Below are 55,433 nucleotides of genomic sequence, written 5' to 3'. Positions count from 1 at the left end.
TGTGGGGGATAATCCTCTCAGACCCCCTACCTATCGTTGCCATGGTAAGCCGTTACCTTACCATCTAGCTAATAGGACGCATAGTCATCTTGTACCGATAAATCTTTAATTAATCAATCATGCAACTAATCAACATTATGGAGTATTAATCTTCATTTCTAAAGGCTATCCTCCTGTACAAGGCAGATTCTATACGCGTTACGCACCCGTTCGCCGGTCGTCAGCAAGTAGCAAGCTACCTCTGTTACCCCTCGACTTGCATGTGTTAAGCCTGCCGCTAGCGTTCATCCTGAGCCAGGATCAAACTCTTCATTGTATAATCTTTAATATTATCCAATGTAAAAGTTTCAAAAGAATTTTTTAAAATTATTTAATCACTTAAATAATCTGTGGTAATTCTACTCTTAAATTACGCTGTCAATTTCAATATTTTCAATGAACTTTGTTAATCTTAATATTTGACATATCTCAATCAAAACCTCAATTAACTTCTTGTAGAAACACTAGAATCGAACTAGTTGATTTTTCTTCAAAATCTTTCCAAAATTTCTTAGATCGTGTCGCCTCCAAAAGCGGATGCAAAACTAATAACTTTTTTTAACTCCAACAAAACTTTTTTGAAGTTTTTTTTATTCGCTATAAAACACAATATTTTAATGAACCTCCCTTTAAATTCGGACTGCAAAGATACTGAGATTAATTTCAATTAAACAAATAAAATTTAAACTATTTTTTAATCTTTTCTTAACTCTTTACACTACCTAATCCTCAATGAACTTACTAACTTTGCAAACTACGTTTCTCCGTTAGCGGCTGCAAATATACAACCCTTTTTGATCCCCACAAGCCTTTTATCAATCTTTTTTATTTAAAACCCAAACACCAAAACTCAAAAACTTATTTAACAATAGTTTAAACACTATTTTTTTCTAGGAAATTATTTTATAATGTAAACTAAATAAAAAAACAAGCCCAAAAGAACTTGCTTTACAATATCATTATATACTACTACTTACTTAATTCTTTTTTTATTTTTATTCTTTTCTCTTTTCTTCCTTTGTTTAGCAAACATCTTTTTATACTTCTCTACATCAACTGCTCCTTTCTTATTTGCTAAAATCTCTAAGTAATTCATTTGCAATTTTGGCTCTTGATACTCTAGTAATTCATCTATGTATGCTCTTTGTAAAACATCTTCTATCAAGTAATCTTCATTATTTAATTTTGGATTGTATTCATCCTTCAGTGACAAATTAAAGATATTAGCTGTTGCATTATACCAAAAAGCTTTCCACCCACTTCTTAACTCCTTTACATTATTGAAAGCTGTTTTACCAGTTTGCCTATGGATTAATTTAAGTAGTACTCTACCTTCTGTTCTAGTTAACTTTTTCAATGGTTCAGTTAGTTCTCCTTCTAAATATTTTTGAATTCTTTTTATATATTGTCTTTTTTTTCTCTTTGACTTTATCCTTTCCAAACGGGAATGAACACTATCTACTCTTTTTGATGCTAGTATTGCGTATGGGTATGCCTTAAATACTTTTTTCTTAAACCAATAATAGTAATGTATATCAATCCTGTCGTTAAATTTATGTTTGGGTAATACGGATACTTCGTTAAGCTCAATCATTAATGAATCTCCATCTTTTATCAAATAGTAGTCATCAACAAAACTAGGCACTGAATCTCTTTTTTGTCCAAACACCAATACCACTATAAATATAAAGTATAAGCTTAAAATTTTCTTCATCGTCATATTTTAGATCAATCAATGTTTTATGTAAACACGGGATAAAGTTAATTATTTTAATCCTACTAGTATTTCTATTTATTTAATTATTTACTTTTGTTTTAAATGAAACAAACTAACATATACGAGTCTATTAAAGTAACTACTGAAAAAAACACTTTTCAAGATGACTCATTAGTTATTGAAGCTCCTTTACAAATCAATATTAATAATCAACCTTATACTATAGTAATGAGAACTCCAGGTAATGATATTGAGTTAATTAATGGACTTCTTTATGCTGAAGATATTTATAGAAACAATATATCTTTAAAAGTTGAACTTGAAAAAACAGACGAAAGTTTTAATGACATTTATAATGTAGAGATTCCTAAAAACTATTTGGGAAATGGTTATTTAAATAAAAGAACCTTATTATCCGTATCATCTTGTGGCATTTGTGGTAAGAAAGAACTAAATGATATTACAGTATCAGGAGACGCTATCAATAATAAGACTTCATTATTACATACAGATATACAAAAAATGTTTACTATTATGACTAATCATCAATATACCTTTATGAAAACTGGAGGAAGCCATGCTTGTGCTATTTTTGATAAAAACAACAAATTTCTAACTTGTAAAGAGGATATTGGTAGGCACAATGCCGTTGATAAGTGCGTAGGTAGTTTAAGAATTAACCAACAATTAAAGGAAGCTTTCTCAATGTTTGTAAGCGGTCGTGTTTCTTATGAAATTGTTTCGAAAGCTTTTTTTGCTAAAATACCAATTATTATTGCGGTATCGGCTTGTTCTTCATTAGCTGTTGATTTTGCTAAAGAATTTGGTATTTGCTTAATAGGTTTCAGTAGAAAAGATAAAATGACTATATACGCTAACCCACAATATATACAGTATGAGTACTAAAAAAACCAATGCACAGCCTCCTGAAAATTTAACAGGAATAAAGTTAACAAAAGTTCCAGAAAAAGCCGTAGGTACTACAGCTATAAAATCTGCTTTAAATCATGTATTTACAGAAACTGGTATTGGCAAAGGAATTGGGTTACTTAAAAACTTAAATCAAGTTTATGGTTTTGATTGTCCAGGTTGCGCATGGCCCGACCCAGATGAAAAGAGAGCTTTCTTAGCAGAGTATTGTGAAAATGGTGCTAAAGCGGTTGCAGAAGAAGCTACTAAAAATAGGGTTTCACCTATATTTTTTGCTTCGCATTCTGTTGAAGAGTTATCTACTTTATCTGACTATGAAATTGGTAAAAGTGGACGTATTACACACCCAATGATTTTAAAAGAAGGAGCTACTCATTATGAAGAGGTTTCTTGGAAAGAAGCTTTTAATGTTATTGGCGAAGAGCTTAATAATTTAGATTCTCCCGATGAAGCGATTTTTTATACTTCTGGAAGAACCAGTAATGAAGCTGCATACTTGTATCAGTTATTTGTTCGTCAATTTGGTACTAATAATCTACCTGATTGCTCTAATATGTGTCATGAAAGTAGTGGTAGTGCTCTATCTGAAACCTTAGGTATTGGTAAAGGTTCTGTAACACTTGATGATTTTGACCATGCTGATTTGGTTATTGTTATTGGACAAAACCCTGGAACTAATCATCCAAGAATGTTATCTGCCTTAGGTGAAACTAAGAAAAATGGAGGTAAAATAATTACAATTAACCCACTTCCTGAAGTAGGTTTAATGAATTATGTAGATCCTCAGAACCCTTTGAAGTGGTTTGGTAAAGGACAAAAGCTAACTGATTTATTCTTACAAGTGAAGATTAATGGAGATGTTGCTCTTTTAAAAATCATTTTAAAACTAATGAAACAAAAAGAGGAAGAGCAACCTAATTCTGTTTTTGATCATCAGTTTATTAAAGAAAAAACTAAAGGTCTTGATGATTTTTTAGCAGATTTAGATAATTATAGTATTGAAGAGTTACTTCCTCAAACAGGTTTGGCGCTACCAGAAATAAAAAAAGCTTTAGAACTTATAGTTAATAACGATAAGATAATTATTTGTTGGGCTATGGGACTAACGCAACATAAAAATGGGGTTGATAATATTAGAGAAGTTGTTAATCTTTTATTATTAAAAGGAAGTATCGGAAAAAAAGGAGCAGGTACATGCCCAGTTAGAGGTCATTCTAATGTTCAAGGTGATAGGACAATGGGAATTTGGGAAAAACCTAAAGAAAAGTTTCTTCAAGCACTTGAAAAGGAATTTGATTTTACAGCCCCACGTGCACATGGCTACGATGTTGTTGAAGCTATTAAAGCCATGTATAATCAAAAAGCTAAAGTATTTATAGGTATGGGAGGTAATTTTGTTTCTGCTACACCAGATACTGAATATACAGCTGAAGCATTACGTAATTGTAATTTAACGGTTCATGTATCAACCAAATTAAATAGGAGTCATTTAATTCATGGTAAGAAAGCCTTAATTTTACCTTGCTTAGGTCGTTCTGAAAAAGATATACAACAAAATGAGGAGCAATTTGTTACCGTAGAGAACTCTATGGGAGTTGTTCATCAATCAAGTGGACATTTAACTCCAATATCTGAGCATTTATTAAGTGAACCAGCTATTGTTGCAGGAATTGCAGAAGCTACTTTAAAAAACTCAACTGTTAAATGGTCTGAATTAATTAGTAATTATGACTTAATCAGAAATAAAATAGAAGCTACTATCAATGGTTTTGATGACTATAATGATAGAGTTCGTAAAAAAGGAGGTTTTTATTTACCCAATAACGCAAGAGCTAATGACTTCTCTCCTACTACAACTGGAAAAGCTAATTTTTCTATCAATAAACCATCTGATATTACTCTTGAAACAGATCAGTTTTTATTAATGACTATTCGTACTCATGACCAATACAACACTACTATATATGGATTAAATGATAGGTATAGAGGTGTTTTAAACGAACGTAGAGTAATTTTCATGAATCCAAATGATATGAAAAAGCTAAAACTTTCAAAATTAGACAAAGTAGATTTAATTAGTCACTTTGAGGGTGAAAAAAGAGTTGTAAGAAAATTCTTGGTTATTCCTTTTAGCATTCCAGAACAATGTACTGCTACTTATTTTCCTGAAGCAAATGCTTTAGTTCCTATTAATAGTACAGCTAGAATTAGTAATACTCCAGCTTCTAAAACAGTCATAATCACTATAGAAAAACATTCTTAAAAAAAGTATTTGTATTTTAGTCCCCATAATGTCAACTTTAAAACTATAATAGAATGCCATTTATCGAGGAGGAAAAGTATCAACAATTACAAAAAAGTATTGAAGATGCTAACCTAAAAGTAGAACAAGCTGAGTTAAAAGTAGAAGAAACTGAACTAGAAGTTGAAGAGCTAGAAGAAAGCTTTAATAATTTAAAACAAAAAAGCAGAACTATAAATATTGTATTAATTATATTATTACTTATTGCTGCTGCCGTTATTTATTTATTTAAAAGTGGAACATTTTCTAGTAACAGTACTCCTAAAATAGATGTTGCAACTATAAAAGCTAAAGAAGCACAAAGAGTTATTGATAGTATACAAAGATTGCAAGCAGATAGTTTTAGTCAAGAAGAATACCCTGAGGAAAACCTTGATGATAATATCCAAAACATCTCTGATAACACCAAAGGACAAACTGTTTACTCTGTTCAAATAGGTGCATTTAGCACAAAAAAGTACCCTTTATTATCAAGTAAAATTATTGCTGGAACTTCATCATATAGAAACGAATATTACAAATACTCTGTAGGTTTATTTTCTACAGTAAAAGAAGCTAGAAGTCTAAGAAACGAATTAGTACGAATTGGTTTTGAAGATGCTTTTATTGCTTCTTATAAAAATGGTAAACGAAAACAAATTCACGATTAAATTTAATATTGTTTATGTTTAAAAACATAATTAAAAGAACACTCATGTTAGGATTAACGTTGAGTGTTCATTTTTTTTACGCACAAGAAAAAATACCTACTAAAAAAACGCAAGAAGGATTTGGTCAATTGGACTTCTTATCTATTAAAATGCCAGAAAATGAAGCTAACATGGATTTTGCTGGCTTACACTATAATTTAAAAATCAATGATTGGTTCTATGCGGGTATTGGTTTTTATGGAGCTGTTGGAGGTATTAGAGGAGGTTTTTTTACTTTAGGCATTAATGCTGGTATTCAACAAAAACTGACTCAAAATCTTTTTATAGATACTGGACTTCACTTTGGTGGTGGTGGTGGTGCAAGTGCTCCTGATGGTGGCGGTGCTTTTATTCTTCCTCACTTTAATTTGGGGTACGATTTTTCTCACTTTTCTACAACTGCTGGATATAGTTATGTTAACTTTTTTGATGGAGGGACTATAAATAGTCATCAATTTAATGTTGCTGTACAAATTCCTTTATCTTTTGAAAATTCTAGTTTTAAAAGCAGAGAAACCTCTTTCTCTTATGACGATTTAGAGAATACAAACTGGAAAAAACCTAGCAGTAGACTTTCCTTACTTGTACATTTAAATAATTTACATGTAACTAAAGGTTCATATAAAGGAAGAACAATTAGATTGGCTGGATTTGAATTTAATTCTTTTTTAACAGATGATATTTTCTTTTTTGTCAAAGCTGATGGAGCATACCATGGTATAAAAGCTGGATATATGGATATATTTTTAGGTGGAGGTTATCATTTATCAATGAATAAAAATCGTACTAATATCCAAGCTAAATTTGGTATAGGTGCTGGCGGCGGCGGCGGCGTTGACACTAAAGGTGGATTCTTAATCTATCCCGATTTATCTATTGAACAAAAATTATTTGATAACTTTTATGCCTCTTTAAATAAAGGATACATGATGAGTCCTAACTCTCATTTTGTAACTTCTACCTTTGGTTTTGGTTTAAAATATTATGTTGATAAAGATGGTATACAATCTAAAGGAGAAAAATTTACTAAAGGTAAATTTAAAGGTTTAGAAACTATTATGGCTCAGGAGTTATACTTAAATGCACAAAGAGATGGAGGATTTAACCAAAACATGCACCAAATATCTTTACAAATAAACTTCTTTTTTAACAAGTATATCTATGGAGCAGGTCAAACTTCATTTGCAAATTTTGGAGATGCTGGTGCTTATGCTGAAGGTATTGTTGGTTTAGGTGTACAATCAAACACTTTCTTTAATAATACTACTTCTATATATGCCCAACTACTTGGTGGTGCTGCTGGTGGTGGTGGTATAAGTACTGGTCAAGGTCTTATTATTAAACCTAGTATTGGTATTCAACACAACCTTACTGATAACTTAACCTTAAGAGGTTCTTTTGGTCATATAAAAGCCAGAGGTGGTAAATTAAATACTTCTCTCTTAAACTTAGGTTTTGCCTATCGCTTCTCTTTTTTAAGTATGAAAAAATAACTATTAATAAGCCTAATTATATCTTTCTATGTAATTAGGCTTTTATTTTATTTCAATTGTTTTCTTCTTTTCTTTAGCAGATGTAAAAACGTAGGTATACAACCACATCAATGTAAACGTTGGTATAACATCTAACCCAGGCATTGCTTCTTCTATAAATGTTACCGCTGCAGCTATTTTCCCTTTGTTTCCTTTATAAAGTTTCGTCATTAAAAAGGCTGAAGCTGGAGCCCATATAACATCTATTAACTCTCCTAGCCCAGGAAGAATAAAAGACGCATAGCCTATTGCGTCAAAAATTAAACTTAGTGCTAATTTTTGGTACTTATTTTCTGTATTCATATTTTATGTTAGATTAATATATTGAACAAAGAGCAAAATTCAAGCCAAATTAATTGGCTTTTAGCTTATAAAAAGATATGTTTGTTTAAAATAGTGATAATTTAATGATTTTCTCCGATTTTATTAATCAAAACGATACTTTAAAACATAAACCTTTAGGAGGCTTATCTTCACAATTTAAACTAGCTCCTAAACTTAGAAAGCAATTTTCTGAAAAAATGATAGCTAATAAAAACCCCAGAAAGGCAGCTGTATTAGCATTGTTTTATCCTGATGAAAATAATAAGACTAACATATTATTAACCCAAAGAGCTAGTTATAATGGTGCCCATTCAGCACAAATAAGCTTTCCTGGCGGTAAAGTAGACCTAAAAGATGAAAACCTTAAAGATACAGCGTTAAGGGAAACCTATGAAGAAGTAGGAGTTAAACCTTCAGATATATGTATTATCAGACAATTATCTGACACATATATACCACCTAGCAATTTTTTAGTAGCTCCTTTTATTGGTTATGCTAATACTAAGCTCACTTTTACTCCAAATGAAGAGGTAGCAACTATAATTGAGGTTACATTAGATGATTTATTAGATGATTCAAATATTACTGAAATTGAAATGGAAACTTCTTACATGAAAAACATATCAGTACCTTGCTTTAAATTAAACGGTTACACAGTTTGGGGAGCTACAGCTATGATGCTTTCCGAAATTAAAGATTTAATTAAATAGTATCTGTATTCTTTTTCTTTTGTAATTTAGCGTTTACTAATAAAACCCCGAGTATAATATGCCCTTATTTAAAAGGAATCCTTTTGGACATATACTTTATATAAAAAAATGGTTAATACGTATTTTAGGAATTATATCTCACGGTCGTTACCGTAGGTTTAATGAGCTTAAAATTGAAGGTTCTGAGATTATAAGACAACTTCCTGAACAAAACGTTTTATTTATATCAAATCATCAAACTTATTTTGCAGATGTTGCTGCAATGTTTCATGTGTTTAATGCTGCTTTAAAAGGAAGAGTAGATAATATTAAAAATATAGGCTACATATGGCATCCCAAATTAAACGTATATTACATTGCTGCCGGAGAAACCATGCGTTCTGGTTTATTACCTAAAATCTTTGCATACACTGGTTCTGTTTCTATTGATAGAACTTGGAGAAGTGCTGGAAAGAATGTAAATAGACAAGTAAAAATGTCTGATATTTCCAATATTGGAAAAGCTTTAGATGATGGTTGGGTTGTTACATTTCCGCAAGGAACTACTACCGCTTTTAAACCTATAAGAAGAGGAACAGCTCATATTATAAAAACATTTAAGCCTGTGGTTGTTCCTATAGTTATAGATGGCTTTAGACGTTCATTTGATAAAAAAGGATTGCAAATTAAAAAACGTAATGTTTTACAATCAATGGTTATTAAAGATCCATTGGATATTGATTATGAAAACGAGAGCATTGAAAGTATTGTTGAGAAAATTGAATATGCTATTGAACAGCACCCTTCTTTCCTAAAAGTAATGACTCCTGAACAAATTAAAGAACAAGAAGAATTAAACGAAAAACGTAAGTTTTGGAGTTAATTTATACTATATAAACAATTTTGAATTATGGCTGATACATCAATCTTAAATCAAAAGTCTTTAGACTTTCTTGAAAAATATCTTAATAACCCTGCTCCTACTGGCTACGAATGGGAAAGCCAAAAAATCTGGATGGATTATTTAAAACCTTATGTAGATGAATTTATTACTGACACCTATGGTAGTGCCGTTGGTGTTATAAACCCTGAAGCTAAGTATAAGGTTGTTATTGAAGGACATTCTGATGAAATATCATGGTATGTTAACTATATTTCTGATAATGGGTTAATTTATGTTATTAGAAATGGTGGTAGTGATCATCAAATAGCGCCAAGTAAAATTGTAAATATTCATACTAAAAAAGGTATTGTTAAAGGTGTATTTGGTTGGCCTGCAATTCATACTCGTGATAAAGGAAATGAAGAGCCTCCTAAATTAGATAATATTTTTATTGATTGTGGTTGTACTACTAAAGAAGAAGTTGAAAAATTAGGTGTTCATGTAGGTTGTGTTATTACCTACCCAGACACATTTCACATTTTAAATAAAGACAAGTTTGTTTGTAGAGCTCTTGATAATAGAATGGGCGGTTTTATGATTGCGGAAGTAGCTCGTTTATTAAAAGAGAATAATAAAACACTTCCTTTTGGATTATACATTACCAACTCTGTTCAAGAAGAAATTGGGCTTAGAGGTGCGGAAATGATTACACAAACAATTAAACCAGATGTTGCTATTGTTACTGATGTTACGCATGACACTACTACTCCAATGATTGATAAGAAAAAAGAAGGTCATTTGGAAATAGGAAAAGGACCAGTAGTAGCTTATGCTCCTGCTGTACAACAAAAGCTTCGTGATTTAATTATTGAGGCTGCTGAGGCTAATAATATTCCTTTCCAACGTTCTGCTTTATCAAGGGCTACAGGGACTGATACAGATGCTTTTGCTTATAGTAATGGTGGGGTTGCTTCTGCTTTAATTTCTTTACCTTTACGTTATATGCATACTACCGTTGAAATGGTCCATAGAGAGGATGTAGAGAACGTTATTAAAATGATTTACGAAAGTTTACTTAAAATTGAAGACGGAGAAACTTTTTCTTACTTCAAATAAATATTAATAAGCGTCATTACAATTCAGTAATGACGTTTTTCTTTTATTATATGGATGAACTAATAGATATTGTTGACGAACAGGGAAACTATACAGGAAAAACGTGTTTAAAATCTGAAGCTCATAAGTTTGGCTACTTCCACCCTACTATACATGTTTGGTTATATACCAATACTAACAAAATTCTATTACAACAAAGAGCTTTATCTAAAAAGGTATTTCCTGGTTTATGGGATATTTCCGTTGCTGGACATATAGCTGCGGGAGAAAAAATAGAAATAGCTGCAATTAGAGAAATTGAAGAAGAGATAGGTTTCACAATTGATATTGATGCCTTACATAAAATTGGTACCAGAAAACATCAGGTAAATCATTCTAATGGGATAATTGACAATGAGTTTCATCATGTTTTTATTGCTGAACTTACTGTACCTCTCAGTGAATTAGTACTTCAAGAAAGTGAGGTTACTGATATTAAATTATTTGAGCTAGAAACTATTATAAATACTCAGAACTTAAATAATATTTTATTGCCTCAATATCATGATTACTATTCTTTTGTTTATGAACATATAAAAGGTAAATTAACTTAAGTTCTATAGTTTATAACTTAATATTATTTTAAAGAAAAAGTTGCCTCAAGTATCAACTCAAGACAACTTTTTGACTTATAATATAAGTATTAAAATTTATGTTAACTATTAGCTATTAATTCATCTTTAGATTTAAAAACAGATGTAAAATGCTCTACTAATAAAGGCACATGATCATAAATGAAAAAATGCCCACCAGACAGTTCGTATGTCTTAATATCTTCTGTAGTTTCTTGTACCCATGGTAACATTTGTTCCAAAGGAAAAATATCATCTCTTCCATAAAATACATCAATAGGATATTTCAACTTTCTTTCTTGCTTGTATTCATAATCCTCCACTGCCTTATAATCTGACTTTATAATTGGTTCATAAAATTCTTTTAGAATTTCATTATTTAATAACTCGTCAGGTGTTCCTCCTACCTTTTTCATGGTATTCCAAAAATCTTCACTTGTCATTTTACTTATACCTCTATTATATTTTACAGCAGGAGCACTTTTTCCTGAAACTACTAAACACTTAGGTTTAGGTAATTTTGTTTTTGCTAATTCAATTGCTGTTAAATATGCTATTAAACCTCCCATACTATGTCCATATAGCATATAGGGTTCATTCTCTTTTAAACTCATTACTTTTTGTAGTACTTGAGGAATCACTTTCTTTATAATCTCTCCTATATTACTTGTTAATGGCTCTGAAATTTTATTTCCTCGCCCAGGATATTCTACTGCTTCAATGGTTATTTTATTTTTTGCAAGCGCTTCTTCTAAAAACTTAAAAGAATAGCTATTACCTCCTGCAAATGGAAATGCTATTATCCTCATATATAGTTAAGTAGTTGTTTAGTTTTACTTTTTTAATGATGCTTTGTTAAAAATATCTTCTGATATATTTGCCTCTAGATCCATTGTATCAATAATAAAATCTGTTCCCTTTCCATCTTTTAAAACGTCTTTATAATTGGTTACTTTAGGGTACCATTTGCTCTTTATTTTCATTACATCTAGTACCTTTATCTCTTTAAGCTTTTGTCCACTTTTGGCATACATTTCTTCTTTTAAAGGAATAAATCTTTCTTGATCTACCCATAATTTTCTTTTTTGATAGTTCACCTCATCGTTTTTGGCTACTAACTCAATTACCCATGTCTTTCTTTCCTTAAAGGCTTCTTCACCTATTAATTTTGAATGATATAAAACACTATATTTTTCATTGCTAGAAACATCTTCATAAGATAAATCCGATCCCATTACCGATTGTCTTAATAAATGCCCTGACAATTGTATGGTTCTATCAGATGAAGGTGAGTATATCCATAAACGGTTTTTTAACTTTAACATCTTTGTACCTCTTTCTCTTTTAGGCTGAAGGTACTCTATAAATGATTTTTCATTTCCTTTTGAATATCCTTTAGAGACTATGGTTCTGTTTTTTCTTTTTCCATAAATAATCATTTGGGATTGTATGATACGTTGCTTAGATACTAAGTTACCATCTACTTTTGTTAATATTTGTGATGCTGTTATTGCTTTATTTTGCCCTGCAATTGGTAGTGTTATAATTAAAATTAATATGCTTATTATTTTCTTCATTTTAAATTATTTTTTCTCACCAAGTGAGATGTTTACTATATCACCTTTCGGTATTTTTTAATCTTTTTTATAAACCTTATATTGACTTTTAAACTTCTAACTCTTTAAATAGTTCGGCTGTTTTTCTTTTATAGATTACCAAACCTGATAGAATATTGCCTAACATGATCGCTAGTACTCCTGGTATAAATCCTATATAAAGTAAATCAGTTGTAAACTTTGCTCTTACTATTGATGGCATCATCATAGAAGTTCTTTTTAAATATGGCGTAATGTCAATTCCGTAAATCTGTAAATAAACGGTCATTGCTATTCCGCTTATAGTTCCTATAAACGAACCTATTATACCTATTAAAAATGCTTCTATTAATAACGATTTATATATATGGGTTTTACTTTCTCCTAAAGCCAATCGTACTCCAAATTCTTGAAATCTTCTTAATCCTCCAAGCAATCCCGTATTCCATAGTACTACAGACATTGCTATGACAAATAGCATGATAAACAAACTCGCGTATACGTCTGTATAATCTATGTAAGCTGCTAAATTGTTTTGATTTTTTAAAGTTTCCATTAAAGGCGCAAACTCATCTTTAGATTGTTTATAGTTTGCATTAAAACTTGCTGCTATATTAGTAGCATTAGCATCATCATATAACGCATTATTAAAATACCCTAAAAGTTCACTTGAAGCATTTTCCATATCTAACATTAATTGAGCCTCATTAATATCTATCAAAACACTACTATTATCCATAACACTATTACCAAAGTGAAGTGTTCCAGCAACAATAAAGTTATGTGAGGTCATACTGCCATTCATTGTTGTTCCCAAATATGTTACTTTATCACCTATTTTTAAAGCTAATCTCTCAAATAAAGCATTCCCCATAAGAATCTCTCCTTTGTTTACTGGTAATGCACCTTTTACTATAGATTTTTTAATATGTAACCTATTTATTTCTGTAGGATTCTCTGTATTCAACTCAATTGCCAAGCCAGATATAGGCCCTTGCTTTAAGGTTTCTCCATTTTCATCAGGTACATCTATCAGTCCTCCAAACTTTATTCTTTCTACCCAGGTTATGGTTGAATATTTATTTTGTAATATTCCTTTTAAAGAGTCTACTTCTAAAATAGCTAGATCATTTGGCAATTGTTGTCTTTCTTTTGCATATGCTCTAGTCATTACTTTTACATGACCTGTGTCAAAATTTGCATTTTGTTCTACCATATCTCCCATTACTCCTCGTATATAACCACTTAATAATATGGTTAATGCTACTCCTGAAGTTATAATGGTTATTGGAAGTACACTTCTTCCTTTATCTCTTATTATTCCTTTTAGAAAAAATTGTATCATGATAATTTTCCTTTTAGTGCATTTACTGGATTTAACTTTGATATTTTTCGTGCTGGTAAATAACTCACAATGGTTGCGGATACTACTATTAACAGTATTGTTTGTATTATTAAGCCTACTGTATAATAGGGATAAATACGATCTGCTATAGCCATTCCTAAATCATCTGAATTTGGTATATACAAACCTTCTCGTTGTAAGTACCACAGTAAAGGAATACCATATACTGCTCCAAGAAAAATAGCTAAAACACTATACATAACACCTTCTAAGGTAAATATGAGCATTACTTTAGTTTTAGTTAAGCCTAACGCTAAGTACGTACCTATTTCTTTTTGTCTTCTGAAAATAGACAATACTTGTGTGTCAAAAATTGCTAATAAAGCAATGGATAGTAACATTAAATAAAAAATGGAGTTACTAGATTTCTTCATTTCAACCATTTCTTCAATATCTTTTAATAATTCTTTCAATCCTACAAACTTCCAATTATTCAATCCAGCAACTATTTGTTTCGCTTCTTTATTATTAGCTATCCAAATAGTAGCTTTATTATCTAACCTTGTCATTTTTTGTAGTGTTTTTAAAGACATCCAAAGCTGTCCATTATCAACTCCTCCCACATTCGTATCAAACACCCCAACAATAGTAAGTTGTTTAGCATCGTAAACTCCATGTTTATCTTTCCATCTAAGTAATACTTGATCGTTTATTTTTAGTTGTGCAGTTTTAGCCATTCTTTTTCCTATTAATACTGGAATTTCTGCTTTACTTTTAGCCAATATATCCGTTGGTATTTTTACAGCTTTCTGATTTACACCTATTCCCTTTAATTGAATGGGGATAAATCTTTGCTGTGGGTAAATACTTCCTTGTTGAATTAATATTGGAACACCTACGTCTTTTAGTTTTTCTGGTATTTCTGTTACTGAATTCTGCAATGTAAAAGGATCTAAAGGATCGTAATTTTTACTCCAAATTTGACCTTCTCCATATTCCCATGCTATAGTTTCTTTTTTGGTTTCTTCATTCCATCCATCCATTAAACCGTTAAAAAAAAGAATTAAAATGAAAGCAAAAGAGAGTATCCCTGCATTTAACCATGTTCTTAAACCACCTTTAATACAATTTTTATATGCTAATTGGAACGCTAATTTCATGATTTGTTATTTTTATTTTACTTACACTATTACTATTAACTACTCCGTCTCTCAAAACTATTTTTCTTTCTAGATACTCCATTACCTTTTCATCATGTGTTGAAAAAATAAAAGTTGTATCATAATTTTGATTTAGAGCTTTTAGGGTTTGCATTATTCTATGTGCATTTTCTGCATCTAAATTTGCAGTTGGTTCATCAGCTAGTAAAATTTTAGGCTTTTTGACCATAGCTCTAGCTATAGCTACTCTTTGACATTCTCCACCAGAAAGTTTATCAGGTCTTTTATTAGCCAAATCTTGTAATCCAACTTGTTCCAATACTTCCCATACTTGCTTCTTTCTATAAGCGACACTTTTATTTTGTAGAATTAAAGCAAATTCTACATTTTCATATACTGTATATATAGGTAATAGATTATAACTTTGAAATATGAATCCAATAGTTTGATTACGTAATTCTGCAGCTTGTTTGTGTGATAAGTCTGTAATATTTTTATTTAGAACTATTGCTTCTCCTTTGGTTGGTTTATCTAAGCTTCCTATAATATTAAGTAAGGTGGTTTTTCCAGAACCACTTGGCCCTATTAACCCTGTAAATTCTCCTACTTGAAAACTAAGGTTGATGTTTTTTAATGCTAAAAAGTCTTTACCTCCAACTTGAAAGCTTTTAGACATATTATTTAATTTTATTACTATATTTTGATCTTGCATTTGTATTTATTTATTGTGTTATAGCAAACCTTTTTTAATGATTGAAAACAGCCATTAGTCTTATTCCAAAACCTGAAAAGGCATTTATAAATTGATTATCAGGTAAGTTTATAGTATTCGTTGGGTTGTAATAGCCCATAAGATATCCTGTTACTGCTTCAAATTGGTGTTGATAGTTCAAGGAAACCACCATAGAATTATCCTTCCATGCGTAATAACTGACTAAGTTTATACTATCAAAAAAGCCAAAAGGATATTGAAGCGTAATAGCAGTAAAATGATTATTGTTTTGAAATGTAAAACTTTCTTCTTCTAAAGTATTAACCATATGCTCTACATTTGCATTCAACCCATTTCCTATACCAAACGTATAACTTGTTCCTAAGTTAATTAACGATTGATTGGTTAAAACTCCAATATTCTTTTGCAGTTTTACATGTGAGGCTTCTATCCATAAACCCACAATTAAATCCCACTTAACATCTACTCCAAATCTATATTCTGGAATACTTTCTGTTAATGATTTTTCTATTGTATTTACAGAAACGTTTCTACTATGATATGATAATGCTATTTCACCTTTTGCTATTGGTAATTGAACTCTTAAACCATATTCTGGTTGGTATTTTTCACTTACAAAAAGATCAAAACCTCTACGTTTATCGTTTCCGTATAATACCCAAGCCCATATGCTAGCATTGTTCTTAAAATAGTATTTAAATAAAGCTCCATAAACTCCATTAGTTAACTGTAATGGATCTCTGGCATCTATTTGATTAAACCATTGCAAAGGCCTAATTATAGAAGCGGAACCAAAATCTATTTTCTGGAGTCCTAACCTAGCTTCAAACTTTCTTCTTGAATATCGAATCCAAAATCTATACGGGTTAATCTCATTGGTTGTTACAGATTTATAAAAAGGTTTAAATAGTAAGTTACTTGAGGCATTTAATGAAGCTTCTATGTCTAAATCACTAACTGAATCTAACTTATTATTGAATTGTAACTCTGGAATATATCTTGCGCCCAAAAACACATCCCTTTCATTATTTGGACTATAATTTATTAGTCCTGATAATTGCCCTGAGAACTCAACCTTTTTTTGCCCATATAAATTAGTACATAACACTATTAAAATACCACACATTATGCATGTGTAATATTTTACTTTATTTATAATTTTCATTTATAATGTTAAAGCAAACTACAGCAACTTACTGTAGTTTACTTTATCTTTTAGTATTAAAGAATTTATATTTCGCTTAAAACCTCCATTTTCACGTCTTGAAGAAGCGCATCTATTTGATTTCCTAATTTTACCACATAAGGTCTTCTTATCATTGTTACATGATTTCCTTCTGAAGGCAAAATGTTTACTGGATTTACTGCTAATTCATTCCACTCATTAAAACGGTTTTCAAAATCTTCATTATGGAATGCCGTTTTAAACACAGTTACTTCTGTATTAACTAGAGTAGTGTCTAATTCCATCATTTGAGATAAAAGCATATGATTCATTTGTATTTGTAGGTATTTATCTAAATACTCATTATTCATAAACTCTTTTACAGCTGCATCTTCTCTTGCTTTGTCTAAAATGATTTTTTTAGCGGCTTCATAATCCATGTTTTTAAAATCATCTGGTTGCATTCCAACCATGTTCCCCATTCCTAAAACTAGCGCAAACATTTTTAACTCTTCTTGAGACATTTCTACTTTTTCTTCTGCCTCAACATGCATATTGGGAACTGTATCTAAAATAAGTAGGCCTTTCACAGGGATTCCTTTTTTCTCCATTCGCTGTGTAAGTCCAAAGGCTAAATGCCCACCTAAAGAATGTCCTGCAAAATAATCTACTCCTGGTCTAAAGTGATCTTTTACAGCTTTTTCAAATATATCTAGCATTTGTTCATAACTTAAAAACTGTGGTGCTTCATCTTCAAATAAACCAGGTCCTTGAAGTCCAAATACATCACCAACATTTTCTAAATTTCTACTTAATTCTATATATCCCATTAAGGTTCCTCCTGCTGGCGGTAAAAAGTAAACCCTAGGTTTATCCTGACTTCCAGAAGATAATTTAATTAGATAATCCTTTTCTGTTCTTGTACGTTTTACCTTATGTTCTCCTAATTCAATGGCTTGTGAAAGTTCTTGAATAGTAGGATACATAAAAATCATTTTAGGGTCTAATGGAATTCCTTCTCTTTGAAGTTTTCCTATTAAACTAACTGCTAAAATGGAGTCTCCACCTAAATCAAAGAAAGAATCTTCAATACCAAATGTATTACTATCTAAAACATCACTCCAAACTGTAAATAATTGTTTCTGTAAGTTTGTTTTTGGAGCAATCATCTCCTTCAAAGATTGTGCTATCTCAACTTTAGGCAGTCTTTTTCTATCTAATTTAGAATTTGCATTTTTAGGTAATTCTTCTAAATACATAAAAGCTGAAGGAATCATATATGAAGGTAATTTCTCTTTTAAACTTTTAATTATTGTTTCTGTTGAAACTCCATTATCAGTATAATATGCTACTAGTCTTTTATGTCCATTTTTATCTACCTGAGGTACTACTGCGGCATCTTTTCCTTTACAAATATTACTTATTACTTGTTCAACTTCACCACATTCAATTCTATAACCTCTTATTTTAACCTGATTATCTACTCTTCCCCAATACTCAATACAACCATCTTTTGTCCATCTTCCTAAATCTCCAGATTTATACATTTTCGTTTTAGGAACAAATGGATTATCTATAAACTTTTCTGTGGTTAATTCTGGTCTACTTAGGTATTCTGTGGCTAAACCATCTCCTGCTAAATAAATTTCGCCTATTACACCAATTGGTAAAGGTTGTAAATAGTTATCCAATACATAACACTTACTATTAGCAATAGGTTTTCCTAAAGGAATCGAGTTTTGTTCTTCTCCTATTTCTGTTATAGGATATACATTAGAGAACGTGGTGTTTTCCGTTGGTCCATATCCATTATAAAGTCCTATTGGTAGGTATTGAAGTGCTTTTTTCATGTGATTAACTGAAAGTTCTTCTCCTCCAACTAATACACATTTCATTTTGCTTATGGTATCAGGATATTGATCTATTATTTGATTAAATAATGTTACTGTTAAGAAAGTTACTGTTATATTATTTTCTTTAATGAAATTAGAAAGAAACTTTAAATCTAATCTTTTCTCTTTATCTATAACATAGTAGGTAGCACCATTTAACATAGCTCCCCAAAACTCAAAAGTAAACGAGTCAAAAGCAAAATTAACAACCGTCATAAAATTATCTTCTGGAGTAATTCTATAATAGTTCGTATCCTTTACTAACCTGAGTATTGCTTTGTGTGGAATTAATACTCCCTTTGGAGTTCCTGTAGAACCAGATGTGTAACATATGTATGAATTAGTTGTACTTGAAATAGCTTGCTTATTTAGTTCTAAATTTGATTCTGAATAATCATTTGGCTCTTCTGTTAATTCAATTATTGGAAAATCATTCCACTGTATGGTATTATTTAACTCTGGCTGAATTATTAAAAACTTAGCATTGGAATCTTCTAAAATAAATTGTCTCCTCTCTAAAGGTAGTTCGTAATCTAGTGCTACATAGGTTGCTCCTATTTGTTGTGTGGCTAACAAGATTATTATTTGTTCTAAAGAGCTTTTGGCACAAATTGCTAAAACCTCTCCACTTTCAATACCTTTTAACTGTAGACTTTTCGACCATTTATTTACTTTTTCATCTAGCTCTTTATAGGTTACAGATTTATTTTCTAACTGTACAGCTATAGCTTGTGGGTTTTTATTTACCTGTAATGAGAATTGTTCATAGATTGTACTTTCTTTAGGGTATGGTGTTTCGGTTTTATTAAATGTTTCTGTTACTTGTATTCTATCTTCATTAGAAAGCATCGTGTATTTATATACAGGTGCTGAAGAAGACTTACTGATCTCTTTTAATAATTGAACAAATAAGTTTTGCCAATTATGAATAGTATCATGTTTAAATAAACTTGTATTGTACTCAAAACTAACAGCTATTTGGTCTACTTGATCTAGTATTTGAACTGATAATTCAAATTTTGAAATTTTATGTTTAACATGTAATGGTGAAGCTTTACATCCTGCAAAGTTTATAGATAAATCTGCACTTAAGAAGCCGAATAATGTTTGAATTAATGGTGGTCTGCTTAAATCTCTTTCTAAATTTAAATCTGACAATAATTCGTCAAAAGGATAATTATCATTTGTTAAATCTTGTTGAAGTGTAACCATATTCTTTTCTAGGTTTTCTTCAAAACTTAACTGATTATCTATTTGAAACCTTATAGGTAACGTATTAACAAACATACCAATAACATCATTCAAATCTTTATGATTTCTTCCTGCAACAGGAGTACCAATTAATAAGTCGTTATTATTACTAATTTTACTAATAAAGATTGCATAAGCTGTAAATAATAAATTATATAAAGAAGTTTGTTTTTCTTTTGCTAATAGTCTTAAATCTTTTTGTAATTGCTCTGGTAAATTAATTATTTGTGTATCTCCTGTATACTCATACAAAGCTGGTCTAACATTATCTATTGGTAATTCAAGAATAGTAGCATAGTCTTTTAATCTATTTATCCAATAATTTTGTTCATCATTAGTATCTTGTTCTTTTTCCCAATACACATAATCGGTATAATCAATACGACTTTCAGTAAATTCTACAGTTGCATCATTATATAAATCATTAATTTCTTCAATCAGTTGATTTAATGACCAACCATCAGAGATAATATGATGCTGACCTATTAATAATATTTGCTGATTTTCTTTAATCTTAACTAACTTAACACGCGTTAAGTCTCCTTTTTCTAAATCATATTCTACTCCACTTTCTTGTGTTATTAAATCGTCTAAAGTTTTATCAATTAACATTTCAGGAACTGTAGTAAAGTCTATAAATTCTAAAGGTATTTTTGCATCATCCTTTTCAAACATTACAGGTTCGCCATTTACCTGTTTAAATCCTAAATGTAAACTTTGATGTCTGCTTGATATAATACTTAAAATAGCCTCTAACTTTCCTACATTAATACTTCCATTAATTTTCCATGCGCCTAAAATATTATACAACTTACTCTGGCCTTCTAATTCAATAAGTGTCCATATTCTTTTTTGAGCATGACTAAGTGGATAGTAATCCGTTTTACCATAATTAGCTATTTTTTGGTAATCTATTTCTTTTTGTCCAGAAATAAAATCAACAAATTTATATAGTACAGCATTTTCAAATAACTGTGCCATATTTATATTCGTTTTATAAGCATCATTAACTTTTGATATTAATTGAATGGCTTTTATTGAATGTCCTCCTAAATCAAAGAAATTTGCTTTTGCATCTGTTATTTGTACTTCTAATACTTCTGACCAAAGTTTTGCTATTGCTATTTGTACCTCACCTTCTAAAGGTTGTATTTCTCTAACTTTTTGTTTTATATCAAGGTGTAAAAGTTGTTTTGAATTAATAGTACCATCAGTCAATTTAGGCATTGTATCCAGTTGTAAAGTCTGAATATTATTTAACCATGATAACCTATTTTGATCACTTACATTTTGTATTAAAACTTCTAGAGCATTCGGTTTTGTAGTATATAATACAGGTACTATTTCTGTTTCATTATTTATTGTTTCTTGTATAATATACTTATTATTCAAGTCTAAACCTACCATGACTCTTGATTCATCAAGCTGCATTGCCACATCAAAACTTATTAAACCACTGGAAGGATTAATACTTAAAAAACCTCTCTGTTTAGCTAAAAGTGAAGTTTCATTAGCTTTATTCATTCCTATTTTTTCCCAAGCACTCCAATCTATAGTCTTTATAGATACATTTTCAAATAGTGATTGATTAGCTAAACCTGATTGATATGATGTAACTGCTGAATAAGCACTAAAACCATTTCCTCCAAAAAAAGCATTAACAGATGAAAATTGTACAAAAAGACTTTTGTTTTTTTGCTTTCCTAATGCTTTTAAAATTTTATCAGCAATAGTTACTTTTACATTTATTTGTCTTTCTACATATCCCCATGGTTGCTCCAATACTGAGTAGTTTTGAGGTTCTTCAAAACTTTCATTTAATGAAGCTCCTGCTAAGTGAAAAACACCTTGTATTTCTTCATTTGAATTGGTTATTACATTTTCTATTCCTTTTTCACTTTCAAAGTCTATTTTTTCATAAGAAACATCACCTACTTTTTGCCATTTTTGTAACAAAACTTCCCTTTCTTCCGATAATGCTTTTCTTCCTAAAACAACCAGCTTGAGTTTGTATTTTTTTAATAAATGTGGTACCAAAACTTCACCAATACCTCCAAAACCTCCTGTTATATACCACTTTTGATTGTAAAACTGTTCTGTATTAGGTAATAATAGTTTTGATTTTATCTCTGCTTCTTTTAATGCTTCAATTTTAAAAACAAATCGATTATAATCTCTCCATGATATAATTTCATCTATTAGTGGTTGCTGAATTTCTTCATGAATATCGTTACAAGCTTGCCTATCTATTTTATCTAAGCTAATTAATTGAGCCTTTATAATTTCTTGCTCAATATTTAAGGTTTTTACGTATCCTATTAAAGCTTCGTTTTCACCTAAATATTGACTTACTTCTCCTCTATCTTCTACAACAACTACTAATCTTGCATTATCTGAAAAACAAGACTGTAAGCTTTGTAACATATAATGAAGATTTCCAAGTGCTATATTAACAGGGGTTACTTCTTTTTGGTATGACCATAAGTAGATTATTTCACATATTTTTTCTTCTCTTAACGAATTACTTAGTAATGCATAACCTTCTTTTGATAAAGGATTGATGACATAAGTTTGACCCTGTAAAGTATCTTTGATGCCATTGTCCTCACCTTTTTGAACTACAATAGTGTTTTCTGTAATAAAATCATCAACGTTTACATTTTGATTTACCAATAATAAACGTTTACCTATTTTTTGTTTTGTTTTAAAATTCGTTAACTTTTTAAGCTGCCATTCTGGTTTAGCAAACCATTGTGGTATTGTTCTTTTATTTTTCTCTAATACATCAATTGCTTTAATTGCTTTGTCATAAATATTTGTTGTAAAACGATTTTTTATTTTTGCTCTTTGTATTTTTCCACTTATTGTTTTAGGAAAATCTTCTTTTGTTACTGGAATTACATAACTAGCTTCTAATCCAAAACTTCTTAAAATACTCTTTTTTATTGCTTCTATTGTTATAAGCTCTTCTTCTAATGTCTTTTCTACTTCAGGAACATATACAACTACTAACTTTTCTGTTTCTTCTATTGGGTCAAAAATACCTGTAGCTGCAGAAAAGGTATTTTTAACTCCTGCAAGTTCATCAACAACTGCCTCTATTTCAAAAGATAGAAAGTTGGCGCCATTGATAATAATTAAATCTTTTTCTCTTCCTGTTATATATACATTATCATTTAAAATGAATCCTAAATCACCTGTATTCATCCATCCATCTCCAACAAAAGCTTCTTTATTTGCTTTAGGATTATCTACATAACCGTCCATTATTGTAGCTCCTTTTATTTGCAAACGTCCTATAACTCCTTCAGGAATTATATTATTTTGTTTATCTGTAATTCTTGCTTCAGATCCTGGGGCTATCTTACCACAATGTGGTAATGAAGTATATGCCGTTTCATCAATACCTTTTTCTATCTCTTCAGAGTCGGCTATTTTTAATAAACCATTCATAGAGCTTTTTTCTACAATTGCCACTCCTGATGACTTAATTCCTGCTCTCATTTCATGATTTACCAAAATACATGAACTGGTTTCTGACATACCGAAACTTGGTTGCATGGCGCTATTTGGTAGCCCGAAAGGAGTCAATAATTCTAAAAATTTCTGACAAACATTTGTCGTTACTGCTTCAGCTGCGTTCATAATATGATGCAAACTTGATAAGTTCCAACTACCTTTTTGAATTTCATTTTCATATTCATTTACGAGTGCGAAAACAAAATTAGCTCCCCAGGTCATGGTTACTTTAAACTCATCTACCCAATCTAGTAATTTTATAGGGTCTTCTAAAAATTGGTTTACTTTTACATTTATTTGATGATACCCAAAGTAAACATCTCTTGCAGAAAACATTAATGAGCCTCCTACGTGATCCATTGGAAGAAAACTCAATGAAACTTCATCTTCTTTTCCAAAATCTTGAGTTTTACTACTCCACATTCTATTAACCAAGGTTCTATTTCTATGTAAAATACATTTAGGAACTCCTGTACTACCTGAAGTTAATAATTGAATAGCGGGTGAATCTGGTTGAGCATCAAATAAATTTTCATCTGGAATCGCATTCGTAAAATCTTCTGCTTCTATCCCTACTAACGGGTGTTCTCCCCAAATTTCTTCTATTGAATTTAATTTATCTAAATCACCTTGGTTTACAACTACTAAAGGTTTCTTTAATAACTTCCATACATTTGCTAATCTTTGAACTATGGCATTTTCTTTCTTAAACTCACTAATTGCTCCTACTGGAGTTGGTAAAAAACCTCCTAAAATACATCCCCAATAAGCTTCTATAAAAGATCTATTGTCTAGTATATTAAGAATCACAGTATCTCCCGGTTTTAATCCTTGGTTTCTATATACAGCTAAGGCTTTTTTTGCTCTTACTAGCAAATCTTTATAATTAATAAAGTCTCTACTTCCATCTCCTAAAATAAATTGGATTCCTCTTTCTGGGTATTTTTCTGCTGTAATTATTAAAGAGTCTTTTAATGTTTTAGGCGCATTTTCTGGTAATTTAAGTTGTTGACCTACCGTATGAGCCATAGGAATGTTCTTTGCTATTTCACCATTTAATGAATAATCTTCCTTATGAGTATAAGAAACCTCTTTAAAAGGATTTAAAGAAATATCCCATTGATGCAATGGTGGTATATAACTTGTAACTTCTTTCAATAATAAACTACTATCATTCAATTCTGGGGTATGATAGCTTGTAGTAACAAGATTGTTTATATGTTCATCTAGCTCTTCTTTTAATTTTAATTCATCAATCTTACCACCAGATGTTAGTGGCAATACATCTTTATGAATAAAATGTAATTTGTCTTTTAACTTATAAAAGCCATCAATATGAGTAAGATCTGAGATATCTATCAAACTTTCAGAAACAATACAAGCCACTACAGCTATTATTTCTTTGTCTTTTTTAACAGGAAAAAGATAGGCGTTCTTTACCTGAGTAGTTGCGATTAACTCGTAAGTCATTTTTAAAAGATCAAATCTTTTTCCATTAACCCTTATAAGGCTCGACCCTTTTTTAGTCTTTGTTGTTAACATATATAGTAATGATTTAAGTTTGTGTTTGGTTTAAATTTGGATCATAACTCCTCCTTCTCACCTATTAAATAGGTAAGAAAAAGAAAGGGTTATGATATATGTATGTTATTTAATCTAGTATTCTTCCAGTTCTAGAATTTGTATTGTAGAATCTTTATTCCATTTACCTGTATCTCCTGTTGGATATAAATACGAATCTTTAAATATTGGGTTTTCTATTTTATTTTCATCCATCCATTCTCCCCAATCTCCACAGCTTTCAATTGGGTTATTGATAGATAAATAAATTTCACCTATTTGTTCTGTATTTTTAATTTCTTCTAATGATTCATTCAAAATAAAAATTTGAGATCCTTCTTCTTGATTCAAAACTCTATAGACTTCATCTTGATCTTCATATAATGTATGTATTCTTATATTTTTACTATCAATTTTAAAATCTACTTCATTTTGATTTACATATAATGATTGTAATACCGAATCATTAATATTATCTACCATTTGATTAAGTACAGTTTCCAGCTGATTTAATAATCTAACTATTTTACCCTCTGAATAAATATGATTTTGGTACGATAATCTTATCAGTATTTCCTCTTCTGGCATAATTACAAGACTTAAAGGGAAATTAGTATGCTCATATGCTGTTGTTTCTCCCATTTGAATCAAACTGTGATCTGTATTGGAATCATTAGCATAATTTTCGAATACTAAAATTGAATCAAAATATCGCTTAGACACATCTAATTTGGCTGCTTTGTATGTTTCATTTAATTCAACTAACTGATAATCGTGAAGTTCTAATACAGTGTTTTGTATTCTTTTAGATAATTCTAAAATAGTTTCATATTGGTTGTGTAAATTTACTCTTAAAGGTAAGCTGTTAATTAACATTCCTGAAACTTGATCAACATCTTCTATCGCTGGTAATCTTCCTGAAAAAGTTGTGGCATACAATACATCCTTAACTCCATTAAACTGAGCTAACGTTAATGTCCAAGCTGTTTGAAGTATTGTGTTTAAAGTTATTCCATTTAATTGAGCTACTTTTTTTAATTGCGCTGTTTTATACGTATTAATAGTAACTGATTCTTGTTGTATTTTTTCCATCAACCCTTTTTCTCTTAGCTCAGGAGATAACTCAGGTATCGGCTCAATTCCTCTTAAATATTTCAGCCAAAAAGTTTCATTAATTGACGTATTATTATAATTAAGTATAAAATCTTTAAAACTAGATTTAAAATTGGTTTTTAACTTATACGTATTGTTATTACTTAAGTTATGATATGTATCAATAATTGCGTTTAAAACTAAAAATAGACTCCAACCATCTAAAATTATATGATGGAAGCTTAAAACTAATAATGATTGCTCCTTCTCTAATTCTATAAGATTAAACCTTGGTGTTGTTAGCTGAGCAAGGTTGAATGGATTATCCAAATCATTATTGAAAAATTCCTCTAAGTCCTTTTGTTTATCATTATTTGTAAGGTTAGTATATTTTAAATCTACTGAAACATTATTATGTACTAACTGAACAGGAACTCTAAAGTTTTCCCAAATGAACTGTGTTCTAAGGTTGTCATAATTATTTACTACTTGTTCAATTGCTTTTTGAAGTATATTTCTATTTACTTTACCTTTTAATTCTTGCTTTACTTGAGTAAAATATACTTTTGCTTTTGGGTAGTTTATATGCTGATACAACATCCCTTCTTGGTTTTTTGTTAAAGGGTAAACATCTTTAATTCCTGAAGGCAATAAGTTTAACTCTTTTTCTGAAAGCTGTACACTATCAAAATCAACAGTTTGATAACTAAACTCATTTGTTGTTAAGCAATGATTAATTATTATTTTTAAGTTTTTTATAAACAACTCTCCTAATGATTTGTATTTAGTTGTATAACCAGGAGTTGTTACTTTTACTGTAAAAATTGCATCATTTACCCAACAATTTAATTCTATTGGATAAGGCCTAACTGCTCTTGGAGCATGAAATTTTCCTGTTGCCTTAGGCGCTAATTCAAAAGACTCTTCAGATTGATCTAGCCTACCTAAATAATTAAAACAAAGTTGGCTTTTTACTTCCTCTTTTTTATCCAATAAACCATAGCCTAATCCTTTTTCCGGTATACTTCTTAAAGTGTCTTTAATATTTAGAATTTGTTCTTTTAAACTAGCTTCATGATTATGCACAATACTAGATGGATAGGCAGTTGTAAACCAACCAACAGTTCTACTAATATCAATAGCATCATTTACATCTTCTCTACCATGTCCTTCTAACGTTACAATTATATCTTCTATTGAAGTTAATTCATGTACTGCCTTAGATAAAGCTGTTAGTAAAATATCATTATAAGCTGTTTTATAGACTTGGTTAACTTCATTAATTAACGAACTTGTTTCCTCACTAGTTAAACTTACAATTTCTTCAAAGGCATCTCCTTCTCTATCTTTCTTTGAAAAATCAATTTCCGGTAATAACTTCTGGTTTTCTATTCGTTCTTGTATAGACTTCCAATAATCTTTCTGGTCTTTAAGTTGCTCATTTTTATAAATGTTTAACGTCTCTTGCCAAGACTTAAAAGATGATGTTTTTGGCGGGAGTTTTACTTGTGGATTCTCTAACAATAAGAATAAATCTTCAATTAAAATTCGCCATGAAATTCCATCTACTACTAAATGATGCATACATAAAAATAGTTTAATATCATTTTTATTTACCTCATACACTATCGCTTTACATAAGGCCCCTTCTTCTATATTTAGTGTTTTTTGTACTTCTTCTGCGTGCTTTAATAATTCATTTTCTTGATTTTTCTCATTAGTTAAATCAATAAAATCAATAGTTATTGGATTTACATTTTCTGATATGATTTGTTCCCAATTACCTGTTATATTTTTTTCATATTTAGCTCTTAGCATATCATGGTGCATTGCCAATTTATCTAAAGCTGTTTGTAAGTCTTCTTTTGATGGTTTGGTTTTTAAAGAAACTAAAACAGGTAAATTCCAATAATTGACCTCTTCTTTATTAAAGTTAAAGAACCATTCTTGAATTGGGCTTAAAGAGACATTTCCTTTTAATTGTTCTTGATCTTTTAAATTCTTCTTAGTTAATGGTACCATTACTTCTGCTAACTTTTCAATGGTTTTTAATTGAAAAACTTGCTTTGGTTTAATTTGATATCCTTTTATCATTAGTTTAGATATCATTTGAACCACTACAATAGAATCACCTCCTAATGAGAAAAATTCAGATTTTATGCTAACATTATTCAGTCCTAAGACTTCCTTCCAAACCTCTGATAAAATGAGTTGCTTTTTTGTTTCTGGCTGAACTAACTCTTCATTATTTATAGTATTCAATTCAGGCTCTGGTAATTGTTTTCTATCAACTTTACCATTGCTATTTAGTGGAATTTCATGTATAACTGTATAATAACTTGGTATCATATACCCAGGTAATTCTTCTGATAAATAAGACTCGAGTTCGCTTATTTTATCTTCATTATTAAATACAATCCAAGCTGCTAGTTTTTTATTTCCAGTTTTATCTACAAAAACTTCTACTACAGAATCTTTTACTTCTAAATACTCATTAATTCTTGCCTCTATCTCTCCACATTCGATTCTATGTCCTCTAATTTTTACCTGTTTGTCTAATCTTCCTAGATACTCAATGCTACCATCCGGGAGCCATCTTCCTACATCTCCTGTATTATACATTAAGCCTTGTCCTACAAAAGTATCATCAATAAATTGTTCTTGGGTAATTTCTGGATTATTCAAATAAGATAATGCTACTCCTTTTCCTGCTCCATAAATAATTCCAGGAACACCTGGAGGAACTAATTCTTTATTTTCATTTAAAATATATACTCTAGAATCTCTTAATGGATACCCAATAGGTATTGATGGCTGTCTTTCTTTTACATTACTGATAGGATACGTTGTAGTAAATACTGAGTTTTCAGTAGGTCCATATCCATTCATTAATCCCTTAGGTAAATAATTTAACGCCTTCTTTATATGACTAACAGATATTGCCTCTCCTCCAACTAAAAGACACTTGTAACTTTTAATAGCCTCAGGTTTGTACTCTATTAGTGAATTGAATAATGTTACTGTCATAAATCCTCCTGTAACTTGTTCTTTTTCTATGACATTAGCCAACTTTCCAATATCAAGAATATCATTCTTTTTAATTACAACAAGCTTACCACCATACAACCAAGCTCCCCATATTTCTAAAGTAAATGTATCAAAAGTTGGATTTCCTAATTGTAGAAAAACGTCGCTTTCATCAATATCATAATATTCATTATCAACTACCGTTCTTAAAACTCCTCTTTGTGGTACAACAACCCCTTTAGGTTTTCCTGTAGATCCTGAAGTATAATTTATATATATAGGATCTTCAGTATTATTTATTGTGCTACTTAAGTTTGTTGACTCCTGTTGGTAGTTAAAATCTGTATCAACAATTAGAATATTATCACCATACTTCTTGGCTTCACCTTCTAAATGGTTACTACATAAAATGATTGGAGTTTTTGTATCTTCAATTATCCATTTTATTCTTTCTTCTGGATAACTTGGATCTATAGGTACATAAACTGCCCCCAACTTTACAGTGGCTAGTATAGATAAATACAACTCATCTTCTCTATCAAATAATAAACCTATTGGTGTTTTACTTTTAATTCCTTTGTTTTGTATTATACTGGCAATTGTATTGGTAAATGTATCTACCCATTGATAACTATATGTTCTCTTTAAGCCTTTTAATGCAATAGCATCACCTCTTTCTTCTACTTGTTTATACCAGAGTTCTTGAACAGTTGCCTCTTTTGTTTTAAAGTTTATTTCTTTATTCCATACATTTAAAATAGTATGTTCTTGTGTTTTTGGTAAAACTCTTTGTTCATTTATTGATAAGTTTGGTGAACTTATCACTGAGTTTAAAATTGTTTCATATTGATGTAAAAATTGATTTATGGTTTCTGGATTGAATAAATCTGTATTGTAAATAATTTTTACATCTACATACGCCTCTCTATCAAAAATATGACACTCTAAATCAAATCTAGTTGCCTCTTGATCATGAATTATAAATTCTGCATCAAGCTCTCCTAAATCAACTTTTTGTTCGTGTGCATTTTGCTGAACAAATAAAAATTGAAACAATGGATGCATTGAAGCTTCTCTTTCTACCTCTAACTCATCAATTAATCTATCAAATGGTACATCTTGGTGCTTCCAAGCGTTTAATATTACTTGTTTTGTTTGTTGTAAAAATTCTTCAAAACTTAAACTTTTAGACATATCAAAACTAATAGCTAATGTATTCACAAAGAATCCTATTAGTTTTTCTATAGTTGCATTTTGACGATTGGCTATTAATGAACCTAAAACAACTTCCTCTTGTCTGGCATACTGCTTTATCAAAATTGCAAAAGCTGACATCATGGTCATGTATAGTGTACAACCCTTTTCTTCTGAGAACTCTTTTAACCTTCTACTTAAATTAGTATCTAATGATAAAATTTGCGCTGTTCCATTATATGTTTGACTTGCAGGACGTATATAATCAAAAGGAAAATCTAATACTTTAGGTTTGTCTGATAATTGATTTTTCCAATATGCTATAGATTCGTCATAAGTACCAATATTACAATTGTTTTCTTGCCAGATTCCAAAATCAGCTGGTTGAAACGCTAACTCAGGTAACTCTATATTTAAATTGCTGGCTTTAGCAGTATACAAAGCTTGTAAGTCTCGAACAAAAACTCCTGCCGACCATCCATCTGATACAATGTGGTGTATTGAAAATAATAACTCGTTTTTTTCTTCTGAAAGCTTTATTAGTTTACATCGTAACATTGTATCTTCTTCCAAAAAGAAAATTTTATTACTCTCTTTATTTCTTAACTTATTGATCTTATACTCTTGTTCTTGAATTGGCAATAAGCTTACATCAATAACATCTAAATCAACAATATAAGGCTCTTTAATAATTTGCCATAAATTACTTCCTGAATCAATATTAAAGTTAGTTCTTAAACCTTCATGTCTTTCCACAATAGCATTTAAAGAAGACTTTAGTATTTCAATGTTTAACTTACCATTAAAAATTAATGAAAATGCATTTACATAAAGTGGACTTTCTGGAGCATACATATACGTAAACCATTGTCTCTTCTGCGCCAATGACATTGGTAGTTTACAAGGATAACTTCTTTTTTCCTTTACTTCAATCTTTAGTTGATTACTTTCCTCTGAGTTAGTATCTATTAATTTTGCTAATGATTGTAACTCCGCTAGTTCAAATAATTGCTCAATTTTAACAATTGTATTGAACTCTTCTTTTATCTTAGTTATTAATCTTGTTGCTTTTAGAGAATCGCCTCCTAATGAGAAAAAGTTATCCGTTTTACTAACTGAGTCTACATTTAAAATTGATTTCCATATTTCAGATAATTGTTGCTCTGTTATAGATTCAGGTGCTTGAAATTGTTTTTGTTTTGCTAGTAATAAACTTTCAATTCTTTCTGTATCTACTTCTCCATTTTCTTTATAAGGTATTTGTGTAACTCTTAAAACATGTAATGAGCTAGATTTATCTTCTTCTCTAAATTCTTTTAAAACCTTGGTGATTTCTAAATTATTATCATCCGTAGTAAAAAGTAATGTTTTAATTTCTTTTTCCTGAGTTATTTCTTGTGTCAAACTAGCTATTTCTTTTGCACTACTATCAAGGCCAACATACGTTACTGGTTGAGATAGCTTTAACCCTATAAGCATTGATGCAAAAGCTTTTTCAATTGGCATTGATAAATAACCTCTAGAAGCTAAAACTTGTTTAATAGCAAGGTCTTTTCCCATACCAACACCATCCCATAAACTCCAACTAAAGCAATACGCTTTTTTACCTTCCTCATATAGTTTTGTTGTATAATTCTCTACAAAATCACTAGCTGCTGCATAGGTTCCTACTGTCATTCCAGACTTGATAGCTCTTGCAGATGATGTAGTTACTAATATACACTCATTTCTACTATTTAATAATTTACTTAGGCTTTTGGTTCCAATAACTTTAGCTAAATACATTTCTTCTAACTGACTTTTTGTTAAGTCTTTTAATAGAATTTCTTGTATTATTCCTGCAAAATGAAATATCCCTTTTAAACTTTGATTGTATTTAGTTTCTATATTTTTTATTTCTTCTTCAAATTCTTCAAAAGAAGCTATATTTACATTTGTGTAATATACATTACTTGTTAAACCCTGTAAAGTATTCCATTTATCTAAAGCTTCACCTTTTAAAGTTTCTTTGGCTTTTCTACCTGAAATTATAACTTTAGCATTAAGCTCTTCAATTAAAAACTGTGCTAATCGAAATCCAACTCCACCTAAACCTCCTGTAATTAAATAAAGTCCATCTTTATCAAGTGGTAACTCTTTATTTATTAAACCTACATCTTCAACAGCTTTTGATTTTTTTAGTCCAAACTCATAGCGTTTATCATCACGAATTAGCACTAAAGAATTTTCTTTTTCATTAAAAGCTTCTTTTATTGCTTTATGAATCAGTTTTTCGTTAAATACGTCAACGTCTAATTGAGTTGTTAATTTAATATGTTCAAACTCGTGCGGTAATGTTTTAATTAATCCAGAAACCCCAGATGTTTTAGAGATTCTATTTTTTTGTGAATATGGTATTAGGTTCTTTGTTATTACTAGTATTTTATCTATTACGCTTTTAACAGTATCAAATGCTTTTATAATTTCTAAAAACTGAAGCTCTAAATTTTCTTCCATATTCGTAAAATCTATAATAATAGATTTGCGTTTATTAGAATTATTTAATTCAGCTATTAAATTTTCCCATTTTTCGAATACCTTTACTTCTTGCACAGTATCCCAATTTGGACTTTTTGACCAAATTAAAAGTTGAGATTTAGTAGTATTTGTTGCTAGTTCTTTTTCTTTCCAATCTATATGTGAAAACCAATTTAGAATGGTATTCTTTGAATTATTATTGGTTTGATAAAAAGATTCTCCTTCAATAAACTTATTATCTAAATAGTTTTTTATAACTGCTGCTCTTTGCTTTTTACCAATGTTCGTTTTAGGGATATCTTTCTTTTCTATAGGAATTATTAAGTCTGGATTAATTCCTAATTGAGTTGTTATTTTCTCTTTGATTTGAGTAATAACACCACTCATAAAAGTAGGTTCTGTACCACTACAAACAAAAAATATTGCCAAAATATCTGATCCATCTTCTGCATTTGGAATACTACAAGCTACAGACCAATTTTCCTCTACTCCAAAAACACTTTCACATATTTCTTCAATATCATAACAAGCATAATTAATCCCATTGATAATAATCATATCTTTTTCTCTTCCAGAAATAGTTAGCCTATTATCCACCATAAAAGCAATATCACCTGTATCCATCCAACCATCACCAATAAAACTTTCTTTATTTGCTTTTTCATTATTACGATAACCTCTCATAAGAGTTGGAGAACTGATCTGTAATTTCCCTTTTACTCCTTGTGGTACAACTTCTAATTCATCATTTACTATCCTTATACTAATTCCTGGCAAAGGCCTTCCTATTTCAACTAGTAGTTGTTTATTTATAGAGTTTTCTTCTGATGGTATTGCTACTCCTTCTTCTGTAAAACCTACAATTCCTTGTATTCCTGATTTTGTTTCAAAAGCTGTTATTTTATCATTTATTGTCATGACAGATGATGTTTCTGACATTCCCCATCCTGGTTGCATAACAGAATCTTTTAAACCAAATTTAGCTAATGCCTTTAAAAAATCATGGCATACAACACTAGTTACTTGTTCTCCAGCATTTAAAATACTTTTCAAAGAACTTAAATCCCAATTTCTTTCTTTTTGATTATTTATATGTTGAGTTATAATATTGAAAGAAAAATTAGGAGACCAAGTATGTGTTATTTTATATTTTTCTATCCAATCTAACCATCTTAATGGCTGTGCTCCAAAAAGATTTACATTAATTTGTACTTGAACACATTGCTTATACAAAGCCTGTAAGTGAGACATTACAATTCCACCAACGTGGTCTAAAGGCATCCAATTAAGATGCACACTATCTTCTTCTAATTCGAAACCTTTTGAATTAATCACTACATGATTACATAATGTTCTGTGACTATGTTGTACACACTTTGGTTTACCTGTAGTACCTGATGTAAGTAAATGTAAGGTAATTGAATCGCTATCAATTTTATAATTAGGTTCTAAAATTCCTTCATTCTTTAATGAATCAGTGTTAATAACAACTGGATTTTTATAATCCTCCTCAAAGAGTTCATCCCAAACTTGTAATACATTCTTTAATTTTTCTTCTTGAAGGTCATCACATAATATTTTAGGAAAACCTAATAATTCTGAAACATTTTTTAGTCTCTTTACGTCACTGCTTTCTATTCTTAGATCTTTTAAAATTCCCATTGGAGTAGGAATTGCCCCTATGAAAATTAATGCCCAAAATGTAATTAAGAACTCATCATTTTCATGATATTGCATTATAATAATATCTTCTTTCTGTACACCTTTATTTTTCAAACTAAAAGCCCTTTGCTGTGCTTTTGTGTAGAGCATTCTATAACTAATAAAACATTCTTCATTTTCTCCATTTACAAAATATACTCCTTTTGAATCAGAAGTATTAGCTGCTTTATCTAATAAACTTTCTAGTTTAAAAACATGATCAGATGGCATTATTAACTCCTCTCCTTTTACTAATGATAAAGGCGAGTTACTAGGCCAACTTATACTTCTTTGTTGATTAGTATTAATTTCACTCTGAACCTTTTTTTCAATATTTACTAATGAATCTATTTTTATCTTTCTTACTTCAGATTTAATACACTTTTCATAAATCAAAGCTTTATTTATTGAGAGCTCTTTTAAATTTGTTTTTTCTTCCTTAAGATTTAATAATAATGGCAATTGGATATTACCTTTCTTGTTCTTAAATATAGTCATAAAGTAGTATTATAATGTGGTTATATTATTTTAATCAGGGTAAAATTATACAGGCATCTTTTATTCCACAATACTCAATAATCCTGAAAAAGCAATAATCGAAAACCCTTAGAGAATATTAAGGGATACAACCCACCCACACGTAAGGGTAAAACCCTACTTGTACGTAAGGGTAAACACTGAGTTTTCATCAAAAAAAGACATCAAAAAAATACTTATTTTTTACAACTTAAAAAATTTTAAAACTGTTTATCAAAACAATAAACTAAACTTAATTTATTAACTTTTTTAAACTTTATTTAAAAACTAAATTCATATACTTTTTTAACATATAGTAAAAAAAAAACAACTAAAACTGGAATACTTATGAATAGTAAAAATGGACCTAAAAAGTCATTTTTATTATGATTTTTCATTTATAACTCTATAAATATTCTTCTATGGATAACTATAAAAACATTTTTTATGACTAATAAACTATAGACTATTTGTAAATTTGATATATGGATTTTATCAAAACTACTGAGCAGGATTCTAGATATAATGATCTAGAAAAAATGACTTTATCAGAACTATTAAATAATATAAATAAAGAAGACCAAACAGTTCCTTTAGCTGTTGAAAAAGCAATACCACAAATTGAAAAATTAGTAGAGCAAATTGTTCTTAAATTAAAAAATGGTGGTAGATTGTTTTACATAGGTGCTGGCACAAGTGGAAGACTTGGAATTGTCGATGCTAGTGAGTGCCCCCCAACATTTGGTGTCCCTCATGAACTAGTTATTGGACTAATAGCTGGTGGAGATACTGCCATTAGAAAAGCTGTTGAGTTTGCTGAAGATTCTGAAACTCAAGGATGGTTAGATTTATTAGCCTATAATATTTCTAAAAATGATGTTGTTGTAGGAATTGCTGCTTCAGGAACCACATCTTATGTTATAAATGCCTTAAAAAAATGTAATCAAGAGAGTATAATAACTGGTTGTGTTACTTGTAATGAAAAAAGCCCTTTAGCTTTAACAGCTAAATTCCCTGTAGTAGCTGTAGTTGGCCCTGAATTTTTAACAGGTAGTTCACGTATGAAAGCTGGTACAGCGCAAAAGTTAATTTTAAATATGATATCTACCACAACAATGATTCAATTAGGAAAAGTAAAAGGTAATAAGATGATAGATATGCAACTTTCTAATAATAAATTAGTGGAAAGAGGAATTAACATGTTAGTTTCCGAATTAAAAGTAGACTATAAAACTGCTCTACAATTGATAAAAAAATATGGCAATGTTAGAAATGCTTTAAAATCTTTTAATAATGAGTAATAATAATTCCATTGATAGTATTGTAAAGAAGTTATTAATTCTTCTTTTATTGTTAATAACTTCTCCAATAATGTTAAATATTGGATTTAAAGCTTTAAAAGTTTTTAACAATCAACCTAAAGTTTTTATTGCTTATATTTTGATATTTGCAGGATTTTTATTAATATTATGTACAGTTTATCATGGATTTAAAACTTTTAAAGGTATTCTAGATTTACTTTTTAACAATTAAATTCGGGGGTATTGAAATTAAAAAATAAGTTTCATAGGATAATAAATTGGGAATATTGGCCATCTTCAATGCTATATATTCCAAATATTCCTTATGCCTTATTTTTAGCATTAAAAGCAAGACACTTTTCATTCTTTACCGCAACAAACCCTAGTATTAAAAGTTCGGGAAATGGTACTGAGAGTAAATACAAAACAATACAGCTCATTCCTGAAGTTTATCGTCCAAAATCTATTTTAGTCAACCCTAACAACACTTTTAAAGAAGTTAAAAATGAAATAGATAGAAAAAACATATCCTATCCTATAATTGTCAAACCAGATATCGGTTTTAGAGGATTGTTAGTTAAAAAAATAAACTCTGACCTAGATTTAAAAGAATACCTTTCCAAATATAAAATTGATATTATTATTCAAGAATTTATTGATTATGAAAAAGAATGTGGTATTTTTTACCATAGAAGACCAGACGCTACAGAAGGTAAAATAACATCCATTACCTTAAAAAAATTCTTATCAGTTACAGGTAATGGTATCTCTACTTTAAAAGAATTAATATATGATGATAATAGAACCAAATTATATATTGATATAATCAATAATAACCCTGAATATGATTTAAATATAATTCCTAAAAAGAATGAAATCATTAATTTATCTGTTATAGGTAATCATTGTAAAGGCACACAGTTTATTAATGGAAATCATCTAATTAATGATAGTTTACGCTTCACTTTTGACAAAATTAATAAATCAATAAATGGTTGGTATTACGGAAGGTTAGATATAAAATATAATACATTTGAAGAGTTAGAAAAAGGAGAAAATTTAAAGATTTTAGAAATTAATGGCGTAATTGCTGAACCTACCCACATATATGATAGTAAAACTTACTCATATATAGAAGCATTGAAAGAAATCCGATCCCATTGGAAAAGTTTATATAAAATAGCAAAAGTTAATCATGAGAAATTCAAAGTCCCCTATAAAAGAACTCAAAAAGTTACTAAAGAAATACTACACTTAAAGAACTATATCACAAACATAAAAAGTCTTAGTTAAAGGCTTTTTATGTGACTTAATACTTAAATTACCCTCTAATAAATAGAGGTTCATTATTCGTTGTTGTATAAACGACACCCCAAATACCGTTAATATTATGAATAGAATAATTACATTGACTATCCTAATAATTCTGAGCTTAAATTCATATGCTCAGGTAAAAGTTGGTGATAACCCCAATATTATTGACCAAAACTCAGTTTTAGAACTAGAAAGTAAAGATAAAGTACTTGTTATAACTAGAGTCAATGACATTGAAATGAACAATATCTACCCTTTAGAAGGAGCTCTTGTTTATAACACAGATCAAAAATGTATTTTCCAATACAATAGTATGTTATGGGAAAGCTTATGTCTATCAAATAAAAATCAACAACTTAGTTTTGATGCTACAACAAATGAATTAACACTTCAAGATGGCGGAACTGTTAATCTTAGCTCCCTTGTTAATGATAATGATAATAATCCAACTAATGAGATTCAGGTATTAACATTTGATAACACTACAAATACCTTAAACTTACTAAACGGTGGTAGTGTTAACTTAGAAACAGTCATTAAAGACATAGAAACGTTAACTTCTATTATAGAGAATAATGACGGTACATTCTCTTATATAGATGAAAATGGAACAAGTAATCAAATTGATATTAAAAATCTAGAAACTTTAACTTCAATTGCTCTTAATCCTGATAATACGAATATCGATTATACTGATGAAAATGGACAAACTACACAATTAAACCTTACTAATATTGTAAAAAACTTAGAAACTCTAACTTCTGTAGTTGAAAATAATGACGGGACTTTTTCTTTTATTGATGAGAATGGAGGAAACACTCAAATTGATATTAAAAATCTAGAAACACTTACCTCTATAGCACTTAATCCTGATAATACGAATATTGATTATACTGATGAAAATGGACAAACTACACAATTAAATCTTACTAATATTGTAAAGAATTTAGAATCTACTTCGTCGCTTATTGACAATGGCAACGGAACAATCACTTATGTTGATGAAAATGGCGTTTCTTCTACAATTAGTTTGAATGATAATGATTCTGATCCTAACAATGAAAAGTCAGACCTAATTTTAAGTGGTAACACTCTTACTTTAAGTAACCCACTAACAGCCGGAAATCTAATTGATTTAACCCCATATCTTAACACCGATAATCAAACTTTATCGATTTCTGGTAACGATTTATCTATCGCAGACGGAAACACCATTACATTACCTTCAGCAGATGGTACTGAAACTGTAGTAAATGCTGGAACTAACGTTACTGTTACGGGGGATGGATCTTCCGCTACTCCATATGTTATTAATAGTACTGATACAGACACTGATGATCAAACTCTATCGATATCTGGTAACGATTTATCTATTGCTGACGGAAACACCATTACATTACCTTCAGCAGATGGTACTGAAACTGTAGTAAATGCTGGAACTAATGTAACCGTTACAGGGGATGGATCTTCCGCTACTCCATATGTTATTAATAGTACTGACACTGATGATCAAACCTTATCGATTTCTGGTAATGACTTATCTATTGCAGACGGAAACACCATTACATTACCTTCAGCAAATGGTACTGAAACTGTAGTAAATGCTGGAACTAATGTAACCGTTACAGGGGATGGATCTTCCGCTACTCCATATGTTATTAATAGTACTGACACTGATGATCAAACTTTATCGATTTCTGGTAATGACTTATCTATTGCTGACGGAAATACAATTACTCTGCCCGCAGATACTGATGACCAAACCTTATCGATTTCTGGTAACGATTTATCTATCGCGGATGGAAACACCATTACATTACCTTCAGCAGATGGTACTGAAACTGTAGTAAATGCTGGAACTAATGTAACCGTTACAGGGGATGGATCTTCCGCTACTCCATATGTTATTAATAGTACTGACACTGATGATCAAACCTTATCAATTTCTGGTAATGACTTATCTATTGCTGACGGAAACACCATTACATTACCTTCAGCAGATGGTACTGAAACCGTAGTAAATGCTGGAACTAATGTAACCGTTACGGGGGATGGATCTTCCGCTACTCCATATGTTATTAATAGTACTGACACTGATGATCAAACTTTATCGATTTCTGGTAATGATTTATCTATTGCTGATGGAAATACAATTACTCTGCCCGCAGATACAGATGACCAAACCTTATCGATCTCTGGTAACGATTTATCTATCGCAGACGGAAATACAATTACATTACCTTCAGCAGATGGTACTGAAACTGTAGTAAATGCTGGAACTAATGTAACCGTTACAGGGGATGGATCTTCCGCTACTCCATATGTTATTAATAGTACTGACACTGATGATCAAACTTTATCGATTTCTGGTAATGACTTATCTATTGCAGACGGAAACACCATTACATTACCTTCAGCAGATGGTACTGAAACTGTTGTCAATGCTGGAACTAATGTAACCGTTACAGGGGATGGATCTTCCGCTACTCCATATGTTATTAATAGTACTGACACTGATGATCAAACTTTATCGATTTCTGGTAATGATTTATCTATCGCAGACGGAAACACCATTACATTACCTTCAGCAGATGGTACTGAAACCGTAGTAAATGCTGGAACTAATGTAACCGTTACGGGGGATGGATCTTCCGCTACTCCATATGTTATTAATAGTACTGACACTGATGATCAAACCTTATCGATCTCTGGTAACGATTTATCTATCGCAGACGGAAACACCATTACATTACCTTCAGCAGATGGTACTGAAACTGTTGTAAATGCTGGAACTAATGTAACCGTTACAGGGGATGGATCTTCCGCTACTCCATATGTTATTAATAGTACTGACACTGATGATCAAACTCTATCGATATCTGGTAACGATTTATCTATCGCAGACGGAAATACAATTACACTGCCCGCAGATACAGATGACCAAACCTTATCGATCTCAGGTAACGATTTATCTATCGCAGACGGAAACACAATTACATTACCTTCAGCAGATGGTACTGAAACTGTCGTAAATGCTGGAACTAATGTAACCGTTACGGGGGATGGATCTTCCGCTACTCCATATGTTATTAATAGTACTGACACTGATGATCAAACTCTATCGATATCTGGTAACGATTTATCTATTGCTGACGGAAACACCATTACATTACCTTCGGCAGATGGTACTGAAACTGTCGTAAATGCTGGAACTAACGTTACTGTTACGGGGGATGGATCTTCCGCTACTCCATATGTTATTAATAGTACTGACACTGATGATCAAACTCTATCGATTTCTGGTAATGATTTATCTATTGCTGACGGAAACACCATTACATTACCTTCAGCAGATGGTACTGAAACTGTTGTAAATGCTGGAACTAACGTTACTGTTACGGGGGATGGATCTTCCGCTACTCCATATGTTATTAATAGTACTGATGATCAAACTCTATCGATTTCTGGTAATGACTTATCTATTGCAGACGGAAACACCATTACATTACCTTCGGCAGATGGTACTGAAACTGTTGTAAATGCTGGAACTAATGTAACCGTTACGGGGGATGGATCTTCCGCTACTCCATATGTTATTAATAGTACTGACACTGATGATCAAACTCTATCGATTTCTGGTAATGATTTATCTATTGCTGATGGAAATACAATTACTCTGCCCGCAGATACAGATGACCAAACCTTATCGATTTCTGGTAACGATTTATCTATCGCAGACGGAAACACCATTACATTACCTTCAGCAGATGGTACTGAAACTGTAGTAAATGCTGGAACTAACGTTACCGTTACGGGGGATGGATCTTCCGCTACTCCATATGTTATTAATAGTACTGACACTGATGATCAAACTCTATCGATATCTGGTAATGATTTATCTATTGCTGACGGAAATACAATTACTCTGCCCGCAGATACAGATGACCAAACCTTATCGATTTCTGGTAACGATTTATCTATCGCAGACGGAAACACCATTACATTACCTTCAGCAGATGGTACTGAAACTGTAGTAAATGCTGGAACTAATGTAACCGTTACGGGGGATGGATCTTCCGCTACTCCATATGTTATTAATAGTACTGACACTGATGATCAAACTCTATCGATTTCTGGTAATGATTTATCTATCGCGGACGGAAACACAATTACATTGCCTTCAGCAGATGGTACTGAAACTGTAGTAAATGCTGGAACTAATGTTACTGTTACGGGGGATGGATCTTCCGCTACTCCATATGTTATTAATAGTACTGACACTGATGATCAAACTCTATCGATTTCTGGTAATGATTTATCTATCGCGGACGGAAACACAATTACATTGCCTTCAGCAGATGGTACTGAAACTGTTGTAAATGCTGGAACTAATGTTACTGTTACGGGGGATGGATCTTCCGCTACTCCATATGTTATTAATAGTACTGACACTGATGACCAAACTCTATCGATTTCTGGTAACGATTTATCTATCACGGATGGAAATACAATTACATTGCCTTCAGCAGATGGCACTGAAACTGTTGTAAATGCTGGAACTAACGTTACTGTTACGGGGGATGGATCTTCCGCTACTCCATATGTTATTAATAGTACTGACACTGATGATCAAACCTTATCAATTTCTGGTAATGACTTATCTATTGCAGACGGAAACACAATTACATTGCCTTCAGCAGATGGTACTGAAACTGTAGTAAATGCTGGAACTAATGTAACCGTTACAGGGGATGGATCTTCCGCTACTCCATATGTTATTAATAGTACTGATACAGACACTGATGATCAAACTCTATCGATTTCTGGTAATGATTTATCTATTGCTGACGGAAATACAATTACACTGCCCGCAGATACAGATGACCAAACCTTATCGATCTCTGGTAATGATTTATCTATCGCAGACGGAAACACCATTACATTACCTTCGGCAGATGGTACTGAAACTGTAGTAAATGCTGGAACTAATGTAACCGTTACAGGGGATGGATCTTCCGCTACTCCATATGTTATTAATAGTACTGACACTGATGATCAAACTCTATCGATTTCTGGTAATGACTTATCTATCGCAGACGGAAACACTATTACATTACCTTCGGCAGATGGTACTGAAACTGTAGTAAATGCTGGAACTAATGTAACCGTTACGGGGGATGGATCTTCCGCAACTCCATATGTTATTAATAGTACTGACACTGATGATCAAACTCTATCGATATCTGGTAACGATTTATCTATCGCAGACGGAAACACCATTACATTACCTTCGGCTGATGGTACTGAAACTGTTGTAAATGCTGGAACTAATGTAACCGTTACAGGGGATGGATCTTCCGCTACTCCATATGTTATTAATAGTACTGACACTGATGATCAAACTCTATCAATCACAGGTAATGATTTATCTATCGCAGACGGAAACACCATTACATTACCTTCGGCAGATGGTACTGAAACTGTAGTAAATGCTGGAACTAATGTAACCGTTACGGGGGATGGATCTTCCGCTACTCCATATGTTATTAATAGTACTGACACTGATGATCAAACTTTATCGATATCTGGTAATGATTTATCTATTGCTGACGGAAATACAATTACTCTGCCCGCAGATACAGATGACCAAACCTTATCGATTTCTGGTAATGACTTATCTATCGCAGACGGAAACACCATTACATTACCTTCAGCAGATGGTACTGAAACTATAGTAAATGCTGGAACTAATGTTACTGTTACGGGGGATGGGTCTTCCGCTACTCCATATGTTATTAATAGTACTGACACTGATGATCAAACCTTATCGATATCTGGTAACGATTTATCTATCGCAGACGGAAACACCATTACATTACCTTCGGCAGATGGTACTGAAACTGTTGTAAATGCTGGAACTAATGTAACCGTTACAGGGGATGGATCTTCCGCTACTCCATATGTTATTAATAGTACTGACACTGATGATCAAACCTTATCAATTTCTGGTAATGATTTATCTATTGCTGATGGAAATACAATTACACTGCCCGCAGATACAGATGACCAAACCTTATCGATTTCTGGTAACGATTTATCTATCGCAGACGGAAACACCATTACATTACCTTCGGCTGATGGTACTGAAACTGTAGTAAATGCTGGAACTAATGTTACTGTTACGGGGGATGGATCTTCCGCTACTCCATATGTTATTAATAGTACTGATACAGACACTGATGACCAAACTCTATCGATTTCTGGTAACGATTTATCTATCGCAGACGGAAACACCATTACATTACCTTCGGCAGATGGTACTGAAACTGTAGTAAATGCTGGAACTAATGTTACTGTTACGGGGGATGGATCTTCCGCTACTCCATATGTTATTAATAGTACTGACACTGATGATCAAACTCTATCGATTTCTGGTAATGATTTATCTATTGCTGATGGAAATACAATTACTCTGCCCGCAGATACAGATGACCAAACCTTATCGATTTCTGGTAACGATTTATCTATCGCAGACGGAAACACCATTACATTACCTTCGGCAGATGGTACTGAAACTGTAGTAAATGCTGGAACTAATGTAACCGTTACAGGGGATGGATCTTCCGCTACTCCATATGTTATTAATAGTACTGACACTGATGATCAAACTCTATCGATTTCTGGTAATGATTTATCTATTGCTGATGGAAATACAATTACTCTGCCCGCAGATACAGATGATCAAACCTTATCGATCTCTGGTAACGATTTATCTATCGCAGACGGAAACACCATTACATTACCTTCGGCAGATGGTACTGAAACTGTTGTAAATGCTGGAACTAATGTAACCGTTACAGGGGATGGATCTTCCGCTACTCCATATGTTATTAATAGTACTGACACTGATGATCAAACTTTATCGATTTCTGGTAACGATTTATCTATCGCAGATGGAAACACCATTACATTACCTTCGGCTGATGGTACTGAAACTGTCGTAAATGCTGGAACTAATGTAACCGTTACAGGGGATGGATCTTCCGCTACTCCATATGTTATTAATAGTACTGATACAGACACTGATGATCAAACTCTATCGATATCTGGTAACGATTTATCTATTGCTGACGGAAACACCATTACATTACCTTCGGCTGATGGTACTGAAACTGTTGTAAATGCTGGAACTAACGTTACTGTTACGGGGGATGGATCTTCCGCTACTCCATATGTTATTAATAGTACTGACACTGATGATCAAACTCTATCGATTTCTGGTAACGATTTATCTATTGCTGACGGAAACACCATTACATTACCTTCGGCAGATGGTACTGAAACTGTTGTAAATGCTGGAACTAATGTAACCGTTACAGGGGATGGATCTTCCGCTACTCCATATGTTATTAATAGTACTGACACTGATGATCAAACTCTATCGATATCTGGTAACGATTTATCTATCGCAGACGGAAACACCATTACATTACCTTCAGCAGATGGTACTGAAACTGTAGTAAATGCTGGAACTAACGTTACTGTTACGGGGGATGGATCTTCCGCTACTCCATATGTTATTAATAGTACTGACACTGATGATCAAACTCTATCGATTTCTGGTAATGATTTATCTATTGCTGATGGAAATACAATTACTCTGCCCGCAGATACAGATGACCAAACCTTATCGATCTCTGGTAACGATTTATCTATCGCAGACGGAAATACAATTACATTACCTTCAGCAGATGGTACTGAAACTGTAGTAAATGCTGGAACTAATGTAACCGTTACAGGGGATGGATCTTCCGCTACTCCATATGTTATTAATAGTACTGACACTGATGATCAAACTTTATCGATTTCTGGTAACGATTTATCTATCGCAGATGGAAACACCATTACATTACCTTCAGCAGATGGTACTGAAACTGTTGTAAATGCTGGAACTAATGTAACCGTTACAGGGGATGGATCTTCCGCTACTCCATATGTTATTAATAGTACTGATACAGACACTGATGATCAAACCTTATCGATTTCTGGTAACGATTTATCTATCGCGGATGGAAACACCATTACATTACCTTCGGCAGATGGTACTGAAACTGTAGTAAATGCTGGAACTAATGTAACCGTTACAGGGGATGGATCTTCCGCTACTCCATATGTTATTAATAGTACTGACACTGATGATCAAACTCTATCGATTTCTGGTAACGATTTATCTATCGCGGATGGAAATACAATTACATTGCCTTCAGCAGATGGTACTGAAACTGTTGTAAATGCTGGAACTAATGTAACCGTTACAGGGGATGGATCTTCCGCTACTCCATATGTTATTAATAGTACTGACACTGATGACCAAACTCTATCGATTTCTGGTAACGATTTATCTATCGCGGATGGAAATACAATTACTCTGCCCGCAGATACAGATGACCAAACCTTATCGATTTCTGGTAACGATTTATCTATCGCAGACGGAAACACCATTACATTACCTTCGGCAGATGGTACTGAAACTGTAGTAAATGCTGGAACTAATGTAACCGTTACAGGGGATGGATCTTCCGCTACTCCATATGTTATTAATAGTACTGACACTGATGATCAAACTTTATCGATCTCTGGTAATGATTTATCTATTGCTGACGGAAACACCATTACATTACCTTCGGCTGATGGTACTGAAACTGTTGTAAATGCTGGAACTAATGTAACTGTTACGGGGAATGGATCTTCCGCAACTCCATATGTTATTAATAGTACTGACACTGATGATCAAACTCTATCGATTTCTGGTAATGATTTATCTATTGCTGATGGAAATACAATTACTCTGCCCGCAGATACAGATGACCAAACCTTATCGATTTCTGGTAATGACTTATCTATTGCAGACGGAAACACCATTACATTACCTTCGGCAGATGGTACTGAAACTGTAGTAAATGCTGGAACTAATGTAACCGTTACAGGGGATGGATCTTCCGCTACTCCATATGTTATTAATAGTACTGATACAGACACTGATGATCAAACTTTATCGATTTCTGGTAATGACTTATCTATTGCAGATGGAAACACCATTACATTACCTTCAGCAGATGGTACTGAAACTGTAGTAAATGCTGGAACTAACGTTACTGTTACGGGGGATGGATCTTCCGCTACTCCATATGTTATTAATAGTACTGACACTGATGATCAAACTCTATCGATATCTGGTAATGATTTATCTATTGCTGATGGAAATACAATTACACTGCCCGCAGATACAGATGACCAAACCTTATCGATTTCTGGTAACGATTTATCTATCGCAGACGGAAACACCATTACATTACCTTCAGCAGATGGTACTGAAACTGTTGTAAATGCTGGAACTAATGTAACCGTTACAGGGGATGGATCTTCTGCTACTCCATATGTTATTAATAGTACTGATACAGACACTGATGATCAAACTCTATCGATATCTGGTAATGATTTATCTATTGCAGACGGAAACACCATTACATTACCTTCGGCAGACGGTACTGAAACTGTTGTAAATGCTGGAACTAATGTAACCGTTACAGGGGATGGATCTTCTGCTACTCCATATGTTATTAATAGTACTGACACTGATGATCAAACTTTATCAATTTCTGGTAATGACTTATCTATTGCAGACGGAAACACCATTACATTACCTTCAGCAGATGGTACTGAAACTGTAGTAAATGCTGGAACTAATGTAACCGTTACGGGGGATGGATCTTCCGCTACTCCATATGTTATTAATAGTACTGATACAGACACTGATGATCAAACTTTATCAATTTCTGGTAATGATTTATCTATCGCAGACGGAAACACCATTACATTACCTTCAGCAGATGGTACTGAAACTGTAGTAAATGCTGGAACTAATGTAACCGTTACGGGGGATGGATCTTCCGCTACTCCATATGTTATTAATAGTACTGACACTGATGATCAAACTCTATCGATATCTGGTAACGATTTATCTATTGCTGACGGAAACACCATTACATTACCTTCGGCAGATGGTACTGAAACTGTTGTAAATGCTGGAACTAATGTAACCGTTACGGGGGATGGATCTTCCGCTACTCCATATGTTATTAATAGTACTGACACTGATGATCAAACTCTATCGATTTCTGGTAATGATTTATCTATTGCAGACGGAAACACCATTACATTACCTTTAGCAGATGGTACTGAAACTGTAGTAAATGCTGGAACTAATGTAACCGTTACAGGGGATGGATCTTCCGCTACTCCATATGTTATTAATAGTACTGACACTGATGATCAAACTCTATCGATTTCTGGTAACGATTTATCTATCGCAGACGGAAACACCATTACATTACCTTCAGCAGATGGTACTGAAACTGTAGTAAATGCTGGAACTAACGTTACTGTTACGGGGGATGGATCTTCCGCTACTCCATATGTTATTAATAGTACTGACACTGATGATCAAACTCTATCGATTTCTGGTAATGATTTATCTATTGCTGATGGAAATACAATTACTCTGCCCGCAGATACAGATGACCAAACCTTATCGATTTCTGGTAACGATTTATCTATCGCAGACGGAAACACCATTACATTACCTTCGGCAGATGGTACTGAAACTGTAGTAAATGCTGGAACTAATGTAACCGTTACAGGGGATGGATCTTCCGCTACTCCATATGTTATTAATAGTACTGACACTGATGATCAAACTCTATCGATATCTGGTAACGATTTATCTATCGCAGACGGAAACACCATTACATTACCTTCTGCAGATGGTACTGAAACTGTAGTAAATGCTGGAACTAACGTTACTGTTACGGGGGATGGATCTTCCGCTACTCCATATGTTATTAATAGTACTGACACTGATGATCAAACTCTATCGATTTCTGGTAATGATTTATCTATTGCTGATGGAAATACAATTACTCTGCCCGCAGATACAGATGACCAAACCTTATCGATCTCTGGTAACGATTTATCTATCGCAGACGGAAATACAATTACATTACCTTCAGCAGATGGTACTGAAACTGTAGTAAATGCTGGAACTAACGTTACTGTTACGGGGGATGGATCTTCCGCTACTCCATATGTTATTAATAGTACTGACACTGATGATCAAACTTTATCGATTTCTGGTAATGACTTATCTATTGCAGACGGAAACACCATTACATTACCTTCAGCAGATGGTACTGAAACTGTTGTAAATGCTGGAACTAATGTAACCGTTACAGGGGATGGATCTTCCGCTACTCCATATGTTATTAATAGTACTGACACTGATGATCAAACTTTATCGATTTCTGGTAATGATTTATCTATTGCAGACGGAAACACCATTACATTGCCTTCAGCAGATGGTACTGAAACTGTTGTAAATGCTGGAACTAATGTAACCGTTACAGGGGATGGATCTTCCGCTACTCCATATGTTATTAATAGTACTGATACAGACACTGATGATCAAACTTTATCAATTTCTGGTAATGACTTATCTATTGCAGACGGAAACACCATTACATTACCTTCAGCAGATGGTACTGAAACTGTAGTAAATGCTGGAACTAATGTAACCGTTACGGGGGATGGATCTTCCGCTACTCCATATGTTATTAATAGTACTGATACAGACACTGATGACCAAACTCTATCGATTTCTGGTAACGATTTATCTATCGCAGATGGAAACACCATTACATTACCTTCAGCAGATGGTACTGAAACTGTAGTAAATGCTGGAACTAATGTTACTGTTACGGGGGATGGATCTTCCGCTACTCCATATGTTATTAATAGTACTGACACTGATGATCAAACTCTATCGATTTCTGGTAATGATTTATCTATTGCAGACGGAAACACCATTACATTACCTTCGGCTGATGGTACTGAAACTGTAGTAAATGCTGGAACTAACGTTACTGTTACGGGGGATGGATCTTCCGCTACTCCATATGTTATTAATAGTACTGACACTGATGATCAAACCTTATCGATTTCTGGTAATGACTTATCTATTGCTGACGGAAACACCATTACATTACCTTCAGCAGATGGTACTGAAACTGTAGTAAATGCTGGAACTAATGTAACCGTTACGGGGGATGGATCTTCCGCTACTCCATATGTTATTAATAGTACTGACACTGATGATCAAACTCTATCGATATCTGGTAATGATTTATCTATTGCAGACGGAAACACCATTACATTACCTTCGGCAGATGGTACTGAAACTGTTGTAAATGCTGGAACTAATGTAACCGTTACAGGGGATGGATCTTCCGCTACTCCATATGTTATTAATAGTACTGATACAGACACTGATGATCAAACTTTATCAATTTCTGGTAATGACTTATCTATTGCAGACGGAAACACCATTACATTACCTTCAGCAGATGGTACTGAAACTGTAGTAAATGCTGGAACTAATGTAACCGTTACGGGGGATGGATCTTCCGCTACTCCATATGTTATTAATAGTACTGATACTGATGATCAAACTTTATCGATTTCTGGTAATGACTTATCTATCGCAGACGGAAACACCATTACAATAGATGGTTCAATAACAAACGAGCTTGGATCATATACAGACACAACAACAGGGACAACTCACAAGATAGGTGAATATCAAAGCTCAGCTACTGCTACTGCTGTAGATGTAAATGAAACAGTAACAACAATGACTCAAAATACAACTACTGGTGTAATTACTTATACTAATGAAAACGCTACAGCACAAACAGCAAATGTAGTTGCAGCTGAAACAGATAATGCTATTACTGTTGGAGCAAATGGAGGAGCATATTTCAATGGACCAATAATATATGCAGCGGGTAGACATAATGCTAATGAATTATCAGGAACAGGTTCAAAATCTGTTTATAATGCAACCATTACTAGGGTAAGTCAAGGGCTATTTGATGTTACATTTACAGATATTGGAACTACTAACTACATTATCCAAATTACACCTGAAGATTGTGGAGGTAATTGCCCAGATAATGGTGGAGGTGGTTATGACGATCCAACCGTTGGCTATACTAATATAACTTCAACTGGTTTTAGAGTAAGAGCTGGTGATAACGATAATGGTACTACAAATTTAGATTTAGCTGATTTAGGATTTATGTTTACAGTTATTAGATTACCATAAAACTACAGTATATGAAGAAAATATTACTTTCAATTTTAACATTTATTTGTACAAACTATTCAGTACAAAGTCAATTAGACGCTGGCTCTGTTATGGGAATACCGTCAGTAACAACCAATATAAACATGTTTTCTATAACCGGTGCTCAAGAAGGATCTTTACTTTATAATACTGAACAAAAAGGTTTATTTATTTTCAATGGTACAACATGGATTTCCACTAGCGGAACTAATTGGTTAACAACAGGTAACTCTGGCCTAACTAGTACTAACTTCCTTGGTACTATTGATGACATAAAAATGGAAATAAGATCTAACAACTTACCTATTCTTGAATTTGGTAGAAGAGAAACACTAGGCTTGTATCAAAATTTCCCTGACTATACAGATAATGATCAACCTTTAGTTCATTTAAATGGTAATGGAAATGTAGCGGCCTTACAATTTGCCGCTTCGGGAGCTTCCTTTTATAAACCTATGTTTTTTACTACTACTAATGGTAGCTTTAGACTAAAAGGAAGTACTGGAGGAACCGATCTATTTGAAATTGGCTCTGGTGGTCCAGCTAATGATGGTCGTTTAGAATTTATTATTGGAGATGATGGAGCCGAACCTATCATTTTTAAAAGATACGATTATAGAAATGGACAATTTCATAAAGAGCTTTTCAGAGTTCAAGGAAGCAATAATACAGCTTCAGCTAAAACAAGATTTGGTATTAATATAAACACCTCAGAAGTACCAGTAGACAGTGATTATGACGATTCTCAGGCTAGCTTTAATATTGCCAATTCAACACTTCAAGTAGAAGGTTCTATTTCTAAATCTATTTTAAGACTTAATGGAACTGGTAACTTTACACTAACAGAAGATCATTTCACTATAATATTATTAAGTAATCAAACTATTGTATTACCTACAGCTAATACCTGTACTGGTAGAATTTATGTTATAAAAAACATATCTGGTGCTAATAGAACAATATCAACCTATGTAAACCAAAATAATGCTAATGCTACTAGAATAAATAGCAATAGAACATTATGGGTTCAAAGCGATGGTGTTGTATGGCAACAAATATTTAGATTTTAAATCAATGAGAAAATTTCCCCTAACAATTATTATTATTTTATTTTTTAACTTAATAGCTAAAGCTCAAGTTGATGAAATGTCTTTAATGGGAGTAGCTAAGGCAACAACTACAGAACTAAATAATATAAGTTCTCCTGAAATAGGAAGTTTAGCTTTTGACACTGTTAAAGATAGATTAGTCGAATACACATCTTCTGGTTGGAGAGAAATGTTAACTGATCAAAATGTGTATGTTAGCTTTTTCATTATTAATGCTCCTGGTGGCACTACAGCTACCTCTTTTAATCATATAGAAAATATGCTCCCCTTCCAACCTTCTCAAATTACATTTAAAGCTCATGCAAATATTGAAGCTTTTAATATCAATTCAGCAGGTTCAGCAGGGTTAAATACCGCTACATTGCAAAATGCATTTGGTACAACACATGGTTTTGCAAGACAAGATACTAGTTCTATAACCCAAGCCACCATATATATTGGAGGAAGCGGAAGCTCTATCAATTCTATTTCAAGATATTCTTCCAATACACAATGTATTGGATTAAGATATGGTAACCAAAATGCACAAAATTTAGGTACCATAACAGCCTCTCTATCTACTTTTGATAGTAATGGATTTACTTTAAATGTAAGTTATGGGCTTGGTTCTTCTGGAAATACCAATAGAGATAATGATATATTAAATGAAAGCTTAGTAGTTCTCTACACAGCCTACAAGTAAACATTAATACACTAAAAATCATCACATTATTATTTTTTAATCTATTTTTGCAAACTTTAAACTTGTATAATTATTATTAATAGTGACCTATAATTTAAAGCAAAAAATAAAAAAACATGTAAATAACGCTATTTAACGACAGCTTAACGGTAGTTATTTGCTATTTATCGAAACATAATCAAAAAAACTCAAAAGTTTAAATACTTTTGAACTGTAACCAAATAATGATAAAACAATGAAACTAATAAATAATTTAAAATATTGTTGACGTAAAACAACATTTTGATTTTTGAATGTAATATTAAATAATAAAGAATTATAAACAAATACGGGGGTATTATGAAAAATTTTTTATCTATATTGATAATGGTAACCCTTATGCCATTTTCAAACAATGCACAAACAGCATTTCATAATTTTGGTAACGTTAAGTTACATGAAAATGCAAATATTGGATTTCACACAGATTTTATTAATGATGGATCATTAGACAATGACAATCTAGGCTTAGCTGGCTTTTACAGTGATAGCGAATTAAGAGCTATTTCAGGTGATAATAGAGCTGTTTTCCATAACTTAGAAATAGATGCTTTAAATGACGTAGAGCTACACACTTCTATAGGTGTTACTAACGAAATGAGTTTTGTAAATGGTAGAATATACACCCCAAGAAACCTAATTGATGTTTCTTTAGATTATATTAATCATCAGTTATATGTTGGAGAAGATAATTTAAGGTATGTTGATGGATATGCTTCAGTTCTAAATCAAGGAGAATTTATTTTTCCTATTGGTGATGATAATAGATTAAGGCCAATGATTCTTCCTTCTGAAAACACAAACAACTCATATAAAGGCGCTTATTATTTTAATAACCCTAATACACCTCCAACTCACTTTACAGAGCAATTTACAACTACAGAAAAACAAGTTTTTTTAAATAATATAAGTAATCATGAATTTTGGGATTTAGATGGAGCAAAGCCTACTAAAATTACACTTACATGGGATGATAAAAGTCAAATTAACACAATTAGTGAAAGTATTCAATTTTTAAGAGTTGTAGGATGGAGTAAAATTGAAGGTAGATGGATTGATCTTGGAAGAAGTTCCGTAGAGGGTACAAATACAACTGGTAAACTTACATCTAATGAATTTGTTCCTGATGATTATACAATCATAACTTTTGGCTCTGAATTCCCTGATGGAGAACTAGCTGACATGAACTTAATATTTACACCTAATGGGGATAATGTAAATCAAACATTAGTATTTGAAGGATTGGAACAATACAAAAACAATAACCTTGAGATATTTAATAGATGGGGAAACATTGTATATGAAACTGATAATTACAAAAACAATTGGGAAGGAAAATCTAACGGAAGAGTTACTGTAGATGGAGATAATAACTTACCTGTAGGTACCTATTTCTATGTGTTAAAACTTGGAAACGATTCTTTAAGTAAAACTCAAAAAGGTTGGGTGTACATTCAACGATAATTTCAAAAATATAAATATTATTAAACGATGAATTAAAAAAAATTCATCGTTTTTATATTGGAATACTAGGCAGAAGAATTGTTATTTTCGTCCCCTTACCTACTTCACTTTCAAAAACAAGAGAACCTTGATTCTTTTTAATCAAGGTTTGGCAAAGTAACAATCCTAATCCAACACCTTTTGAGCGATCTATTTTATCAATACTTAAATTTTGTAAAGCATTAATTTTTTCCAATCGTTTTGGAGAAATTCCCATTCCAGTATCTTCAATGCTTATAAAAGCTATGCTATCAGAATGTATTCCAGTATTTACTGCAATGTTTCCAGATTCTCCCATATATTTTACGGCATTATCTATAAGGTTACGGATTACAATTTTTATAGACTCCTTATCTACCTTTACCAAATTATTTTCTAAACTAGAAGTTAACTCAATACCCTTTGCTTCTAATAGAGAAACATAATCGTGTAAAACATGCTCCACTAAAGGACGTAAAGCATACTCTTTGGTCTCAAATAATAATTGGTTACTTTGTTCTAAGGACCAATGCAACACATTATTTAATAAATGACTGGTACTTTCAGTAACAGCAATTGCCGTCTCAGAAACTTCTCTTATGGCAGATAAATCCTCATTTTGTACATGCTTTCTTAAAGTTTCATGCTGATATTTTATTGTATTAATTGGAGAACGTAAATCATGTGAAACCACAGAGAAAAGATAGTTTTTGGTTTTATTAGCCACATCCAAATCCTCCTTTTGTTTTGTTATCAGTTTATTTTTCTTTTTAAGCTTTCTATAAAAGAAACCTAATCCTCCTATAAATAATAATAACCCAGAAGCTCCAGCTAACAAACTATTCTGTACAACTTTTTGACGCTTCAACTTTTCTTCTTGTAACGCTATTTCTTGTTGTTTTTGTGCTAAAGCTAATTTTTTGTCACGCTCAGTTAACTCCCAAATACGATCTCTATTCCAAATAGAATCTTTCCATTTGTTATACTCTCTATAATAAGCTACACTTTCTTTATAACGCTTTCTATTGCGCTCCACCACTGCCATGTTTTTCGAAGTATCTTCTTTCAGTTGAAGATTTGAAAAAGATTTAGCTAACTCATAAGCTTCCTCAAATAATGGAATAGCTTCATCGTCTAGATACTGGTTATAGTATACATTGGCCAATT

At 31.8% G+C, this 55,433-nt stretch carries 26 protein-coding genes and 1 rRNA gene (2 of these 27 running past the window's edge); 15 read left to right on the top strand and 12 right to left on the bottom strand.

The features are described from left to right. Together ABNT65_RS03850 and ABNT65_RS03845 are read right to left on the bottom strand one after the other, a co-directional pair. Nucleotides 1-316: ribosomal RNA gene (locus tag ABNT65_RS03850) — 16S ribosomal RNA — on the bottom strand (it extends 1,204 nt beyond the left edge of the window). Between the two features lie 696 nt (nt 317-1,012). After that, nucleotides 1,013-1,753, bottom strand: coding sequence for a DUF4294 domain-containing protein (locus ABNT65_RS03845; protein ID WP_348703952.1), 741 nt, complete (start codon nt 1,751-1,753; stop codon nt 1,013-1,015). Between the two features lie 105 nt (nt 1,754-1,858). Between ABNT65_RS03845 and fdhD the strand changes: the two genes are divergently transcribed. Genes fdhD through ABNT65_RS03825 form a run of 4 tightly spaced genes read left to right on the top strand, consistent with a single transcriptional unit; the run spans nt 1,859 to nt 7,170 of the window. Beyond that, nucleotides 1,859-2,662, top strand: coding sequence for a formate dehydrogenase accessory sulfurtransferase FdhD (fdhD, locus tag ABNT65_RS03840; RefSeq protein WP_348747218.1), 804 nt, complete (start codon nt 1,859-1,861; stop codon nt 2,660-2,662). Next, complete coding sequence (locus ABNT65_RS03835) at nt 2,652-4,949, top strand: FdhF/YdeP family oxidoreductase (protein WP_348747217.1); 2,298 nt, start codon at nt 2,652-2,654, stop codon at nt 4,947-4,949. Before fdhD ends, ABNT65_RS03835 begins: the two co-directional genes overlap by 11 nt. A gap of 53 nt (nt 4,950-5,002) precedes the next feature. Further along, the gene (locus ABNT65_RS03830; RefSeq protein ID WP_348738466.1) at nt 5,003-5,638 is read left to right on the top strand and encodes an SPOR domain-containing protein; all 636 of its coding nucleotides are present in this window, start codon (nt 5,003-5,005) and stop codon (nt 5,636-5,638) included. 44 nt (nt 5,639-5,682) lie between these two features. Then, a complete protein-coding gene (locus ABNT65_RS03825) occupies nt 5,683-7,170 on the top strand; it encodes a hypothetical protein (RefSeq protein WP_348747216.1) in 1,488 nt (495 codons plus the stop codon). A 42-nt stretch (nt 7,171-7,212) separates the two neighbouring features. On the opposite strand, the gene ABNT65_RS03820 is transcribed toward ABNT65_RS03825, so the two are convergent. After that, entirely contained in the window at nt 7,213-7,512 is a 300-nt protein-coding gene (locus ABNT65_RS03820; protein WP_348738463.1) for a hypothetical protein, read from the bottom strand. A 104-nt stretch (nt 7,513-7,616) separates the two neighbouring features. Between ABNT65_RS03820 and ABNT65_RS03815 the strand changes: the two genes are divergently transcribed. The 4 genes from ABNT65_RS03815 to ABNT65_RS03800 are packed head-to-tail and all read left to right on the top strand — an operon-like array spanning nt 7,617 to nt 10,814. After that, entirely contained in the window at nt 7,617-8,243 is a 627-nt protein-coding gene (locus ABNT65_RS03815) for a CoA pyrophosphatase (protein ID WP_348747215.1), read from the top strand. Between the two features lie 58 nt (nt 8,244-8,301). After that, nucleotides 8,302-9,105: a lysophospholipid acyltransferase family protein gene (locus tag ABNT65_RS03810; RefSeq protein WP_348703939.1), complete on the top strand. Its 804-nt coding sequence runs from the start codon at nt 8,302-8,304 to the stop codon at nt 9,103-9,105. Nucleotides 9,106-9,132: 27 nt separating this feature from the next. Then, complete coding sequence (locus tag ABNT65_RS03805) at nt 9,133-10,221, top strand: M42 family metallopeptidase (RefSeq protein WP_348703938.1); 1,089 nt, start codon at nt 9,133-9,135, stop codon at nt 10,219-10,221. A 29-nt stretch (nt 10,222-10,250) separates the two neighbouring features. Then, nucleotides 10,251-10,814, top strand: coding sequence for an NUDIX hydrolase (locus ABNT65_RS03800; protein ID WP_348703937.1), 564 nt, complete (start codon nt 10,251-10,253; stop codon nt 10,812-10,814). A 101-nt stretch (nt 10,815-10,915) separates the two neighbouring features. Here the strand turns inward: ABNT65_RS03800 and ABNT65_RS03795 are convergent, their stop codons facing one another. The 8 genes from ABNT65_RS03795 to ABNT65_RS03760 form a co-directional block, all read right to left on the bottom strand. After that, a complete protein-coding gene (locus ABNT65_RS03795) occupies nt 10,916-11,641 on the bottom strand; it encodes a thioesterase II family protein (RefSeq protein ID WP_348747214.1) in 726 nt (241 codons plus the stop codon). A gap of 24 nt (nt 11,642-11,665) precedes the next feature. After that, a complete protein-coding gene (locus ABNT65_RS03790) occupies nt 11,666-12,409 on the bottom strand; it encodes an outer membrane lipoprotein-sorting protein (protein WP_348738458.1) in 744 nt (247 codons plus the stop codon). A gap of 88 nt (nt 12,410-12,497) precedes the next feature. After that, nucleotides 12,498-13,772 (bottom strand): ABC transporter permease, encoded by a 1,275-nt coding sequence (locus ABNT65_RS03785; RefSeq protein WP_348747213.1) that lies wholly within the window; start codon nt 13,770-13,772, stop codon nt 12,498-12,500. After that, the gene (locus tag ABNT65_RS03780; RefSeq protein WP_348747212.1) at nt 13,769-14,932 is read right to left on the bottom strand and encodes an ABC transporter permease; all 1,164 of its coding nucleotides are present in this window, start codon (nt 14,930-14,932) and stop codon (nt 13,769-13,771) included. Before ABNT65_RS03780 ends, ABNT65_RS03785 begins: the two co-directional genes overlap by 4 nt. Then, the gene (locus tag ABNT65_RS03775; protein WP_348747211.1) at nt 14,904-15,644 is read right to left on the bottom strand and encodes an ABC transporter ATP-binding protein; all 741 of its coding nucleotides are present in this window, start codon (nt 15,642-15,644) and stop codon (nt 14,904-14,906) included. Before ABNT65_RS03775 ends, ABNT65_RS03780 begins: the two co-directional genes overlap by 29 nt. Nucleotides 15,645-15,678: 34 nt before the next feature. Beyond that, the gene (locus ABNT65_RS03770) at nt 15,679-16,830 is read right to left on the bottom strand and encodes a hypothetical protein (RefSeq protein ID WP_348703927.1); all 1,152 of its coding nucleotides are present in this window, start codon (nt 16,828-16,830) and stop codon (nt 15,679-15,681) included. Between the two features lie 65 nt (nt 16,831-16,895). After that, entirely contained in the window at nt 16,896-24,962 is an 8,067-nt protein-coding gene (locus ABNT65_RS03765) for an amino acid adenylation domain-containing protein (protein WP_348747210.1), read from the bottom strand. A gap of 186 nt (nt 24,963-25,148) precedes the next feature. Further along, nucleotides 25,149-35,081 (bottom strand): amino acid adenylation domain-containing protein, encoded by a 9,933-nt coding sequence (locus ABNT65_RS03760; RefSeq protein ID WP_348747209.1) that lies wholly within the window; start codon nt 35,079-35,081, stop codon nt 25,149-25,151. 503 nt (nt 35,082-35,584) lie between these two features. Between ABNT65_RS03760 and murQ the strand changes: the two genes are divergently transcribed. The 7 genes from murQ to ABNT65_RS03725 all read left to right on the top strand — a co-directional run bounded on the left by murQ (nt 35,585) and on the right by ABNT65_RS03725 (nt 54,248). Continuing rightward, nucleotides 35,585-36,400: an N-acetylmuramic acid 6-phosphate etherase gene (gene murQ / locus ABNT65_RS03755; protein ID WP_348747208.1), complete on the top strand. Its 816-nt coding sequence runs from the start codon at nt 35,585-35,587 to the stop codon at nt 36,398-36,400. Then, nucleotides 36,393-36,632: a hypothetical protein gene (locus tag ABNT65_RS03750; protein ID WP_348738449.1), complete on the top strand. Its 240-nt coding sequence runs from the start codon at nt 36,393-36,395 to the stop codon at nt 36,630-36,632. Before murQ ends, ABNT65_RS03750 begins: the two co-directional genes overlap by 8 nt. Nucleotides 36,633-36,643: 11 nt before the next feature. Beyond that, complete coding sequence (locus ABNT65_RS03745; protein ID WP_348703918.1) at nt 36,644-37,693, top strand: D-alanine--D-alanine ligase; 1,050 nt, start codon at nt 36,644-36,646, stop codon at nt 37,691-37,693. 97 nt (nt 37,694-37,790) lie between these two features. Then, on the top strand, nt 37,791-50,933 hold the full coding sequence (locus tag ABNT65_RS03740) for a hypothetical protein (protein WP_348747207.1): 13,143 nt from the start codon (nt 37,791-37,793) through the stop codon (nt 50,931-50,933). Nucleotides 50,934-50,944: 11 nt separating this feature from the next. Next, nucleotides 50,945-52,024, top strand: coding sequence for a hypothetical protein (locus ABNT65_RS03735; protein ID WP_348738110.1), 1,080 nt, complete (start codon nt 50,945-50,947; stop codon nt 52,022-52,024). A 4-nt stretch (nt 52,025-52,028) separates the two neighbouring features. Next, nucleotides 52,029-52,745: a hypothetical protein gene (locus ABNT65_RS03730; protein ID WP_348747206.1), complete on the top strand. Its 717-nt coding sequence runs from the start codon at nt 52,029-52,031 to the stop codon at nt 52,743-52,745. Between the two features lie 339 nt (nt 52,746-53,084). Continuing rightward, complete coding sequence (locus tag ABNT65_RS03725) at nt 53,085-54,248, top strand: gliding motility-associated C-terminal domain-containing protein (RefSeq protein ID WP_348747205.1); 1,164 nt, start codon at nt 53,085-53,087, stop codon at nt 54,246-54,248. A 52-nt stretch (nt 54,249-54,300) separates the two neighbouring features. On the opposite strand, the gene ABNT65_RS03720 is transcribed toward ABNT65_RS03725, so the two are convergent. Beyond that, nucleotides 54,301-55,433: the 3' portion of a tetratricopeptide repeat-containing sensor histidine kinase gene (locus ABNT65_RS03720; protein ID WP_348747204.1), read on the bottom strand. It continues 610 nt past the right edge of the window; the window shows 1,133 of its 1,743 coding nt (coding positions 611-1,743); its start codon lies beyond the right edge, outside the window — the gene reads right to left on this strand; the stop codon is at nt 54,301-54,303.

Origin of the sequence: Tenacibaculum sp. 190524A02b (assembly GCF_964036645.1) — a bacterium.
GTDB lineage: Bacteria > Bacteroidota > Bacteroidia > Flavobacteriales > Flavobacteriaceae > Polaribacter > Polaribacter vairaonense.
This window is presented reverse-complemented; position numbering and strand designations above follow the sequence as displayed.

What these genes read in the sequence shown, in the direction of transcription:
- ABNT65_RS03845 (WP_348703952.1), bottom strand. Translation starts at nt 1,753, where the DNA reads ATGAAGAAAATTTTAAGCTTATACTTTATATTTATAGTGGTATTGGTG.
- fdhD (WP_348747218.1), top strand. Translation starts at nt 1,859, where the DNA reads ATGAAACAAACTAACATATACGAGTCTATTAAAGTAACTACTGAAAAA.
- ABNT65_RS03835 (WP_348747217.1), top strand. Translation starts at nt 2,652, where the DNA reads ATGAGTACTAAAAAAACCAATGCACAGCCTCCTGAAAATTTAACAGGA.
- ABNT65_RS03830 (WP_348738466.1), top strand. Translation starts at nt 5,003, where the DNA reads ATGCCATTTATCGAGGAGGAAAAGTATCAACAATTACAAAAAAGTATT.
- ABNT65_RS03825 (WP_348747216.1), top strand. Translation starts at nt 5,683, where the DNA reads ATGTTAGGATTAACGTTGAGTGTTCATTTTTTTTACGCACAAGAAAAA.
- ABNT65_RS03820 (WP_348738463.1), bottom strand. Translation starts at nt 7,512, where the DNA reads ATGAATACAGAAAATAAGTACCAAAAATTAGCACTAAGTTTAATTTTT.
- ABNT65_RS03815 (WP_348747215.1), top strand. Translation starts at nt 7,617, where the DNA reads ATGATTTTCTCCGATTTTATTAATCAAAACGATACTTTAAAACATAAA.
- ABNT65_RS03810 (WP_348703939.1), top strand. Translation starts at nt 8,302, where the DNA reads ATGCCCTTATTTAAAAGGAATCCTTTTGGACATATACTTTATATAAAA.
- ABNT65_RS03805 (WP_348703938.1), top strand. Translation starts at nt 9,133, where the DNA reads ATGGCTGATACATCAATCTTAAATCAAAAGTCTTTAGACTTTCTTGAA.
- ABNT65_RS03800 (WP_348703937.1), top strand. Translation starts at nt 10,251, where the DNA reads ATGACGTTTTTCTTTTATTATATGGATGAACTAATAGATATTGTTGAC.
- ABNT65_RS03795 (WP_348747214.1), bottom strand. Translation starts at nt 11,641, where the DNA reads ATGAGGATAATAGCATTTCCATTTGCAGGAGGTAATAGCTATTCTTTT.
- ABNT65_RS03790 (WP_348738458.1), bottom strand. Translation starts at nt 12,409, where the DNA reads ATGAAGAAAATAATAAGCATATTAATTTTAATTATAACACTACCAATT.
- ABNT65_RS03785 (WP_348747213.1), bottom strand. Translation starts at nt 13,772, where the DNA reads ATGATACAATTTTTTCTAAAAGGAATAATAAGAGATAAAGGAAGAAGT.
- ABNT65_RS03780 (WP_348747212.1), bottom strand. Translation starts at nt 14,932, where the DNA reads ATGAAATTAGCGTTCCAATTAGCATATAAAAATTGTATTAAAGGTGGT.
- ABNT65_RS03775 (WP_348747211.1), bottom strand. Translation starts at nt 15,644, where the DNA reads ATGCAAGATCAAAATATAGTAATAAAATTAAATAATATGTCTAAAAGC.
- ABNT65_RS03770 (WP_348703927.1), bottom strand. Translation starts at nt 16,830, where the DNA reads ATGAAAATTATAAATAAAGTAAAATATTACACATGCATAATGTGTGGT.
- ABNT65_RS03765 (WP_348747210.1), bottom strand. Translation starts at nt 24,962, where the DNA reads ATGACTTACGAGTTAATCGCAACTACTCAGGTAAAGAACGCCTATCTT.
- ABNT65_RS03760 (WP_348747209.1), bottom strand. Translation starts at nt 35,081, where the DNA reads ATGACTATATTTAAGAACAAGAAAGGTAATATCCAATTGCCATTATTA.
- murQ (WP_348747208.1), top strand. Translation starts at nt 35,585, where the DNA reads ATGGATTTTATCAAAACTACTGAGCAGGATTCTAGATATAATGATCTA.
- ABNT65_RS03750 (WP_348738449.1), top strand. Translation starts at nt 36,393, where the DNA reads ATGAGTAATAATAATTCCATTGATAGTATTGTAAAGAAGTTATTAATT.
- ABNT65_RS03740 (WP_348747207.1), top strand. Translation starts at nt 37,791, where the DNA reads ATGAATAGAATAATTACATTGACTATCCTAATAATTCTGAGCTTAAAT.
- ABNT65_RS03735 (WP_348738110.1), top strand. Translation starts at nt 50,945, where the DNA reads ATGAAGAAAATATTACTTTCAATTTTAACATTTATTTGTACAAACTAT.
- ABNT65_RS03730 (WP_348747206.1), top strand. Translation starts at nt 52,029, where the DNA reads ATGAGAAAATTTCCCCTAACAATTATTATTATTTTATTTTTTAACTTA.
- ABNT65_RS03725 (WP_348747205.1), top strand. Translation starts at nt 53,085, where the DNA reads ATGAAAAATTTTTTATCTATATTGATAATGGTAACCCTTATGCCATTT.